General features: G+C 58.4%; 53 protein-coding genes and 1 pseudogene. 27 read left to right on the forward strand and 27 right to left on the reverse strand.

Annotation, left to right across the window (positions count from 1 at the left end; genetic code table 11):
* Nucleotides 1-45 precede the first annotated feature (45 nt).
* From HDC30_RS00005 to HDC30_RS00045, 9 genes are all read right to left on the reverse strand, one after another.
* Entirely contained in the window at nt 46-1,704 is a 1,659-nt protein-coding gene (locus tag HDC30_RS00005) for a hypothetical protein (RefSeq protein ID WP_183779677.1), read from the reverse strand.
* A gap of 382 nt (nt 1,705-2,086) precedes the next feature.
* Nucleotides 2,087-2,764 carry a dTMP kinase gene (locus tag HDC30_RS00010; RefSeq protein ID WP_183779680.1) on the reverse strand — a complete coding sequence of 226 codons (678 nt, stop codon included), beginning with the start codon at nt 2,762-2,764 and terminating at the stop codon, nt 2,087-2,089.
* Nucleotides 2,765-2,895: 131 nt separating this feature from the next.
* Nucleotides 2,896-3,333, reverse strand: a complete 438-nt coding sequence (locus tag HDC30_RS00015; protein WP_183779683.1) for an SRPBCC family protein — start codon at nt 3,331-3,333, stop codon at nt 2,896-2,898.
* Nucleotides 3,334-3,436: 103 nt separating this feature from the next.
* Nucleotides 3,437-3,823 (reverse strand): nuclear transport factor 2 family protein, encoded by a 387-nt coding sequence (locus HDC30_RS00020; protein WP_096796037.1) that lies wholly within the window; start codon nt 3,821-3,823, stop codon nt 3,437-3,439.
* A gap of 59 nt (nt 3,824-3,882) precedes the next feature.
* Nucleotides 3,883-4,263 (reverse strand): nuclear transport factor 2 family protein, encoded by a 381-nt coding sequence (locus HDC30_RS00025; protein ID WP_103367113.1) that lies wholly within the window; start codon nt 4,261-4,263, stop codon nt 3,883-3,885.
* Nucleotides 4,264-4,332: 69 nt separating this feature from the next.
* Nucleotides 4,333-5,076, reverse strand: a complete 744-nt coding sequence (locus tag HDC30_RS00030) for an SDR family oxidoreductase (RefSeq protein WP_150370608.1) — start codon at nt 5,074-5,076, stop codon at nt 4,333-4,335.
* 32 nt (nt 5,077-5,108) lie between these two features.
* On the reverse strand, nt 5,109-6,212 hold the full coding sequence (locus HDC30_RS00035) for an alkene reductase (protein ID WP_183779686.1): 1,104 nt from the start codon (nt 6,210-6,212) through the stop codon (nt 5,109-5,111).
* A gap of 119 nt (nt 6,213-6,331) precedes the next feature.
* Nucleotides 6,332-7,615 carry a cation:dicarboxylate symporter family transporter gene (locus HDC30_RS00040; protein WP_183779689.1) on the reverse strand — a complete coding sequence of 428 codons (1,284 nt, stop codon included), beginning with the start codon at nt 7,613-7,615 and terminating at the stop codon, nt 6,332-6,334.
* 113 nt (nt 7,616-7,728) lie between these two features.
* Nucleotides 7,729-8,154 (reverse strand): VOC family protein, encoded by a 426-nt coding sequence (locus HDC30_RS00045; protein WP_027611806.1) that lies wholly within the window; start codon nt 8,152-8,154, stop codon nt 7,729-7,731.
* Nucleotides 8,155-8,308: 154 nt separating this feature from the next.
* Between HDC30_RS00045 and HDC30_RS00050 the strand changes: the two genes are divergently transcribed.
* Nucleotides 8,309-9,199, forward strand: a complete 891-nt coding sequence (locus HDC30_RS00050; RefSeq protein WP_027611805.1) for a LysR substrate-binding domain-containing protein — start codon at nt 8,309-8,311, stop codon at nt 9,197-9,199.
* A 12-nt stretch (nt 9,200-9,211) separates the two neighbouring features.
* On the opposite strand, the gene HDC30_RS00055 is transcribed toward HDC30_RS00050, so the two are convergent.
* Nucleotides 9,212-10,147, reverse strand: coding sequence for a helix-turn-helix domain-containing protein (locus HDC30_RS00055; RefSeq protein WP_027611804.1), 936 nt, complete (start codon nt 10,145-10,147; stop codon nt 9,212-9,214).
* Between the two features lie 352 nt (nt 10,148-10,499).
* On the opposite strand from HDC30_RS00055, the gene HDC30_RS00060 reads away from it, so the two are divergent.
* From HDC30_RS00060 to HDC30_RS00100, 9 genes are all read left to right on the forward strand, one after another.
* On the forward strand, nt 10,500-10,673 hold the full coding sequence (locus HDC30_RS00060) for a hypothetical protein (protein WP_183779706.1): 174 nt from the start codon (nt 10,500-10,502) through the stop codon (nt 10,671-10,673).
* 42 nt (nt 10,674-10,715) lie between these two features.
* Complete coding sequence (locus tag HDC30_RS00065; RefSeq protein WP_183779709.1) at nt 10,716-11,771, forward strand: phenylacetaldoxime dehydratase family protein; 1,056 nt, start codon at nt 10,716-10,718, stop codon at nt 11,769-11,771.
* 87 nt (nt 11,772-11,858) lie between these two features.
* On the forward strand, nt 11,859-12,725 hold the full coding sequence (locus HDC30_RS00070) for a transporter (protein WP_097089778.1): 867 nt from the start codon (nt 11,859-11,861) through the stop codon (nt 12,723-12,725).
* Between the two features lie 80 nt (nt 12,726-12,805).
* Entirely contained in the window at nt 12,806-13,330 is a 525-nt protein-coding gene (locus HDC30_RS00075; protein WP_027611801.1) for a group 1 truncated hemoglobin, read from the forward strand.
* A 215-nt stretch (nt 13,331-13,545) separates the two neighbouring features.
* On the forward strand, nt 13,546-15,060 hold the full coding sequence (locus tag HDC30_RS00080; protein WP_183779712.1) for an amidase: 1,515 nt from the start codon (nt 13,546-13,548) through the stop codon (nt 15,058-15,060).
* A 49-nt stretch (nt 15,061-15,109) separates the two neighbouring features.
* Nucleotides 15,110-15,742, forward strand: coding sequence for a nitrile hydratase subunit alpha (gene nthA, locus HDC30_RS00085; RefSeq protein WP_027611799.1), 633 nt, complete (start codon nt 15,110-15,112; stop codon nt 15,740-15,742).
* Between the two features lie 19 nt (nt 15,743-15,761).
* Nucleotides 15,762-16,415, forward strand: a complete 654-nt coding sequence (gene nthB, locus HDC30_RS00090; RefSeq protein ID WP_027611798.1) for a nitrile hydratase subunit beta — start codon at nt 15,762-15,764, stop codon at nt 16,413-16,415.
* Nucleotides 16,412-16,852 carry a nitrile hydratase accessory protein gene (locus tag HDC30_RS00095; RefSeq protein ID WP_027611797.1) on the forward strand — a complete coding sequence of 147 codons (441 nt, stop codon included), beginning with the start codon at nt 16,412-16,414 and terminating at the stop codon, nt 16,850-16,852. Before nthB ends, HDC30_RS00095 begins: the two co-directional genes overlap by 4 nt.
* 57 nt (nt 16,853-16,909) lie before the next feature.
* Nucleotides 16,910-17,587, forward strand: a complete 678-nt coding sequence (locus tag HDC30_RS00100) for an energy-coupling factor ABC transporter permease (protein WP_103367102.1) — start codon at nt 16,910-16,912, stop codon at nt 17,585-17,587.
* Between the two features lie 123 nt (nt 17,588-17,710).
* Here the strand turns inward: HDC30_RS00100 and HDC30_RS00105 are convergent, their stop codons facing one another.
* Complete coding sequence (locus HDC30_RS00105; RefSeq protein ID WP_183779714.1) at nt 17,711-20,767, reverse strand: efflux RND transporter permease subunit; 3,057 nt, start codon at nt 20,765-20,767, stop codon at nt 17,711-17,713.
* The gene (locus tag HDC30_RS00110) at nt 20,764-21,873 is read right to left on the reverse strand and encodes an efflux RND transporter periplasmic adaptor subunit (protein ID WP_027611795.1); all 1,110 of its coding nucleotides are present in this window, start codon (nt 21,871-21,873) and stop codon (nt 20,764-20,766) included. Before HDC30_RS00110 ends, HDC30_RS00105 begins: the two co-directional genes overlap by 4 nt.
* Before the next feature lie 170 nt (nt 21,874-22,043).
* Here HDC30_RS00110 and HDC30_RS00115 point away from each other — a divergent pair, with 170 nt between their 5' ends.
* Nucleotides 22,044-23,504: an efflux transporter outer membrane subunit gene (locus HDC30_RS00115; protein ID WP_183779716.1), complete on the forward strand. Its 1,461-nt coding sequence runs from the start codon at nt 22,044-22,046 to the stop codon at nt 23,502-23,504.
* Between the two features lie 240 nt (nt 23,505-23,744).
* Here the strand turns inward: HDC30_RS00115 and HDC30_RS00120 are convergent, their stop codons facing one another.
* The 4 genes from HDC30_RS00120 to HDC30_RS00135 form a co-directional block, all read right to left on the reverse strand.
* Nucleotides 23,745-25,016: an OmpP1/FadL family transporter gene (locus HDC30_RS00120; protein ID WP_183779719.1), complete on the reverse strand. Its 1,272-nt coding sequence runs from the start codon at nt 25,014-25,016 to the stop codon at nt 23,745-23,747.
* A gap of 196 nt (nt 25,017-25,212) precedes the next feature.
* Nucleotides 25,213-25,839, reverse strand: coding sequence for a TetR/AcrR family transcriptional regulator (locus HDC30_RS00125; RefSeq protein ID WP_097089798.1), 627 nt, complete (start codon nt 25,837-25,839; stop codon nt 25,213-25,215).
* Nucleotides 25,840-25,931: 92 nt separating this feature from the next.
* Nucleotides 25,932-26,591, reverse strand: a complete 660-nt coding sequence (locus tag HDC30_RS00130; protein WP_027611791.1) for a carbonic anhydrase — start codon at nt 26,589-26,591, stop codon at nt 25,932-25,934.
* A 66-nt stretch (nt 26,592-26,657) separates the two neighbouring features.
* A complete protein-coding gene (locus HDC30_RS00135; RefSeq protein ID WP_027611790.1) occupies nt 26,658-27,242 on the reverse strand; it encodes a TetR/AcrR family transcriptional regulator in 585 nt (194 codons plus the stop codon).
* A 194-nt stretch (nt 27,243-27,436) separates the two neighbouring features.
* On the opposite strand from HDC30_RS00135, the gene HDC30_RS00140 reads away from it, so the two are divergent.
* The 11 genes and pseudogenes from HDC30_RS00140 (at nt 27,437) to HDC30_RS00190 (ending at nt 40,600) form a co-directional block, all read left to right on the forward strand.
* Nucleotides 27,437-28,114 carry a type 1 glutamine amidotransferase domain-containing protein gene (locus tag HDC30_RS00140; RefSeq protein WP_103367097.1) on the forward strand — a complete coding sequence of 226 codons (678 nt, stop codon included), beginning with the start codon at nt 27,437-27,439 and terminating at the stop codon, nt 28,112-28,114.
* Nucleotides 28,115-28,209: 95 nt separating this feature from the next.
* The gene (locus HDC30_RS00145; protein WP_183779721.1) at nt 28,210-29,334 is read left to right on the forward strand and encodes an alkene reductase; all 1,125 of its coding nucleotides are present in this window, start codon (nt 28,210-28,212) and stop codon (nt 29,332-29,334) included.
* A 241-nt stretch (nt 29,335-29,575) separates the two neighbouring features.
* Nucleotides 29,576-30,136 carry a GTP cyclohydrolase I FolE gene (folE, locus tag HDC30_RS00150; RefSeq protein WP_027611787.1) on the forward strand — a complete coding sequence of 187 codons (561 nt, stop codon included), beginning with the start codon at nt 29,576-29,578 and terminating at the stop codon, nt 30,134-30,136.
* Nucleotides 30,137-30,242: 106 nt separating this feature from the next.
* A complete protein-coding gene (locus tag HDC30_RS00155) occupies nt 30,243-30,785 on the forward strand; it encodes a DUF3833 domain-containing protein (RefSeq protein WP_183779723.1) in 543 nt (180 codons plus the stop codon).
* 32 nt (nt 30,786-30,817) lie between these two features.
* Nucleotides 30,818-31,123, forward strand: coding sequence for a DUF6482 family protein (locus HDC30_RS00160; RefSeq protein WP_183779726.1), 306 nt, complete (start codon nt 30,818-30,820; stop codon nt 31,121-31,123).
* A 14-nt stretch (nt 31,124-31,137) separates the two neighbouring features.
* A pseudogene (locus tag HDC30_RS00165) lies at nt 31,138-32,676 on the forward strand (cryptochrome/photolyase family protein).
* A gap of 160 nt (nt 32,677-32,836) precedes the next feature.
* Complete coding sequence (locus HDC30_RS00170) at nt 32,837-35,026, forward strand: ATP-binding protein (RefSeq protein WP_183779729.1); 2,190 nt, start codon at nt 32,837-32,839, stop codon at nt 35,024-35,026.
* A gap of 59 nt (nt 35,027-35,085) precedes the next feature.
* Nucleotides 35,086-35,529 carry a tryptophan-rich sensory protein TspO gene (gene tspO, locus HDC30_RS00175; RefSeq protein WP_027611782.1) on the forward strand — a complete coding sequence of 148 codons (444 nt, stop codon included), beginning with the start codon at nt 35,086-35,088 and terminating at the stop codon, nt 35,527-35,529.
* A gap of 263 nt (nt 35,530-35,792) precedes the next feature.
* The gene (locus tag HDC30_RS00180; RefSeq protein WP_221303328.1) at nt 35,793-38,141 is read left to right on the forward strand and encodes a glucose/quinate/shikimate family membrane-bound PQQ-dependent dehydrogenase; all 2,349 of its coding nucleotides are present in this window, start codon (nt 35,793-35,795) and stop codon (nt 38,139-38,141) included.
* A 105-nt stretch (nt 38,142-38,246) separates the two neighbouring features.
* The gene (locus tag HDC30_RS00185; protein ID WP_183779735.1) at nt 38,247-39,533 is read left to right on the forward strand and encodes a carbohydrate porin; all 1,287 of its coding nucleotides are present in this window, start codon (nt 38,247-38,249) and stop codon (nt 39,531-39,533) included.
* A 164-nt stretch (nt 39,534-39,697) separates the two neighbouring features.
* On the forward strand, nt 39,698-40,600 hold the full coding sequence (locus HDC30_RS00190; RefSeq protein WP_007967141.1) for a bestrophin family protein: 903 nt from the start codon (nt 39,698-39,700) through the stop codon (nt 40,598-40,600).
* A gap of 50 nt (nt 40,601-40,650) precedes the next feature.
* On the opposite strand, the gene HDC30_RS00195 is transcribed toward HDC30_RS00190, so the two are convergent.
* From HDC30_RS00195 to HDC30_RS00205, 3 genes are all read right to left on the reverse strand, one after another.
* A complete protein-coding gene (locus HDC30_RS00195) occupies nt 40,651-40,893 on the reverse strand; it encodes a hypothetical protein (RefSeq protein WP_103367089.1) in 243 nt (80 codons plus the stop codon).
* 151 nt (nt 40,894-41,044) lie between these two features.
* Nucleotides 41,045-41,983, reverse strand: coding sequence for a LysR family transcriptional regulator (locus HDC30_RS00200; protein WP_027611778.1), 939 nt, complete (start codon nt 41,981-41,983; stop codon nt 41,045-41,047).
* Complete coding sequence (locus HDC30_RS00205; protein WP_183779738.1) at nt 41,980-42,954, reverse strand: quinone oxidoreductase; 975 nt, start codon at nt 42,952-42,954, stop codon at nt 41,980-41,982. The genes HDC30_RS00200 and HDC30_RS00205 overlap by 4 nt, the downstream gene beginning before the upstream one ends.
* 322 nt (nt 42,955-43,276) lie before the next feature.
* On the opposite strand from HDC30_RS00205, the gene HDC30_RS00210 reads away from it, so the two are divergent.
* Nucleotides 43,277-43,546 carry a hypothetical protein gene (locus HDC30_RS00210; protein WP_007967133.1) on the forward strand — a complete coding sequence of 90 codons (270 nt, stop codon included), beginning with the start codon at nt 43,277-43,279 and terminating at the stop codon, nt 43,544-43,546.
* Between the two features lie 156 nt (nt 43,547-43,702).
* Here the strand turns inward: HDC30_RS00210 and HDC30_RS00215 are convergent, their stop codons facing one another.
* The 4 genes from HDC30_RS00215 to HDC30_RS00230 all read right to left on the reverse strand — a co-directional run bounded on the left by HDC30_RS00215 (nt 43,703) and on the right by HDC30_RS00230 (nt 48,615).
* A complete protein-coding gene (locus tag HDC30_RS00215) occupies nt 43,703-44,752 on the reverse strand; it encodes a hypothetical protein (protein WP_183779741.1) in 1,050 nt (349 codons plus the stop codon).
* A 68-nt stretch (nt 44,753-44,820) separates the two neighbouring features.
* Complete coding sequence (locus HDC30_RS00220; protein ID WP_183779744.1) at nt 44,821-46,314, reverse strand: DUF1254 domain-containing protein; 1,494 nt, start codon at nt 46,312-46,314, stop codon at nt 44,821-44,823.
* 33 nt (nt 46,315-46,347) lie between these two features.
* The gene (locus HDC30_RS00225; RefSeq protein ID WP_183779747.1) at nt 46,348-47,802 is read right to left on the reverse strand and encodes a DUF1254 domain-containing protein; all 1,455 of its coding nucleotides are present in this window, start codon (nt 47,800-47,802) and stop codon (nt 46,348-46,350) included.
* A 381-nt stretch (nt 47,803-48,183) separates the two neighbouring features.
* On the reverse strand, nt 48,184-48,615 hold the full coding sequence (locus HDC30_RS00230) for a GFA family protein (RefSeq protein ID WP_183779750.1): 432 nt from the start codon (nt 48,613-48,615) through the stop codon (nt 48,184-48,186).
* A gap of 42 nt (nt 48,616-48,657) precedes the next feature.
* On the opposite strand from HDC30_RS00230, the gene HDC30_RS00235 reads away from it, so the two are divergent.
* Entirely contained in the window at nt 48,658-49,614 is a 957-nt protein-coding gene (locus HDC30_RS00235) for a LysR family transcriptional regulator (RefSeq protein ID WP_183779752.1), read from the forward strand.
* Nucleotides 49,615-49,670: 56 nt separating this feature from the next.
* Here HDC30_RS00235 and HDC30_RS00240 read toward each other — a convergent pair whose 3' ends face one another.
* Nucleotides 49,671-50,084 carry a nuclear transport factor 2 family protein gene (locus HDC30_RS00240; protein ID WP_183779755.1) on the reverse strand — a complete coding sequence of 138 codons (414 nt, stop codon included), beginning with the start codon at nt 50,082-50,084 and terminating at the stop codon, nt 49,671-49,673.
* Nucleotides 50,085-50,214: 130 nt separating this feature from the next.
* Complete coding sequence (locus tag HDC30_RS00245; RefSeq protein WP_183779758.1) at nt 50,215-51,132, reverse strand: LysR family transcriptional regulator; 918 nt, start codon at nt 51,130-51,132, stop codon at nt 50,215-50,217.
* A 109-nt stretch (nt 51,133-51,241) separates the two neighbouring features.
* Here HDC30_RS00245 and HDC30_RS00250 point away from each other — a divergent pair, with 109 nt between their 5' ends.
* Nucleotides 51,242-51,994: an SDR family NAD(P)-dependent oxidoreductase gene (locus tag HDC30_RS00250; RefSeq protein ID WP_027611768.1), complete on the forward strand. Its 753-nt coding sequence runs from the start codon at nt 51,242-51,244 to the stop codon at nt 51,992-51,994.
* Between the two features lie 55 nt (nt 51,995-52,049).
* The gene (locus HDC30_RS00255; RefSeq protein WP_183779761.1) at nt 52,050-52,616 is read left to right on the forward strand and encodes a VOC family protein; all 567 of its coding nucleotides are present in this window, start codon (nt 52,050-52,052) and stop codon (nt 52,614-52,616) included.
* 80 nt (nt 52,617-52,696) lie between these two features.
* Here HDC30_RS00255 and HDC30_RS00260 read toward each other — a convergent pair whose 3' ends face one another.
* The gene (locus tag HDC30_RS00260; protein ID WP_183779764.1) at nt 52,697-53,368 is read right to left on the reverse strand and encodes a lipopolysaccharide kinase InaA family protein; all 672 of its coding nucleotides are present in this window, start codon (nt 53,366-53,368) and stop codon (nt 52,697-52,699) included.
* 455 nt (nt 53,369-53,823) lie between these two features.
* Between HDC30_RS00260 and HDC30_RS00265 the strand changes: the two genes are divergently transcribed.
* Nucleotides 53,824-54,873 (forward strand): 3-oxoacyl-[acyl-carrier-protein] synthase III C-terminal domain-containing protein, encoded by a 1,050-nt coding sequence (locus tag HDC30_RS00265; protein ID WP_103367080.1) that lies wholly within the window; start codon nt 53,824-53,826, stop codon nt 54,871-54,873.
* A 91-nt stretch (nt 54,874-54,964) separates the two neighbouring features.
* Here the strand turns inward: HDC30_RS00265 and HDC30_RS00270 are convergent, their stop codons facing one another.
* Nucleotides 54,965-56,032, reverse strand: coding sequence for an alkene reductase (locus tag HDC30_RS00270; protein WP_183779766.1), 1,068 nt, complete (start codon nt 56,030-56,032; stop codon nt 54,965-54,967).
* Nucleotides 56,033-56,572 lie beyond the last annotated feature (540 nt).

Consider the following 56,572-nt stretch of genomic DNA (forward strand, 5'->3'; position numbering starts at 1 on the left):
GTTGCCGACGCAACGGGCGAGTGAGATCGACCAACTGCTGCCGCATCAGTGGGTATCTGTCTGACTTACGCAACGTGAGTTGGGCAGACGCTTACTCTCGTGCAACCCCGTAAGCGCTCCATCAGGCTTGGCGCGCACCGCATGCTCATCGACCAGACGCTGAAACAGCTTTGCAAAGCGAGGTTCATCCATTCCAGAAAGCATTCGAAGTCGAACTGGATCTATCGCTGCCCCTTGAGCCGCAGCAAAAGAAATGGTCCTTAGAATCATCAGCTCATCGCCGCGGTCTTCAGCAAGACGACGACGCACCTGCTCACGAATCGTCTCCTCAAGGCGCTCCCCTGCAGTTAGCAGATGGGTGTACTCGAGAAGCAGACCATTACTTAGCTCAAAAGGCTCTTGCCAGTGACTGAACGCTACTGGGCTGGAAGCTTGCAGGGCTTTCCAGATTCCGTATGCCAGGCTCTCATCGAGCTTGGGGCGGATCGTTGGCGTGCGAGCTGCAGATGAGAGAAGAAAGATGTCCTCTTCTCTCACCGTCCCAATCGTAAGCAGACCTGCCTGAGCCTCCACTTCCCGAACGAGCGCGTCCCATCCTGCCGTCTCCTGACGGCCCACATCATCAACGACGAAACCGACGGGGCGCTCAGGGCTCGCTTCGAGTAGTTTCGCGAGCTGAACAAGTTTTGCTACATCGGAAACCTGCAGCTCCCGAATGCGGTACCAACGCACGGCATGACGTGTATGGTGAGCCGACAACCAGGCAAGTGCTGATTTTCCCGCACCAGATGGGCCCGCGACCAATGTAAATCGCTTTGCCTCAAGACCGGTCAAAATGTCCGCCATCAACTCCGGCCGAGCAAACACAAGGCCGGCCCCGACGTGCCCTGGTGCCACGTTGACACCTTGGTAGAAGGCTCCAGCCGGCATAGGTTCGCTGAAATTTGCAATCTCTGCGAGGCCATCTGTCAAAGCAACGTAGCCGATAGGATCAATGATCCCTTGAACTCCATCGATACGCGTCTGCACGTCGCTTCGGTCCAACGTCTCTGGTTTTTCGCTCGATGCTGAGTAGTTGGAGTCAGATGCTTTCCCAGCCTGTTCGCGAAGTTGTTGGAGCACCAGCCGCACACCCGCAGGCGATAGTGATGCACTGGTGAGAGCAGCGCAGCCACGATCTAACGGATTGGGTTCGATCACCAGGTGGGTGCGCGCTAGTAAAGCCTCGACCACACCGTTCTCGGGTTGCCCTAAGGCCTCTGCCAAAAACCTTCCGAATTTCGTCAGATCTTGGTCACTTTCGGCAAGCGTGACTATCCAACCCGTAGGTTGAATACCTTCAAGCGGTCGCTCTAGCACCAGCGCTAATCTCACCCGATTGGATTCAAGCCAATCGTGAGGTAGATCCTTAGCACTCTTGGCGAGATGTTTTGCCGTCTCGGCTTGGGAGAAGACACCCTGAGGATCATGCCTAGCCTTGAGCTGGGCTCTAAATTCAAGTTCAGGTCCGTGCAAGGTAAGGTCGTCGACACCTTCCGGAATGAGCCGCGTCCAAGTGGCTTCGCCACTCCACGCCACTGAGGCGAGCCAAGCGGCTACCGCGTCCTGATATCGGAAACCCCGACCGGCCCGTGCACCTGATCGGGTCGCACTCCAAAGCTCTGGATCAATTAACAATTGCCGAGTTAACCCTGGAAATTCCATTTTTTGGCGTCTCTTTCAATCATGTATCAAATTATTTGCAACAGAGCGCGGACTTAGACGTGCAACATAGCTTTTTCATTGTAGGCCACGAACTGGACTCACAAGCCTAGGAAAACCGGGCACTTGAGGCATGAACTGTAAACGCAACACCCAGCGAAACGACCTACTCTGTTAAATAATGTGTCAGGACAGAACTTCTACCAAAGGTACTTTCAAGCTACCAATCCCCCAATCCCATTTTGAGCCAACTCAATCCCCCGGCTCCGGCAATCGACGCTCGAACCGTCTGTATGGCCCATCCGGAAAGCCTCGCGATGAAAGATACCCAAATCAAAGCATCAGCCAACTACCGCTACGGCGACAAATTCCCCCTTCGATCCTGCTAACGATCTATATCTACGGCTATCGCAACCGCATCAAGGCTGGCGCAGCGAACTTCGCCTACGGCGCATCGAAGGACTCTATATATCTCAGAAACCACCTGCACCGTAGCGTCTTCGATTGTTCCCTCATTACGGCACAGAACCCAACCGTGCTCCTTGACCGCTTGCTCGAACATCTCCGTACACGCCGTATGCTCTGCGTACTTCTGGATCACAGTGCCGCCCAATCCTCGCGATCTTGTCGCAGCCCTTGCCCATGAAATGTCCGGATCGGTGACGACGCCAACATGCAGGTCAGGCACGCGCACGTCTCGATCCAGGTTCAACTGGAGAATCTCGGCAAACGGGATGGTTCGGCGAAACGCTGCATCAGACGGATACCAGCGATCAATCAGGATAATGCTGTCCAGCGGCTGCTCCGTCAGCACGTTTCGGGAAATCCAGCGCCGACTATCAGCCAGGCGCTGGCACACAGCCCATTCCAGATCCTGAGAAGGGTTTCTGGCAAGCGTGTTGATCAGGGCCATGGTTTCACCCCGGAAAGGATCGCTTTTTCTCTCGCAAAGCCGGATGACTTTCTTGTTGCAGGCTCTCAGCACTTTCGTAACGGCCTCCAACAGTGTGGTTTTGCCGGTGCCTTTGGGCCCATCCAGAGAAACAAACAGCGGACGATTCATTGTTCACATAACGATGGATTTATGGAGGGTCACTCTAACCGCATTCCTGGCATTTCTGGCATTCCAGTGGCTGAATTGTCATTTCCAATGGCATGGCCCTGCCCTCACCCTACTTCACCGCCCTCCTCAGCTTATTGCTGGAGAAATGACTGGAGACTGTTGTGGCCGTCCACGATCAGTCCTCTAACGAGCGCCTCATAGTGTTCGGCAGTATTGAGATCTTGCAGATCGAAGCCTGCAGACCAACGGATGAACGTCTTTGACTGTCCAGTCAGCGAGGCTAATTGAACAGTAGCTACATAGTTGTCCAACGGTAACGGAGCCTCCTCGAAGCGATAAGACAGCATCGTATTGCGATCATCGACCGACAAAAGACGCTCCCTGACCACGGCACCATCGACCAACATGAGTTTACGAATACAGCCAACCAATCCATCGGGCTGGTTGTCCTCAATGCTGCTTTCCAAAATGGAGGGATGCCATTTACCAATCTCACCAAACCTCTTCAACACGCTCCAGACGTGCGCTATATCGCTGTCCAGGACAGCGGAGAACTCAACCATCGACATCGTGTACACCCTCAAAATCAACTGTTTTCGAACCTGACCTCTGCGCACGTCAGAGGTGGATGAAATCCGGTCCCGGTATGGATCAACCGGGATCGGAAGACGCTCAACCTTCGAACTGGTGATAAACCTTGGCAATGACCTTCCAGGCCCCGTCGATTTTGATCAGGGTCAGGTAATCGTTGTAATCAGCGCCGATTGCATCCTGTTCCATATCGACACGAACCACGGCGGTGGTTGGCGTGATCGCCAGTACGTCGAGTCGGGTGATGATGTTCGGGGCATCGCCGTTCTTCTCTACGAAATCAAACAGATTCCTGATCGGGCCGCCCAGCAGTTCACCATTGGTGAATCCGTACATCACAGCGTCTTTATGGAACGCCTGCGCAACGCTCTGTGCACTGCCCACACGCAGCCCTTCAACATACTGATTGGCAATGGCGATGACAGCGTTGTACTCAGCGGTGGGTACTGCCTTGATGTTCTTCGACATGGGTCTGTCCTTCCAGTAAGGACGAGGCGCGACGCACCTCGCCAATTGCATTCAACGGCTCAGGCGCTTGGGTGGGTGTGGTAGATCTTGCTGACAATCGTCCACTGACCTTCAACCTTCAGCAGGTTGAAGAAGTCGGTGAAACGGAATCCTGAAACATTGTCGGTATCGACCCGGGCGCTGGCTGCCGTGCCTACGATGTCGATGCGAACGATCGCCGCTTGCGCTTCCGGAGACGGGCGGAACGCGTTATCGATGACGTCGTACAGGTTCTGGATTGCACCGCCGACGAGCTTGCCGTCGTCGACCCCGAACATGGTGGCCTGCTGGTTGAATGCGGGCTTCATCAAGGCGCTGTCAGCTTTGGCACCACCTTCGTTGTACTGGCTGAGCACGTCGACGATTGCGTTGTATTCCTGAACATAAGTTGAAGTGGACATGAGGTATTCCTGAGTTAGTAAATGGCTGAAGAAAGCAAGGAAGGTTTACGGACAAGGCTCGGTAAACAGTCACCAATCCTGGCGGGTCGGCGAGATGATCAAGTCGTTGACGGTGACATTTTCCGGTTGGTTGAGCGCGTAAATCACGGCTCCCGCGATGTCGTCGGGGACGATGGCAATTCGGTTGAGCGCTTGGGCAGCCTTGCGCCCTTCAGGATCACTGACCTTGTCGGCCCAGCCGGTATTGATGACACCCGGGCTGACCGTGTTGACACGGATGCCGTGCTGCACACCGAGCTCCTTGCGCATGGACTCGGTCATGGCCTGAACGAAAAATTTTGTTGCGCTGTAAACACCGGCCGCCGGTCCGACCTGATGACCGGCAACAGAGTCCATATTGAGAATCTGCCCGGACTTGCGCTCCAGCATGAAAGGCAGCACCGCCGCCGTAGTGTTGAGGTAGCCTTTGATATTCACGTCGATCATCTTTTCCCAGTCCTGTACCGCCAGGTCGACCCAGTTGGAAAAAAGCATCAGCCCGGCGTTGTTCACCAGAATGTCTACGGCGCCGTAGGTCTCATGCGCAAATTGCGCGAGCGCTTGGGTTTGATGCGCCTGAGTCACGTCGGTGGTAAAAGCGACCACTTCGTTACCGCCCGCCCGCAACTCGGCGACAAAGCTTTCCAGACCCTGTTCATCCAGTGCAGCGGCCACTACGCGCACGCCTTGGGCGACAAGCGCGCGGGTGGTGGCGGCGCCGATGCCGGAAGACGCGCCGGTAACGATCGCTACTTTGTTATGCAGATAATTCATGCTCATTACCTCTTATCGATAAATGCCGTCGTTCAGGCGTTCGCGGTTGGCCAGTCGATGTAACCCTTGGCACCGCCGCCGTAGTAACTCTCGCGTGGCGCGATGGTGAGCTCGATCCCGCGACGCAAGCGCTCCACGAGGTCGGGGTTGGCAATGAACAAACGACCAAACGCCACCGCATCGATCCGCCCCTGCGCACGACGCTCTAGCGCCATCGGCAGGTCGTAGTTGTTATTGCCAATGAATGGCCCTTCGAACTGCGCACTCAGCGCGTCCAGATCCACGCCTTCCGGGACCGTGCGGGAGGTCGCCGTGGCGCCTTCGACAAAATGCAGATACGCCAGATTGAATTGATTGAGCTGCTGAATCAGGTAACCGTAAGTCGCCATGACATTGCTGTCGGGAGGTGTATTTCCGGCATCGGGTGTAACTGGCGAGAGGCGAATACCGACCCGATCGCTACCCCAGATCGAAATCACGGCGGCGGTGACTTCCAGCGTCAGTCGAGCCCGGTTCTCGATGGAGCCGCCATATGGGTCAGTGCGTTGATTGGTGGAATCGCGCAGGAACTGGTCAAGCAGATAGCTGTTGGCGGAATGCACTTCCACACCATCGAAACCAGCTCGCCGGGCATTCTCTGCGGCCAGTTTGTACTGCTCGATGATTCCAGGGATCTCCGAGGTTTCCAGTGCGCGAGGCATCGACACCTCGACAAAGCCTTTCTCGGTGTAGGTGCTGCCTTCGGCCTTGATCGCCGAAGGCGCTACTGGCGCTTCTCCGTTGGGTTGTAGCTCGACACTCGAAAAGCGCCCCACGTGCCACAACTGACTGACGATTTTGCCGCCCGCCGCGTGCACCGCGTCAGTGACTCTTTTCCAGCCAGCTACCTGTGCCTCCGACCAGATACCCGGGGTCATGGCGTAACCCCGCCCCTGGGGAGAAATATTGGTCGCTTCGGCGATGATCAAGCCTGCACTGGCGCGCTGGGCGTAGTAAGTCGCGTGCATTTCATTCGGTACGCCGTCTTCGGCCATTCGGCTGCGTGTCACAGGTGCCATGATAATTCGGTTAGCCAATTGGAGTGCGCCCATTTGCATGGGCGAAAAAAGGTCGGTATCAAACGTGTTAGCCGTCATAAAATCCTCGACTGAATAGACCGGTCGTCTAGTGGAAGGTTAAAAAAATACGCCCCTCTGTCAGCAGGCGTTTGCTGGTGATAGTGCTGTTTCAAAAGCTGCCATCGTGTTCACGACTGTTACCGGCAGCGTTGCACCTGGTCACACAGGTGGTCGTCTGTATGACCCGTTCGTGAGGGCTCTAGCGCGACTTTCTCCCACTTGCTGATAACCAGCGGCGCAATCGCATTGCCCAGTACATTGAGCGTGGTGGTGCCGCTGTCGATAATCCTGAAAATGCCGGCGATCAATGCCACACCTTCCAACGGAAGACCGGCAGAGGCCAAGGTGGCTGACAAGATCACGATTGCAAACCCAGGCACACCTGCGGCGCCCTTCGAGGTCAGTACCATCGTCACGACCAACAGAATCTGCTGTGACAGAGACAGGTCGATCCCATAGAGTTGCGCCACAAAAATGGTCGCCACACCAAGAAAAATCGATGCGCCATCGAGATTGAACGCATACCCCACCGGCACCACAAAACTGACGATCCGACGCGGTACACCGTAGCTTTCCAGTTTGGTCATCAGTTGCGGCATGACGGCGGCTGAGGCGGCACTGGAAAACGCCAGAATCAACTCATTACGGAAGTAGCGGATCAACTTGAAGATGTTTTCGCCAATCAAATAACAAATGCCACCCAGTACCACTAAAGCGAACACCATCAGCGCCAGATACACCACCCCAATCAACTTGAGCAGCGGCAGCAGCGAGGCAAAACCAAACGTCGCGACGGTCGCGCCGATCATGCCAAACACCCCTATCGGCGCGTAGGCCATCACAATGGAAACCACCTTGAACATCGCATCGGAAAGGCTCTGCACGACCGCAATAAATGGCGCGCTTTTGTCTTTGGGCAAAGCATTCAACGCCAGCCCCAACAGCACAGCGAAGAACAGTACCGACAGCAACTTCGCTTCTGACATTGCCACTATCACGTTGTCTGGAACGATGTTCTGCAAAATCACCAGCGCCCCTTTGGACGGCTCAAGCGCGATCGATGCAGCACCATGCGAAAGGCCTGAAATATCGGTTCCTCGTCCTGGTTCGAAGAGGTTGGCAAAACACAGGCCTATGACGATGGCCAGCGCGGTAATCGCAAAGAAGTAGCCGAGCGACTTCACCCCCATACGCCCGAACGATTTGCTGTCACCGCCGCCCGCGATCCCTAAAATCATGCAACAGAACACGATCGGAACAACCACCATCTTCATCATCTTGATAAAGATGTCACCGAGCGGTTTGAGGATCTCCGCACTCACCCACGTCTGATAGTGCGGATGCGTATTGAAGTACCAACCTGCAAGCACGCCAAGCAATAGCCCGGCAACGATTTGCCACACCAAGGGAATACGTTTCATGTCTAGCCTTCTTGTTGGAATGAAAGGTCTGCGTCTATTCGCAGTTGCTAGAGTCATGAGCTTCCAGCTCACTTGAGATCGAATGGCACAAACGGGTTGTGCCATGCGTGTTCCTATTTAGCGAAGAGCTGGCTCATATCCTTGAACGCCTTGAATTCAAGAGCGTTGCCGCACGGGTCAAAGAGAAACATGGTGGCTTGCTCGCCTACCTGGCCTTTAAACCGAATGTACGGTTCGATCACAAACTCGGTACCAAACGACTGCAGACGTTCGGCCAGCGCTTCCCATTGTTCCCAACCCAAAATGATGCCGAAGTGCGGAACCGGGACATCGTGTCCGTCGACCGGGTTGCTGTGAACGCTCTCTTGTGAGGCTGTTTTCGGATGTTCGTGGATCACCAGTTGGTGACCATAAAAATCGAAATCGACCCATTGCGTGCTGGAGCGCCCTTCTTCAAGACCAAAGACCTCACCGTAGAAGGTGCGCGCCGCAGCCAGGTCATAAACAGGGATCGCGAGGTGAAATGGCGAGAGGCTCATCAGAACTCCAAATATTTTTTGTTGGTTGGCGAACATTTCCACCGTCATCAGCTCTCTGGGTTCAGCCGGCGCCGGGGATGGAAAACATCCTAGGACGGAAAACCAAACATAAAAATCAATATATATTTCTCAGAAACACAATTAATATTTGTGAATGATCAAAGAACTGAAAACACTCATCGCGGTGGCGCGGGAAGGCACATTCGCCGCTGCCGGCAACAAGATCGGCCTGACCCAGGCCGCTGTCAGCGCGCAGATTCAGCGCCTGGAAACCGAACTCGGTTTTGAGATTTTCGACAGGAAAGGACGTTCGGCCCATCTCAACAAAATGGGTCACCAGATACTTCTGCAGGCGCAGGAGTTACTCAGGCTATACGACAATCTGGGTTCCACTGCGCTGGGCCAACCTACCAACATACTCATCAACATCGGTGCGATCGCATCCGTGCAACGTTCCTATTTGCCCGATGCGCTGGCGAAGTTTCACCAGCAGTGTCCGCAATGCCGCACACGTGTCATTCCAGGGCTTTCAATGGAGATGGTGAACCTCGTAGACGCCGGCGAAATCGACATGGCCATCATCATTCGTCCGCCCTTCTCTCTTCAAAGTGACCTGCGCTGGACGACGCTGGCACGAGAGCCCTACCGACTGATCGTGCCACGCGAGCTGGAGGGAGAAGACTGGTCGGAACTGCTGTCCAGCCAGCCATTCATTCGCTATGACCGATCATCTTTCGGCGGCCGGCAGGTTGATCGTTTCCTGCGACAGATGCATTTCACCTTGCAGGAAGTTTGCGAACTGGATGAACTGGAGGCCATCATCAAACTGGTGGAAAAAGGTGTAGGCATAGCGCTGGTGCCACAGACAGAGCCCCATCAGGAATGGCCCGCAGGTGTACGAGCGATCGATTTGGGACAGCACACCTTTCACCGGGATATCGGGCTGGTACATCGATCTCGACAGAGTTTCACCGAGCCTGTGCGAATTTTGGCTCAGCTTATAAGTGATCAGGCAGCTGAATGTCTTTCGCTTGAGAAGCGTTAAAGCCCGTCCATTTCACTCTCGTCGCAGAAGAGTATGGGGAGCAATGCCGAAGGTCTTGCGAAAAGCGTGGCTGAAATGAGAGAAGTCCGAGAAGCCGAAATCCAGCGCCGCCTGGGAAATACTACGGACTTGACCACGCTCGATCGCGTCGCGGCTGGCGAACAACCGTGCCTTCCAGATTTCCGCGACCGGCGATTTCTGATGGCGGGCGAAAGCGCGCGTCACTGTGCGCGTGGAGACATGGTGAGCTTGAGCAATGCGCTCGAGTGAAAGATCCGCCTCGGTCAGATACTGGTGGATGTAATTCATGATCCGGCCATACAGGTCCAGCTCGTCATGCGTCTGCTTCAAATCCTGGAGTTCCAGGCTGACCACCAAGAGGTCGAGCAACGTGCTGGAATAACGACTGGACAGGCCTGGTTTTTGGAAGCCTGAAGCCATGCTCGCGGCCTGGCGCAACATTTCGCGTAACGGAATTACCCCTGGGCGACGATCATCCAGAACCATGGCGGTGCACTCCGCTATTCCCGGCAGCCGCTGGCTGAGCAATTGTCGCGGAATGCGCACAAGGTGGTTATCGGTACCACCGAAGCTGAATCTGAAGGGCTGGGATGCGTCATAAAGGAACAGATCGTCCGCCGCCAGCTTCGTCCGCCGGTCAGCCTGCTCCAGTTCGCCATAACCGCTGCGGGTAAAGCCCAACCACAAATCGTCATTCGGGTCGCTGCGCAGGTGCTGGGCGGTCCGCTCCCAATAATGCAAGGGTGCGGACAACGTGCAGATGTCCAATGCCCCCATGCCATGCACCTCCAGCGCCCCGTCGAAATCGCTCTGCGCCAGCAGTTTGCTGTCGGCGTCCAGGCAATGGTGACACACCACCTCCTTCCAGTAATCGAACCGTTGGGGCGCCGTGACGGCAAGCGTTGAATACTGACATGTCTGGCTCATTGCATGGACCTCGCGGCGGCGGTTCAACAAAAAAGCGTGGTAACGTTTTTTGCGAGCTCAGCAATTATCAGGCCATCTGCTCAGTCTCACGCCCAGCGCTTAGCCGCGCCGCGAGATCGCCCTCCGCACACTTGGCAGACAGTGCCTCCCCAGCACTTCCCCTGCAACTTTCCCGAGCATTTCGTCCCTTGTTTCACAAGCCCCGCACCATCACTGCGCATCGATGAGCTGGCCATTTACGGCTGTCCTTTTTAACCAAACGGTTGTCCATTCGAGCCAAGCACATCCCATCTCCCCTCGATAATTTTCACTCCATGCCGTGTCGCTCCCGACACCAATGACGAGGTGCCTCATGCAACGACGAGAACAGCAACAGCAGCGACTGTCCGATTCGTCCTGGTTTTTACAGCGCTGGGACATGGCACCCGAAGAGTTCGCCAGTTACCTGGTGCAACTCGGGACCTTGGCGCTGCAACGCCGATGGCGTGGTCCTGATCGCAAAACAACAACATCCACTGGCCTGTAGAACAGCGAACCGTCCGTTTGAGACGGGAATAAAGGAGCCCCCATGGAATCTGCAATCGATAAACATCTGAAATGTCCGCGGACTTTGTCGCGTCGCGTCCACGACGAATACCAGCCACCCTTCCCCATGTTTGTGGGACGGGCTGACGAAAACGTGAAGCAAGTCGTGATGGCTTACCTCGGGGTGCAATTTCGCGAAGAACAACGCGCCGCCGCCCTGCAAGCCATACGCTACATTGACGCCAGCTTCGCCCTCGCCGATGGCCCCGGGCATTACGACCTGACCTACCACCTCGACAATCAGGGGTATGGAAACTTCATCGCCGTGGGCTACTGGCGTGATCCCGTCGCCTATCACCGTTGGCTGCTTTCACCGCCGGTGGCGAATTGGTGGGGCGACGATGCGCGCCTGAGCGAGGGGCTGGGATATTTCCGCGAGGTCATGGCCCCGCGCGCCGAGCAGTTCGAAACACTGTATGCCTTCAAGGACGATTTGCCAGGTGTCGGTGCGGTCATGGACGGCATCAGCGGCGAGATTGAAGAGCACGGCTACTGGGGCTCGGCGCGCGACCGCTTTGCCATCTCCCAGACCGACTGGATGCAGCCGACCAGCGAACTGCAAGTCATTTCAGGCGATCCGGCCAAGGGCGGCAGGGTCGCCGTACGTGGCCACGACAACCTGACGCTGATTCGCTCCGGACAAGACTGGGTCGAAGCCGGCGAGGAAGAACGCGCGCTCTATTTCAACGAGATGCTGCCGCCCCTGCAAGACGGCATGAACTTCCTGCGTGACGAGGGCCAGGCGCTGGGCTGCTATAGCAACCGTTTCGTACGCAATATCGACCTCGATGGCAATCTCCTCGACATCGCCTATGACATCGGCCACTGGCGATCGCTCGACAAGCTGGAGCGCTGGGCAGAATCCCACCCCACTCACCTGCGCATTTTCACCACGTTCTTCCGCGTGATCGGCGGTCTTTCGAAGCTGCGGCTGTATCACGAGGTCTCGGTGGCGGATGGTAGCCAGCAACTGTTCGAGTACATCAACTGCCACCCGCAGACCGGGATGATGCGGGACGCACACGTGTCGCCCGCCTGACTCCATCGCTGACTCCACTTTTAGCCCTGCGCGTTGCCTGACTGGCGATAGCGGGGCTCTTTTTGCCCGAAAAAAGGATCTTCGATCATGAAACGGTTCCGCTACCTGGCGCTTGCAGCCCTGCTCCCCAGCCTTTCCTCCCACGCGCTTGAGGTCGATCCTGGCGACTACGAGCCGCTCCCCGTGGGCGCGACCATCGGCGTGGTCTACTACCAGCACGCCAGCACCGACAAAGCCTATTCCAACGGGCACAAGACCAGCTCCGATTTCAACCTGACGTCCGACGTCGGCATTTTGCGTCTGCTGCACGTCTACCAGTTGAGCGAGCGGCTGACCATCGAGCCGCAATTCCTGTTGCCCTTCGGCCATGTGTCAGGCGGTGGTGATGCGTCTGCGCTGGGCGACGCCAGCGGCATCGGCGACCTCATTCTTACTGCGCCACTCAAGTACCGTCTCAACGACGCCAACGACACTCTCGGTGCGACCGCTTACCTGTACGTGCCGACTGGCAACTACGACAAGGACGACGCGCTCAACCTTGGCGAGAACCGTTGGAAATTCGATCTGCAGGCCGCTTACGTCAAGCACTTCACAGAAAAGTGGGCCATCGACCTCGTCGGTGACGCCATCTGGTACGGGGACAACAACGACTACGGCGCCAGCTCTGCCCGTCGCGAGCAGGACGTTTCCTATGGCGCCCAGTTGATGGGGCGCTACATGCCCGACGAGACGACGGCGCTGGCGATCGGCTTCGGCCACAGTTGGGGCGGGGAAAACCAGGTCGATGGTGTCAACCAGGACGACAGGATGGAAACCACCAACGTCCGCGTTACGGCCAGAAAGTTTCTGACCGCCAGGGACCAATTCCAGGTGCAACTTGGACGCGACCTTGCGGTGGAGAACGGCCCCAAAGAGGACTTTCGCATGAACCTGCGCTACGTCAGGGTTTTCTAGCCCCCTCCTCTGCGCAGCCCGTATCAAGCGTGCCAACCGGCTCATGAGATGCCCCTGATCTTAAACGGAGTAACCCGACAATGACCGACCAGCAACCCACCGCAGAACAACAACCTTCCCTCTACACCCGTCTTGGCGGCTATGACGCGATTTATCAGTTCGCAGGCGCCGTGTTAAGAAAAACCATGGGCCACCCCGCCATCGGCCACATCTGGGCCCATATGTCGGAATCGACGTTCCAGAAGGAACACATCAATTTTGTCGACTTCCTTTCCGAGCACTGGGGTGGCAGCGCCAAATACAGGGGCAGAGACATGGTCACCGCGCATCGCGGGATGGGGCTGACCGAGGTGCACTGGCAAGCGGTGCTCGATTGTCTGGAGGCCTGCTACGACGACTACGGCCTGGCCCCGGACCTGCGCAAGGAGGTCAATGACTTCCTCATCAAGTTCAAACCGGCGGTGATCGGCAGCCCCTCCTATCGGGATGTGGTACTCGCGCACCCGGAAATGGACCCGGCCAAAGGCATGAAGAGCGTCGGGGTTGTCTGGCCGAAACCCGGGAATTCGTTCCGAAAACCGACCACGGCCGAATCCGAAGACTGACACGCTCGGCAAAAACCGGCGCCACCGCAATACGGCGTCCCGCTCAACCAAGTGAATGTCCTCCTCAACCAAGCGCCGCTCAATATGCGCAGATAGCTTGATACCAGCCCGGTCGCGACATCGCCAATCGTGCGCACCGTAACCGGGCTTCTCCGAGACGACGTTTGAACAGACATTGCCAACCCAGCAGGTTGGCACAGGACACAGGACACCCCATGGCCATCATCCGCCCGACGCTCGAACAAGTGCAGGATCTCGCCAGCCGCCTGCACATACAGTTGACTCCCGAGCAAGCCAGCGAATACCTGGCGCTCATGCAATCCAGTTTTGATGCCTACGATCTCGTCGATGAGTTGCCAGACTTCATCCCCCCGGTGTGCTACGAGCGCAGTGCCGGTTACCGCCCTTCAAGTACGGACAATCCGCTGAACGCCTGGTACTACAGAACCGAGGTGATGGGCGCCAGTTCGGGCAAGCTTGCCGGCAAGACGGTTGCGCTCAAGGACAATATCTCTCTGGCCGGTGTCCCGATGATGAACGGTGCCTCGCCACTGGAAGGATTCGTACCGTCGTTTGATGCCACTGTGGTGACACGTCTGCTCGACGCTGGCGCCACCATCCTCGGCAAAGCCACTTGTGAACATTACTGCCTCTCCGGTGGTAGCCATACCTCAGACCCAGCCCCTGTGCACAATCCTTATCGCCATGGATTCACCACCGGCGGCTCGTCTTCCGGCAGCGCAGCGCTGGTGGCGTCGGGTGAAGTCGACCTGGCTGTCGGTGGCGACCAGGGCGGCTCCATCCGCATTCCGGCAGCCTGGTGCGGCATTTACGGAATGAAGCCCACCTTCGGTCTGGTGCCCTATACCGGCGTCATGGCGATCGAGGCAACTTTCGACCATGTCGGCCCGATGACGAGCAACGTCCGGGATAACGCTCTGATGCTTGAAGTGATGGCCGGCATCGATGGCCTCGACCCGCGCCAGAGCGCGCCCGAGGTCGATGCCTATAGCGATTATCTGGAACGAGGCGTGACCGGGCTGCGGATCGGAATTCTCCAGGAAGGTTTCCAACTCGCTAACCAGGACCCGCGCATCGCAGAAAAGGTGCGCAGCGCTATCGCCCGGCTCGAGGCGTTGGGTGCGCGGGTCGAGGAAGTCTCGGTTCCCGAACACAACCTGGCGGGGGCATTGTGGAGCCCTATCGGCTGTGAAGGCCTGACCATGCAAATGATGCACGGCAACGGCGCGGGTTTTAACTGGAAGGGGCTTTACGACGTGGGCCTGCTGGACAAACAGGCCGGTTGGCGTGACCAGGCCGACGCACTGTCGCCATCACTCAAGCTGTGCATGTTCGTGGGTCAGTTCGGTTTGGAGCGCTACCACGGTCGCTACTACGCCAAGGCCCAGAACATTGCACGCTTTGCCCGGGCCGCCTATGACCGGGCGCTGAATACCTATGACCTGCTCGTCATGCCGACCGTGCCGATCACCGCCCAGCCACTCCCTGAACCGGGCTCTTCCATCACCGAAACCGTCACGCGTGCGTTGGAGATGCTGGGCAATACGGCCGCTCAGGACATTACCGGGCACCCCGCCATGTCGATCCCTTGCGGCCTGGTGGACGGACTGCCTGTGGGGCTGATGCTTGTCGGAAAACATTATGCCGAAGGCACCCTGTATCAAACGGCAGCGGCATTCGAGGCCTCTGTCGATTGGCGGACGTTGTAAACCGGCGCATCGCACTGAACGTGAGTAGCAAATTCAGAGGGGTCAATACATGAGCCATACGCACGAACATCATCACGATCACGATCACACCGAGCCCCCCGAGGCCATCGCCCTGCGTGTCAAGGCGCTCGAATCCCTGCTGATCGAAAAGGGTCTGGTCGACCCGACCGCCATGGATGCACTGGTGGACACTTACCAGCACAAGGTCGGCCCGCGCAACGGCGCTCAGGTGGTCGCCAAGGCCTGGTTCGATCCCGATTACAAAAAACGGCTGCTGGAAGATGCCACCGCGGCGATTGCCGAATTGGGTTTTTCCGGCGTGCAGGGCGAAGACATGGTGGTGGTGGAGAACACCGCGGCCGTGCACAACGTGACGGTCTGCACGCTGTGCTCCTGTTACCCCTGGCCAACCCTGGGTCTGCCCCCCGCCTGGTACAAATCCGCGCCCTATCGCTCACGGATAGTCATCGATCCACGCGGCGTACTGGCCGAATTCGGTTTGCTTGTTCCCGATGACAAGGAAGTGCGGGTCTGGGACAGCAGTGCCGAGTTGCGCTACCTGGTACTGCCGGAACGTCCGGCGGGCACAGACGGCTGGAGCGAGGAACGCCTGGTCGAGCTGGTGACGCGTGATGCCATGATCGGTACCGGCCTGGCCAAGACACCGGGCGACGCAGCCTGACCCCGTGAAGGAGAAAACCATGAACGGTGTACACGACTTAGGCGGTATGCACGGGTTCGGCCCGGTGCTCACCGAAGACAATGAACCGGTGTTCCATCACGACTGGGAACGCAGGATCTTTCCGCTGTTTGCCTCGCTCTTCGTCGGCGGCTACTTCAATGTCGACGAATTCCGCCATTGCATCGAACGCATGCAACCGGCGGAATACTTGCAGTCGAGTTACTACGAACACTGGCTGCACGCCTTCGAGACCTTGCTGCTGGAAAAAGGCGTGATCAGCGCTGGCGAACTGCAGGGCGCGGTCAAACCGACCTCGCCGACGCAGCCGCCAACGGTGCTCACACCAGACATCGTCGAGGCGGTGACTCTTGGCGGCGCTTCATCCAGGGCGAAAGAGCCTGTCGCCGGTCGTTTCCGGGTCGGTGACCGAGTGCGGACGAAAAATTTCAATCCAACCACCCACACCCGACTGCCACGCTACGCGCGCGGCAAGGTCGGGACCATCGAGATTGCGCACGGTGCGTTTGCCACCCCGGACACGATGGCCCACGGTCTGGGCGAACAACCGCAACAGGTCTACGCCGTGCGCTTCAGTGCGACAGAACTGTGGGGCGTGGCGCGACCGGACAGTGTCTGCATTGATCTGTGGGACAACTATCTGGAGGCCGTATGAACGCCAGCAAGCTTCACATCCCGCCCATCACCGGGCTATCTCTCGACAATGAAGGCCCAGTGTTCGACAAACCCTGGCAGGCCCAGGCTTTTTCCCTGCTGCTACACCTGCACCAAACCGGTCTATTTCCCTGGAAGGACTGGGTGCAGACATTCAGCGATGAGATCAAGGCAAGCCCGGCGCAGCCCGGAGAAAGCATCAACGACGCTTACTACCGGCAGTGGATTGCGGCCACGGAAAGGATGGTTACCGCGCTCGGTTTGACCGCTTTCGAAGACATCACCCGGCGCACCGAAGAATGGCAGCAAGCCTACGAGAACACGCCCCACGGACAACCGGTCACGCTGCTCAATGCGAGTTGCCCACCGCCCCATGGACACGAGCACGAACACCTGCCACGGCGCGAGCCGGTAGCGATAAGCCGAGCCGCAAACTGACCGCAGTCATCCGTTTTTTTACTATCGAGGTCGCGAAGCGGCCAAGGAGCATCCGTCATGCATATCGAACCTGATCTGGTGGAAGCCGGAAAACTCTGGCTGAGCTATGTCACTGCCGCAGGTGTCGGCGCCTACACCGTCAAACTCGCTGCGCAAGCCATCGGTGAGCGTGGGGTCTTTTCGCTGCTGGCTCGGACTGTCACTGCCACGGCCCTGGTCTTCAGCTTCTTCGAGCTGCTGCCGCACTATCCGGTCGGTGTTTCCGAGGTGCATCTCATCCTGGGGTCAACGCTATTTCTGCTGCTTGGCGCTGCACCTGCTGCGGCGGGTCTCGCCCTGGGGCTGCTGATTCAGGGCCTGTTCTTCGCGCCATTCGACCTGCCGCAATATGGCATGAACGTCACCACGCTACTGGTACCGCTGTGCGCAGTCGCTGCCCTGGCCAAACGCATCATTGCGCCCGACACGCCGTATGTGGAACTGAGCTACAGACAAGCGCTGGGGCTGTCGACCGCCTTTCAGGCAGGCATTGTCGCCTGGGTGGCGTTCTGGGCTTTCTACGGAAAAGGCTTCACAGCCGAAAACGCCCTGTCGATTCTGACCTTTGGCAGTGCCTACATGACCGTGATCACCCTCGAACCGCTGCTGGACCTGGCCGTACTGGCCGCGGCCAAGGCCAGCCATCGTCTGCGGGGTAGTTCGCTGCTCGAACGCCGTCTGTACCAGGCCGCCTGAGTCGACGCACTCCAGTCCGCATCAGCCTGCCCCCGAGCATTCGAAGAGCGTAATGCTCGGGGTATCAACCGCAGGAGCCGCCCCGCGACTGCCGTAGCAGCCGCGAACGCTGAAGATGGCTTCCTATGGCTTACTGATCTTGAACCAGATGGAGTACATCGCCGGCAGGAACACCAGCGTCACGATGGTTCCGACGAACGTGCCGCCGATCAGTGTGTAAGCCAGCGTGCCCCAGAAGACCGAGTGCGTCAGTGGAATGAACGCGAGGATGGCCGCCAGCGCAGTCAGCAGTACCGGGCGAGCACGCTGTACCGTGGCTTCGATCACGGCGTGAAACGGATCAAGTCCCTCTTGTGCGTTGTGATGGATTTGTCCGATCAGGATCAGTGTATTGCGCATCAGAATCCCCGACAGGGCGATCAACCCGACCAAGGCGTTGATACCGAACGGCTGCTGGAAGAGCAGCAGTGTCGGCACCACACCCATCAGCCCGAGTGGCGAGGTGAGGAACACCATGATCATTGCCGATACCGAACGCACCTGCAGAATGATGATCAGCAGCGTGACGGCGATCATGATCGGCAGCAGTGGCAAGATCGCTTGGCCCGCCTTGCCCGACTCCTCGATCGCCCCCGATTGCTCGATACGATAACCCTCCGGCAGCGTGTCGATGACCGGCTGCAGCGCCTTCGTGATCACGCTTGAAACGTCCGGAGGCTGCAAGCCTTCGGCAATGTCGCCGCGTACAGTAATGGTCGGCGTGCGGTCACGACGCCGCAGGACGGGATCCTCCATGCGCACATCCACTGTCCCCACTTGCGACAGCGGAATCCGCTGGCCCGCCGTGCCCACCAGCGTAAAGCCTTGAATTTTTGCAGGGTCGAGCCGGATGTCCCCCGCCGCTCGCCCGATCACTTGTACCGAACGGATGTCCTCACGAACGGCCGTGATCGGTACCCCGGCAAGCAGAAACTGCAACTGCTGCGCGACCGCACTGGAGGTCAGCCCCACCGCCTGCAAGCGGTCCTGATCCAGGGTGAAATGCAGCGCGGGTGTCAGCGGCCCCCAGTCAGTATTGACGGTTCGCATCAAGGGGCTCGCCTGCATCACGGTCTGTACCTGAGCGGCAATCTCACGCAATGTCGAGGGATCGGGCCCCATCACCCGGTAAGCGACAGGAAACGGTGAATACGGACCAAACACCAACTGCGTCACCCTGACCCGCGCTTCTGGAGCCAGCCCTTCGGCGACGGCCTCGCGCAGACGGAGCTTGAGGACTTCCCGTGCCTCCTGACTCTGCGTCAACACCACAATCTTCGCGAAAGACGGATCAGGCAGTTCCGGCGCCATGGCCAGGTAGAAACGCGGCGCACCCTGTCCGATATAGGCCGTGACGATTTTTGCTTCAGGCTGCTTTTGCAGCCAAGCCTCGACTTTGGCGGTGGTGATACTCGTCTGCTCGATGGAGGTTCCATAGGGCATTTGCACTTCAATCAACACTTCGGGACGGTCCGAGGTGGGGAAGAACTGCTTCTTGACCAGGCTCATGCCGACAACGGCCAGGACAAACGTCGCGATCACAGTACCGGCGACCAGCCATTTGCGGGCAATGACGCGCGTCAAGATCCGGCGGAAGCGGTTGTAATTGGGCGTGTTGTAAATGGCCGCGTGACCACCTTCGACCTGTTTGATGTCCGGCAACAGCTTCACGCCCAGATAGGGGGTAAAGGCCACCGCAACCACCCATGAGGCAATCAGGGCAATGCCTACGATCCAGAACATGTTGCTGGTGTACTCGCCAGCGGTCGATTGCGCGAAGCCGTTAGGCAGAAAGCCGATAGCGGTCACCAGCGTGCCGGAAAGCATCGGTGCGGCAGTGTGACTCCAGGCATACGCGGACGCTTTGATGCGGTCGTAGCCCTCCTCCATTTTCACCACCATCATCTCGATCGCAATGATGGCGTCGTCCACCAGCAGTCCAAGCGCCAGGATCAGCGACCCCAAGGTGATCCGGTCAAAGTTCTTGCCCGTTGCCGCCATCACCACAAACACCACGGCGAGCGTCAGTGGCACCGCTGCGGCCACGACAATACCGACGTGCCAGCCCATGCTGAGAAAGCACACCAGCATCACCACCAGCAAGGCGACGAAGAACTTGATCATGAACTCGTCGACGGCTGAACTGATATTCACCGACTGATCGGTGACCTTGCTGAGTGTCATGCCCAGTGGCATGCCTTCGTTGATCCGGGTGGTCTCCACGTCCAGTGCCTTGCCCAGGTCCAGGCCGTTCCAGCCCTCGCGCATCACCACACCCAATAACAGCGCTTCCTCACCATTGTTACGCACAAGGAAGGTGGCCGGATCTTCGTAACCCCGCTCGACCGTCGCAACGTCCGAGAGCTTCAAGGTACGTCCCTGAATCGCCAGCGGTGTGTCACGAATCTTCTGCAATTTGTCGAAGGCGCCGTCGAGACGCAGGAAGACTTCTGGCCCCTTGGTTTCAATCGAGCCGGCCGGCGTCAGCACGTTCTGATTGTTCAGCGCGGCAAAAATATCCTGCGGGGTCACCCCCAGCGTGGCCAGCCGATCATGGGAGAAAGAGACAAAGATGCGCTCGCTCTGCTCACCTATGATGTTGACCTTTTTCACGCCTGGCACATGCAACAGGCGCTGGCGCAGCGATTCGGCATCACGTACCAGCAGGCGCTGCGGCTCGCCTTTGGCTTTCAAGGCAAACAACGCAAAGGTCACATCTGCAAACTCATCGTTGACCATCGGGCCAATCACGCCGGCCGGTAGCTTGATCGACTCATCGTCGAGTTTTTTGCGCGCCTGGTAGAACTCCTCCTGCACTTGGGAGGGCGGTGTACGATCAAGCAGTGTCACCACGGTGAAGGCCAGACCCGGACGAGTGTAGGTTTCCGTGCGGTCGTACCATTTCAACTCCTGCAGGCGTTTTTCCAGCGGCTCGGCGACCTGGTCCTGCATTTCCTGCGCGGTCGCGCCCGGCCACGCCGTGATGACCGTCAGCTGCTTGACCGTAAACGGCGGGTCCTCCGCGCGCCCGAGCTGGAAAAACGCGAGGATCCCGGCAACACCGATCAGGAAGATCAGGAACACCGTGATCGAACGCTCGCGAACGGCGAGCGCCGAAAGATTGAAACGCCCCTGGCTCATGGACGGCTCCCGGCAACCTGGACGTCAGCCTGTTGAGCCAGTCTCACCTCCTCACCCTCGCGCAGAAGATGTGCGCCTAAAGCGACAACTTGCTCACCGACCTTGAGTTCACCGTCGACACGCGCAATGTCATCGCTCACGCCCAATATCTGCACAGGCCGCCAGTTCACCTTGGTCGGGTTGCCAGCAATCACCCAGAGGCCGGGGCCTTTGCCTGGGTCATAAACCGCCGCCAGCGGCACTTGCAACACCTGTGCATTTGCGCGGCTGCCAGCGATCTGCAGCGTAACGGTCGAACCCAACGGCGCATTGGCCAGCGCGCCCTCCAGCACATACCGCGCCTCAAAGGTGCGCGTCATGCGATCGGCCGAATCAGACAGCAGCCGCAGCCTGGCTGTCACGGCACCCGAGGTGTTGCCATAAAGTGTGGCCTGCGCGGTCGAACCTGCCGCCGGACGTAGCGTCTCGGGCAGGTGCACGATGGCTTCGCGCTGCCCTGCCCGCGCCAGTCGAACCACGGCTTGCCCGGGGCTCACCACTTGTCCTGGCTCGGCGAGCGTCTCCACCACCACGCCATCGGAATCAGCAAGCAACACCGCATAACCGGACGCATTGCGAGCGACATCAGCCTGCGCTTGCGCCGCGCTCAACTGAGCTTTGGCGGTATCTGCGGCGGCTTTGATCTGATCGTAGGCCGAGGCCGAGATGGCGCCGGCGGCGACCAGGTCGTGATACCGGGCCTCGTCATCCGCGGTCTGTATGGCTCGCGCCCGGGCGGCCATGACCGACTCTTGCTGCGCCCGCGCCTGCAGCCCGAGATCAATCGGGTCGAGGCGCATCAGTGGCTGACCTCGTTTGACCGTCTGGCCTGTGTCAACCAGGCGCTCGAGTATTTTGCCCGAGACCCGAAAACCAAGGTCAGCCTCGACGCGGGCGATCACGACCCCCGTGAAAGCACGTGAAGCCTCGGACGCCGCCGAAACCGCAGCGGACCTCACCAACGGGGCATGCGTACGGGGATCGTCAACGACGGATGAGTCGCCACACGCCGTCAGGACGAGCGGCAACAGACAAACGGCAATCGGTACAGCTAGAGGCCGGCGCATAGGTTCCGTTACTCAAGAATAGGACATGCCGGCATTTTCATTAAGGTGACCAATAATGTCAACGGTCACACATTTTCAGTGGATGGCGCATACGGACAAGATATCGTTGACCTTAAAGCCGTGACCGTAATTTAATATGGTCACTTATCATCTTCGTCGCAGGTACCTCAATGCCTCCTGTTCGCCCTATCACGCTTTTGGTGGCCGCCAGTTTGATGGCAGGCTGCGCCGTCGGTCCCGACTATCAACGGCCTGCCCTCGCGCTTCCCCATCGTTACCTGAGTCAGCCAGCAGCCGAACAGACGCCGGCAACGGCGCCGGCCCGGCTGGTCAACTGGTGGGAGAGTTTTAACGATCCCGTGTTGACCGGTTTCGTCACCCAGGCGCTGGAACAGAACCTCGATCTGGCACAAGCAGCGGCGCGGGTCACACAGGCACGGGCAGGACTGGGGGCCGCAAATGCCGCTCTGTTGCCCTCCGGGAGCATTGATGGCCAGGCCGCACGCGCCTATCAATCCGTCGAGACGCCGCTCGGCCAGGTGTTGAACTCAACGCCTGGCTATGATCGCTTCGGAAGTTCCTACGAGCTCAACCTCAATGCTGGCTGGGAGATTGATGTCTTTGGCGGGTTGAGACGCGAGCGCGAAGCCACACTCGCCGAATACCAGGCCTCCGAGGCGGGCGCGACCGCCACACGCCTGGCCATTGCAGCGCAGACGGCCGATATCTACATCACCCTCCGTGGGTTGCAGGCGCGACTGGAGATTGCCAACCGTCAAGTCGAAACCCAGCAGGGACTGCTGGAGAAAGTCCGCCTGCTCTACGGCAAGGGCCTCGCTGCCCGCTATCAGGTTCAACAGACTGAGGGCGCGCTGGCGCAAGTCCAGGCGAGCGTGCCAGTGCTGCAGACCGGCCTGGATGCCGCCATGAATGCGCTCGACGTGATGCTCGGCACCCCGCCGGGTACTCACCGCACGCAACTGGCCGGTACGGCGAGCATTCCTGTTGTGCCGCCGATAAACGCCTCGGGAACGCCGGCCGATCTGCTGCGCCGCCGGCCGGATCTGATCGTCGCCGAGCGCCGCCTGGCAGCCTCCAATGCACGCATCGGCGTGGCGATTGCCGAGTACTACCCGAAACTTTCGCTCAGCGCATTGCTCGGTAGCGCCACGGCTGTTTCCGGCGGCAACCTGTTCACCGGCGGCGCCAGTCAGTCGGCGGCGGTCCTTGGATTGCGCTGGAGACTTTTTGACGTAGGCCGGATAAACGCGCAGATCGATCAGGCCAAAGGACAGGAAGCCGAAGCGCTGGCCGCTTATCGTCAGTCGGTGTTACGCGCCACTGAGGATGTCGAAAATGCCTTCTCCGCCCTGGTGAACCGCAACCTTCAGGCCACCACGCTCGCGGGAGGCGAGGCTTCTCTGACACAGGCTCGCCAAGCGTCTTTTATTGCCTATGGAAAAGGCACCGCGAGCCTGATTGATGTGCTCCACGCCGACGAAACGCTGCTCCAGGCTTCCGATGCCCGTGCGCAAGCGCGGACAGAATCGGCGCGGGCTGCGGTTGCGGCATTCAAAGCGCTCGGCGGCGGCTGGCAAGTTCCTGAAACCCTGCCTGTTGCGTCGCGATGACGCTCGCCAGCTTTGCAAAGAATTTGGCTCGACAGTACGCAGCAAAAGGTCGATCGCGGTTTTGACGTGGGCCACGCCACGGCGTTTTCATCAGAACCTGATGGCCAAAGTCATGGGGGTTTGACCTACAAAAAAGGGCCAACCTCTCTGCGAGAATCGGCCCGATCAACATGCCCTTGCGCGTGTGGGGTCGGGAGGCAGCACGCACTCCCGCCCCCACATTGTGAGTACAGTCCTCAGCTAAAAACGGTAGCTGACAGACGTACCGAGCCCGCTCGCACTGTTCTTGTACCTGGCGCTGTAGGCACCTCTGGATGGCGAGCTGTCGTTGACCTTCACGCTCTCCTCCCAGAGGTAGGAATAAGCGAAGTCGATGGTGACATTTTCCACCGGCGTCCAGCCCGCACCGAAGCTGATAACCTTTCGATCGCCCGTAGGAATACGGGGGCCGCGATTGGTATTGTTGGCGGGTGATTGATCTACCGAAAACCCGCTACGCAACACCCACTGGCCATTCAATTGATAGGCGGCACCGATGGCGTGTGCCCACGTGTCATGCCAGTTCTGCTCTTCGCTGATCGTCCCCAATTGACCGCTCAGCAACGGCGGCAGGCCGCTGTTTTCGATCGTCAGCTCCTTGAAGCGACTCCAGCGCGTCCAGGTGCTACCGACATAGAGCGTCCAGTCGTTATTGAATTGATGCGTGGCCGAAAAATCCACCGACTCCGGCGTATCCACATCCAGCGATGCGTCATAACTGCGGCCGCTGACGCCCAGCACGCTGAAGATGCCATCGGTGACCTTGGTTTTCGCATCCAGGTGGTAACTGACTTTGGAGTGATAAGTCAGCCCCAGGCGGGTCTGATCTGTCGCCTGCACCAGCACACCTGCGTTGAAGCCCAGCGCGGTGTCATCACCCGTGCTTTTGAGCTTGCCGTCATTGCGCCCCGGGGTTAATGGATTGGGCACCATGCCCGATATCTCTCCACCGATACGGTTGATGGTCGGACCGAAACCGATCGAGACTTCTTCGTTAAAAGCGTAACTGATGGTCGGTTGGAAAGTCAGCGTGGTGACTTCGCTCTTGTTGGCGTAATAGCGTCCGGCAAACCCACTGCCGTAGTCGGTGATCAACCCGAAGGGTACATAAAACCCGACGCCGAATGCCCAATGCTCATCGATGGGTTTGACGTAATAGCCCATCGGTACGGTGGTCGTGGGCACCATGTCGCCGTCTTCCTTGCCACCGAACGTACTGCGAGTCCGGCTGATATCGGACTTGGCGAACAATGTCGCTGCCCCCACGCTGACCTGCTCTTGTTTAAGTCGCGCCATGCCCGCCGGGTTGCCGTAGATCGTACTGGCGTCTTCGGCCGATGAAGATCGCCCGGCAAACCCGGACCCCATCCCGCTGATGCTTTGTTCGTTGAGTGCAAAGCCACCGGCCAGCACATTGGAAGACGCAAGCACGACGGCCAGGCCCACGGGGCTCTTGAGCATTGTTTTTTTCATTATCGGACTCTATGGAGATCACTGGAATAGAACATCGAACTACAGCGAAGCCATATTATCCATGTGACCAATTCAGTCAATGGTCACGAAGAGCGAAATGTTGCACCCTCCCGGCACTCATTGGCCGGGAACGGAAAACGTCATGTGGGGGATGTCGTTTTGACTTGAATCGACTGACAGATTTGACCAGCGACAGTCAGGGCATGAGGCTGCGCAGGATGAGGTTGGAGGTCAGCGTGGGCGCTTGCTCGATGAAATCCAGATTGTGCTGCAACAGCAAGGGGTTGACGAAAGGTCGCAGCGCCAGATCGATCGCCTCGACAGTCTCGTCCAGTGGAGTCTTGCGCTCGAACTCCCCCGCTTCTCGCCCTTGCCGCACGATGTCGACAATAAAGTCTTTGATCTGTGCTTCATACACTTGGGCGCTGTGCCAACGCTCAGAGGCGGAAAACGCCGCGATGTCGTAAAGCTTGCGGTCGTTGAAGAACAGGTTCACACCCGTGGCAATGACGGTTTTTACCAATCTGCGCAAACGCTCGGTCGCCGAAAGAGATTCTTCATTAACGGCCTGTTCGACGGCTGCAACGATTTGCCCCAGACAATTGGCGCAAATGGCCTCGCCAATCGCCTGTTTCGAGTCAAAAAATTTATAGATGTACGCCTTGGAAAAACCGATGGCCTTGGCCAGGTCGGAAACCGTGGTTTTCGCATAGCCATACTGGCTGAAGTGTTCATTGGCCGCGGCGACAATCTGGTCACGAATGTCGTGCTCGGCCGGGCCACGAGTGTTCGGCGAGGAGGCAGATATTGATAGCTGATTCATGACAGCAGCTTACTCATCCTATGGCGGGCTGACAACTTGTGACCACACAGGAATAAGGTCACAAGTCTGGCGATTTCAGATGAGGCCAGCCGTTACATCTGCTTGCCGTTACGCGCAGTGATCGCCACGGTAGTCGGCGAATCAGCCAAGGGAACAAAGCGTCGGGTTGAACCATCCAGCGCATCGATGCACCCCGCCTCGATGTCGTAGACCCATCCGTGCAGATTCATGCGCCCTTGCTCGAGCGCGAGGGCCACGGAGGGGTGCGTGCGCAGGTTCGCCAGTTGCGCGATCACATTTTCCCGAACCAGACCATCGAGCTTCGCGCGCGGTGTGTCGAATTCATGCGCCGCGTTGATCGCTTTCGCAGCGTCCGCGTGACGCAGCCAATTGGCGACCGCAGGAAGATGATCCAGACAGGTGCAGCGCGATATCGCGCCCATCGCTCCGCAGTCCGAGTGCCCGCAGATCACGATGTCCTGTACGCCGAGCACGGCGACTGCATATTCGACGGTAGCCGACACGCCACCGGGTTCGGGACCATACGACGGCACAATGTTGCCGGCGTTGCGGATCACGAATAGTTCACCGGGTTCGCGCTGTGTAAGAAGCTCAGGCACTACACGACTGTCCGAGCAAGTAACGAATAACGCCTTCGGATTTTGTGAGGTCGCGAGTTGCTTGAACAGCTCGACACGTTGCGGATATACCTCACGCTGAAAGCGCAGAAAGCCGTCGATAATGTCACGCATGAAGTTCTCCAAATCCTGATGCCGGATGCTTGCAAAAGTACTCGATATGAAAGGTCGTGGGTGTTTTCAGCGCTGCAATAGCCGCTTCGTCATCACCATCGACGTCTGCAGCGACTGCCCCGTGCGCTGCAGTTTGTTCAACAGACTCGCCCCCAACCACAGTTGATAGAGCGTTTCTGCCAGTTGCCGAGCGTCGGTCTCTGGCAAACTTTTATCCAACTGCCCTTCTTCCAGGCACGTCGTGATGCGCGCAACGATGCGCTCGGCGCCGTCGCGCAAGGTGAGGCGCATCGACTCGGACAGGTCGGCGACTTCCGCGCTCAACTTGACCACCAGGCATTCATCGCCATGACCTTCCAGGGTGCAGCGGTTCTGCCAGCCCTGCCAGTAATCCATCAGCCGCTCATAAGCACTGAGCCCAGGCAGAGTCAGGCGTCGCTCCATGTCCGCGAGGTAGCCGACAAAGTAATCCTCCAGCAGCGCCTGGCCGTAGAGTTCCTTGGACTTGAAGTAGTGATAGAACGAGCCCTTGGGCACACCGGCGGTCTGCAGGATCTCGCTCAGGCCAACGCTGGTGAAGCCCTTTTCGGCCATCATGCGGTGGCCGGTGTCGAGCAGGTGTTGGCGGGTATCGTCGTAGGTCGGTTTCATGGGGCGCAAAATACCAAACATTAGACCAGTCGTATATTTCTGATGAGCAGGAGTTTGCCACAGTGATGGCGCGGAAACACGGGTGTAAAAATTTACTAGACGACCGGTCTAATATGAATCTATTCTGTGCCTGTCACTCCTTCCGAGGTGTCGCAGACGAACCCGTCGAGGACCAGACCAATACAGGGCGCTCTATGAAAATCTTGATGGTTCTGACTTCCCACGATCAGCTTGGCAATACCGGCAAGAAAACCGGCTTCTGGCTCGAAGAGTTCGCGGCCCCCTATTACGCCTTCAAGGATGCCGGCGCGCAGATCACTCTAGTATCGCCAGCCGGCGGCCAGCCACCGCTCGATCCGAAAAGCGATGAGCCCGATGCGCAAACCGCTGAAACCGACCGCTTCCGCAAGGACCCTGCTGCTCAGCAGGCGCTGGCCAATACCGGGCGCCTGGCGGACGTCAGCGCCGAGGATTTCGATGCCGTGTTCTACCCGGGTGGCCATGGCCCGCTGTGGGATCTGGCCGAAGACAAACACTCGATCGCGCTGATCGAGGCCTTCGACCGCAGCAACAAACCTCACGGTTTCGTCTGCCATGCGCCGGGCGTTCTGCGTCACGTGGTGGCTGCCGATGGCAAACCGTTGATTCAAGGCCGGGACGTCACCGGTTTCACCAACGCTGAAGAAGCCGCTGTAGGCCTGACCGATGTCGTGCCGTTCCTGATCGAAGACGAATTCCAGCGTCTCGGCGGCCGCTACTCCAAAGTTGCTGACTGGCAGGTTCACGTGGTCACCGATGGCCAACTGGTGACGGGTCAAAACCCTGCCAGCTCGGCAGCCGTCGCCGAAAAACTGCTGAAGCTGTTGGCCTGAGCCCTCCAGCGTCCACACACCGTGCGTATCCCGCACGGTGTTTTTTTTACCGCATCACTAGTCGACTGGTCTAATAAGGCCAAAACAGGAATCACATGAAAAACAGCCCTTACTTCACCCCCGTCAAACTGGGCCTGCGCACCCTGAAGAACCGCATCGTCCTGCCGCCCCTCACCCGCCAGCGCAGCACACAACCGGGCAATGTCGCCAACGCATTGATGGCCGAGTATTACCAGCAACGCGCCGGCGCCGGTCTGCTGGTTACCGAAGGCACGCAGATCGAACCTCGCGGTCAGGGCTACGCCTGGACTCCCGGCATTCACACCCCTGAGCAAATTGCCGGATGGCGCACAGTCACCGAAGCGGTGCATGCACAGGGCGGCGTGATTTTCGCGCAGCTTTGGCACGTCGGCCGTGTGTCCCACACCGCGCTGCAACCCGGTGGCGCGGCCCCGGTTTCAGCGTCTGCCATCGCCACCGAGCGGGTCAGCGTGTTCATCGAAACTGCGCCGGGCGCCGGCGAACTGGTTACACCATCCGCGCCGCGAGCGCTGAGCACCGATGAGGTCCAGGAACTGGTTCAGCTCTATATACAGGCGGCGCGCAATGCGATGGACGCCGGCTTCGACGGAATCGAACTGCACTGCGCCAATGGCTATCTGGTGAACCAGTTCATTTCTGCCCACAGCAATGTGCGCACCGATCAATACGGTGGCTCGCTGCACAATCGCCTGCGCTTTCTGCGCGAAGTGGTGTCGGGTGTCGCCGAGTGCATCGGTAAAGAGAAAGTCGGCGTGCGTTTCGCGCCGCTGTTCACCACCACCGATGAAGCGCGCACCTATCTGGGCATGGTCGAAGAGGACCCGCACACCACTTACATCGAAGCGATCAAAGTGCTTGAGGATGTGGGCATCGCCTACCTGTCCATCGCCGAAGCGGACTGGGACGACGCACCCGCGATGCCGCCAACCTTCCGCCGTGCAGTGCGCGATACCTTTAGTGGCGCGATCATCTACGCCGGGCGTTACAACGCTGAATCCGGTGCGCAATTGCTTGAATCGGGACTGGCTGATCTGGTGGCTTTCGGCCGTCCGTTCATGGCCAACCCGGACCTGCCGGCGCGCATCGCCAATGACTGGCCGCTCAATCCACTGAATCCCGCGACGGTCTACGGCGGCAATGCCGAAGGCTATGTGGATTACCCGACCTACAGCGAATAATTCCGCGAATTCGCCCAGCGCTCCCACTCACCGGGAGCGCTTCCTCTTCTCTCCCGCTACACCCGCAACCTCGCGCGCTGCGCTGCGAGGTTTTCGCATCTGCACAAAAAAGATTGCCGATTGATTGTCAGGTTTATTTTTTCAGCCTATCTTGAATAAAACCTATACAAAGCACTTCTTTACGTACAACTCTTCCGCTACGGATTGGCCCCCACGCACAGCACTGCCGCGAGCACCCTGAATGAACCCACTACTAGCCAGCCATTACCGCGAAATCCTCGTCGGTGTCGGTGAAAATCCCGAACGCGAAGGTCTGCTCGACACACCCAAACGTGCGGCCAAAGCGATGCAGTATCTGTGCAACGGCTACTCGATGAGCCTGGAAGACGTCACCAACGGTGCCCTGTTCGAATCGCAAAGCGATGAGATGGTCATCGTCAGTGACATCGAGCTCTATTCCTTGTGCGAGCACCATATGCTGCCTTTCATCGGCAAGGCACACGTGGCGTACATCCCCACCGGCAGGGTGCTGGGACTGTCGAAAGTAGCGCGCGTGGTGGACATGTTCGCCCGTCGTCTGCAGATCCAGGAAAACCTCACCCGGCAAATCGCCGAGGCGATTCAGCAGATCACCGATGCCGCCGGCGTGGCCGTGGTCATTGAAGCCAGGCACATGTGCATGATGATGCGCGGCGTCGAAAAGCAGAATTCGATCATGACCTCTTCGGTGATGCTCGGTGCCTTTCGCGACAGCTCCACGACGCGTCAGGAGTTCCTGCAATTGATCGGGCGGCGAAGTTGATTTCCGACCTTCAACAGGCGCGACAAACCTGTACACGATAAATCCACTGTACAAGCACGATATTCCCAACTTCACCCCCATACCTGTGCACTCAGGGAGAACGGCAATGGCCCGACTTGTGCTCTTACTGGCTCTGGCACTCGGCGTTGCGAGCTGCGGCAGCGTGGATGTCAGCCACTATGCCGATCAGCAACCGGCGCTGGATCTGCAGCGCTTTTTCAGCAAACCCGTGAAAGCCTGGGGGATGTTTCAGAAGCGCTCCGGGGAAGTGGTCAAGCGCTTTGAGGTCAACATCGTCAGCCATCGTGAAGGCGACAACCTGATTCTCGATGAGCGCTTCCTGTACAGCGACGGCACGCGCCAACGCCGTGTCTGGACCCTGACGCCCGAGGGCCAGGGGCGCTGGAGCGGTCGTGCGGGTGATGTGGTGGGCGTCGCCACAGGTCAGGTCGCCGGTAATGCGCTGCACTGGCGTTATCGCCTGAATCTGCCGGTCGACGGCTCAACCTATGAAATGAGCATGGACGACTGGATGTACCAGATGGACGAGGACACGCTGATCAACCGCACCAGCATGTCCAAACTCGGTGTTGAAGTCGGTCAGTTGACCTTGTTCTTCCGTCGCCAGAGCGCGGGAAAAAATCAATGAACAGTGCTGAATTGATAGGCAAGGAGTGAAGCATGAATCTGCAAACCCTGACCGAACGTGCGGCCAACAGCGAAATACGTGAGCTGGAGCTGCTGTCGCTTGAAGGTGGTTTTTATCTGGCCCGCATCCGTCTGGATCACGGCCAGTTCACCTTGCTCGACGATGCAGCCAAACCGATGCATCTGCGCTCGATCACCCATCTGCGTGACCTGCTGCAGACTGTGCCGGCATTCCCCTGCGTGCTGGTGCAGCAATGCGTGCACGACGAAATGTGCGGGCGTGATAGCGGGCCCGTCGAAGAGCTGCGGATTCCGTTTTCGCTGACCACAGCGTTATGAAACGGATACTGTGAATGAACCAGAACCGTCGGTTGTGCCTGGTGCTGGGCGATCAGTTGTCCTTTGATCTGGCTTCATTGCAGACGCTCGATAGCGAGCGCGACAGCGTGCTGCTGGTCGAGGTCATGGAAGAAGCCAGCCATGTGCCGCACCATCCACAAAAGATTGCCCTGATCTTCAGTGCCATGCGCCATTTCGCCCAGGCCCTGCGAGACCAGGGCGTTCGTGTCGAATACGTGACCCTGGATGATCCGCACAATAGCGGCTCGGTGCCGGGGGAATTACGCCGCTGGCAACAGCGGTTGCAGGCCGAGGAAGTGCACGTCACCGAATGCGGCGACTGGCGCCTGGAGCAATCGATCAGGGACTGTGGCTTGCCCATTCATTGGCACGCCGATACGCGTTTTCTTTGCAGTCGCGATGAGTTCGCCGCTTGGGCCGCCGGCAAAAAGCAGTTGAGAATGGAGTTCTTCTATCGCGAGATGCGCCGCAAGAGTCGCTTGCTGCTCAATGGCGACGGCACGCCGGTGGGTGGTGCGTGGAATTTCGATGCGGAGAATCGCAAGTCCCTGCCCAAAGGCGTGAAAGCCCCCTACCCGATCCGTTTCGGTAATGACGCGGTCACCCGCGATGTGCTCGCCCTGGTGAGGGCACGCTTCAGTCAGCACTATGGCGCACTCGACGACTTCAACTACCCGGTCACCCACGCCGACGCGCAGGCGCTGTGGGAGTATTTTCTGGATTATGGTCTGGCAGGCTTCGGCGATTATCAGGACGCCATGGCCAGTGACGAACCGTTTCTGTTTCACGCGCGCATCAGTGCCGCGCTCAATATTGGCCTGCTGGATTTGCGACAGTTGTGCAGCGACGTCGAGTCGGCCTATTGGGCCGGCAGGATTGCCCTGAATGCCGCCGAAGGCTTCATTCGGCAACTGATCGGCTGGCGGGAATATGTGCGCGGCGTGTACTGGCTGAAAATGCCGGACTACGCACTGGGCAATGTGTTCGGCAACGACCGGCCACTGCCCGAGTTCTACTGAACCGGCGCGACGCAGATGAACTGCATGCGCCAGGCGATTGGCCAGAGTCTGCAGCACGCCTACGCGCATCACATCCAGCGGCTGATGGTCACCGGTAATTTTGCCCTGCTCGCCGGCATCGCGCCGAGCCAGATCTGTGAGTGGTACCTGGCGATCTATATGGACGCTTTCGACTGGGTCGAGCTGCCGAACACGCTGGGCATGGTCATGCATGCCGACGGCGGTTACCTCGGCTCCAAGCCCTATTGCGCCAGTGGCCAATACATCAATCGCATGTCCGATTACTGCCGCGGCTGCGCCTACAAGGTCAGCGAAAGTACCGCGGACAATGCCTGCCCGTTCAATGCGTTGTACTGGCATTTTCTGATGCGCCACGGTGAACAACTGCGCGGCAATCAGCGCATGGCGATGATGTACAAGAACCTCGACCGCATGCCGCCAGCCAAGCAGGAGGCGCTGTGGCAACGCGGGCAGAACCTGTTGGCGCGCCTGGATAACGGCGAGTCGATCTGAAATGAACGCTCGCTTGCGCGGGGGGTGAAACTTAAGCACAGCGCGCCCGGTCAACGGATGATCGGCGCTCGAGTCCCCTGCGAGCGCAACGTTCAACTGCTCGTGTTGTGCCCACGCGCGCTATGAAGCCAGACCCTGAAAATTCAACCAAGCAGGTCACATGGATACCCTTGAACACCTTAGTCGCGAAGCGCTTGAGTCAGAGGTAAGGCGATTGCGCGCGGCGCTTCAGAGCACCCTGGTCGACATGCAGGACGTTGACCTCGATCGCGACATGGCGGCGCAACTGCAAGCCAGTCGGGATGCGCTCGCCCGCAGCGAGGCTCGCTTCATCACCATTCTGGAAACCATCGAATCGGCGTTCGCCATCGTCAAGGTCAAATTCGACGCTGACGATAAACCCGTCGATTACTACTTCGTCGAAGCCAACCCGGCGTTCGAACACCAATGCGGGGTCAACCTGCGCGGCAAATGGGTGACCGAGTTCGCGCCCAATCTGGAAAGCTTCTGGTTCGAAACCTACGGCCACGTGGCCAAGACCGGAGAGCCGGCGAATTTCGAAAATTATGCCAACACCTTCGAACGCTGGTTCGACGTGCGCGCGGTGCGTGTTGGCGATCCTGCCGACCGGCAGATCGCGATCCTGTTCAACGACGTCACCCAGCGGCGCGACGCCGAAGAGCGTTTGCGTGCCAGTGAAGCGCTGGCGCGGGAGAACGTCGAGCGTGTGCAACTGGCGCTCGCCGCCGGTGCGATCATTGGCACCTGGCACTGGGACCTGCTCACCGACCGCTTTGCCGTGGACGAAGCGTTCGCCCGGGTGTTTGATCTCGACCCGGCGCTGGGCCGCGAAGGGCTCAGCCTCGAACAAGTCATGGTGACCGTGCATCCCGAAGACCAGGATGGACTGACCACCGCGATCAACGAAGCCATCGGCCGTGGTGGCGCCTACTCCCACCAGTACCGTGTGCGCCGCACAGACGGCAAATATCAGTGGATCGAGGCCAACGGCCGTGTTGAGTGTGCCGATGATGGAACGCCGCTGCGCTTTCCCGGCGTGCTGATCGATGTCGAGGAACGGCGCAATGTCGAAGCGGAGCGCGACCGCGCCATCGCCGCGTTGCGCGCGCTCAACGATACGCTGGAGCAGCGCGTGTCATCGCGCACCGCAGAGTTGATGCAGGCCGAAGAGAAACTGCGTCAGTCACAGAAAATGGAAGCCGTCGGCCAACTGACCGGGGGCCTGGCGCATGACTTCAACAATTTGCTGGCCGGCATTTCCGGCGCGCTGGAGTTGATGGGCGCGCGCATCAGCCAGGGCCGGCTAAATGAGGTCGACAAGTACATGGTGACCGCCCAGGGCGCGGTCAAGCGAGCCGCCGCCCTGACCCACCGTCTGCTGGCGTTTTCCAGACGCCAGACCCTCGATCCGCGGCCGACCGATGTCAACACGCTGATGACCGGCATGACCGAGTTGATCCAGCGTACGGTCGGCCCCAGTATCGTTCTGGAAACCCGCGCCGCGCCGGGGCTCTGGCCAACGCTGGTGGACGCCAGCCAGTTGGAGAACGCCCTGCTCAACCTGTGCATCAACGCGCGCGATGCGATGCCGGATGGCGGGCGCATCACCATCGAAACAGCCAACCGTGCGCTGGACTGCGAGACGGCGCGCACCCTGGACATGCCCGAGGGCGAATACCTGTGCCTGTGCGTGACCGATACCGGCACCGGTATGACCGCCGATGTGATCGCCAAGGCCTTTGACCCGTTCTTCACCACCAAACCGCTGGGCCAGGGCACCGGGTTGGGGCTGTCGATGATCTACGGTTTCGCCAAGCAGTCCGGTGGCCAGGTGCGCGTGCATTCGCAGGTCGGTCAGGGCACCGAGATGTGCATTTATCTGCCGCGCTACCATGGCGAGCCCTTGCCTAACCAGGATCACAAGGACAACGCGCCGGCAGCCTTGCCCAAGTCTGGCGAGACGATTCTGGTGGTGGACGACGAGCCTACGGTGCGAGCGCTGCTGACTGACGTGCTCGGCGATCTCGGCTACACCTTGATAGAGGCCGCCGACAGTGTGGTCGGGCTGAAGATGTTGCGCTCGGACATACACATCGACTTGTTGATCACCGATGTCGGCTTGCCGGGTGGCATGAACGGTCGGCAACTGGCCGATGCCGGCCGGGAAATCCGCCAGAATCTGAAGACCCTGTTCATTACCGGGTACGCGGAAAACGCGGTGATTGGTGCCGGTCAATTGGGCCCGGACATGCAGGTGCTGACCAAGCCGTTTGCCGTCGACACGCTGGTGGCGCGGGTCAGCGACCTGATGGCGATGAAATCCGAATGAGCGACCGTTGCGGCGCTGAAATCCCAGAGAGAGTGGCTGCGGCCAAGGAGTGATAAATGGTGACGTTTCTGATTTTTCTGATCGCGTGCGGCGCTGCGGCGACTACCGGGGTGATTTTCAAACCCGGGCCATGGTACGAAGGGCTCAATAAACCCGGATTTACTCCACCCAATTGGGCGTTTCCGGTGGCCTGGACAATAATCTATCTATTGCTGGCCTGGGCCGGTTATCGCTTGAGCCTGATTCCTGGCAGTCAGACAGTACTGGCGCTATGGGCCGCGCAGATTGCGCTGAACACGTTGTGGACGCCGGTGTTCTTCGGCGCGCATCAGGTGGCCGCCGCCATGGTGATTCTGCTGCTGTTGTGGCTGGTGGTCGCGGTGATGGTGTTTATGGCGTTGCGCCTGGATTTGATCACCGGGTTGATCCTGTTTCCTTATCTGGCCTGGTTGTGTGTGGCGGCGGCGTTGAATTTCTCGATTCTGCGCAATAACCGTGGTTGAAGACGACAGCTGTCATAACTCCCATTTTTTCTGACAAAAAGGCGGTTTTTCAGGCATTCAAAATATCTTTCCAGGCCCTTGAAAGCGCAGGTCCACGCTCAGGACGGGGATTTCGCAATGAACAACAGTTCATTACTGAATTAGTGATTTAACTAGGTAGTTACCTATCTATATAATGCACGCCTCATTTCAACGGGACATTCAACGTGAAGCAGAGTCAACGCCTCTCGGGCATATCAAAATTCATTCTGGTCGGGCTGGGGATGATCATCGCCCTGCTCGGCCTGGCACTTGCGGCTGGCGGAGTGAAGCTGGTCAGCCTGGGAGGGTCGTGGTACTTCCTCGTGGGCGGTCTGGTGATGGCCGTTTCCGGTCTGCTGATCGCTCGCTACAAGACGGCCGGCGCCTGGCTGTTTGCAGCGTTTCTGCTCGGGACAGCGATCTGGGCAGTAAGCGATGCCGGGCTGGTGTTCTGGCCGGTGTTCTCGCGTCTGTTCATGTTCAGCGCCGTGGGTCTGGCGGTGACGCTGGTCTACCCGCTGCTCAAGCGTGCCAACGGTGATGTTCCGGGTCGTGGCGCTTACGCCGTTGCCGCTGTCTTGGCCGTAGGGCTGGCGGTGGCTGCCGGCAACATGTTCGTTGCGCACCCGACCGTCGCTGCCACCGGCACTGGCCCTGGCCTGACCCCGGTTGAGCCAGACAAGGCGCAAAAAGACTGGGCGCACTACGGCAATACCGAAGGCGGCAGCCGCTTTGCTGCGCTGGACCAGATCAACCGCAACAACGTCGACAAGCTGAAAGTAGCGTGGACCTACCACACCGGTGACGTCGCCGAGAGCGATGGCAACGGTGCCGAAGACCAGCTCACGCCGCTGCAGATCGGTAACAAAGTGTTCATCTGCACCCCGCACAACAACCTGATCGCGCTGGATGCCGACACCGGCAAAGAGCTGTGGAAGAACGCGATCAACGCCCAGTCGAAAGTCTGGCAGCGTTGCCGTGGCATGGCCTATTTCGATGCGACGAAAAGCATCGCTCAACCAAGCAATTCGAGCATCATCGAAGCCAAACCGGCGCCGGCCGCCAATTGCCAGCGCCGTCTGCTGACCAACACCATCGACGCCCGCCTGATCGCGGTCGATGCCGACACCGGCGAGTTCTGCCAGGGTTTCGGCAACAACGGTCAGGTTGATCTGAAGGCCGGTCTCGGTGACGTGCCGGACAGCTACTACCAGCTCTCCTCCGCGCCGTTGATGGCCGGTACCACTGTGGTGGTCGGCGGTCGTGTAGCCGACAACGTACAAACCGACATGCCGGGCGGCGTGATCCGTGGTTTTGACGTAATCACCGGCGCCATGCGCTGGGCCTTCGACCCAGGCAACCCGCAGGACAAACAGGCACCGGCCGACGGCAGCACGTATGTGCGCAGCACGCCCAACAGCTGGGCGCCGATGTCCTACGATCCGGCAACCAACACCGTGTTCCTGCCAATGGGCAGCTCGTCCACCGACATCTATGGTGTCGAGCGCAGCAAACTCGATCACACCTACGGCGCCTCGATCCTCGCGCTGGACGCCACCACCGGTGATGAACGCTGGGTATTCCAGACCGTGCACAACGATCTCTGGGACTTCGACCTGCCGATGCAGCCGAGCCTGATCGACTTCACCAAGGACGGCAAAAGCGTTCCGGCGCTGGTCATCGGCACCAAGGCCGGGCAGATCTACGTGCTCGATCGTGCCACCGGCAAACCGTTGACCGAGGTTAAAGAAGTCCCGGTCAAAGCCGCGAACATCCCGAACGAACCGTACTCGCCAACCCAGCCGAAATCGGTGGGCATGCCACAGATCGGTGCCCAGCATCTGACTGAGTCGGACATGTGGGGCGCCACCCCGTACGACCAGTTGCTGTGCCGGATCGATTTCAAATCGATGCGTTACGACGGCCTGTACACCGCGCCGGGTACCGATAAATCCCTGAGCTTCCCGGGTTCGCTGGGCGGCATGAACTGGGGCAGCATCTCCACTGACCCGGTGCACGGCTTCATCTTCGTCAACGACATGCGCCTGGGTCTGTGGATTCAGATGATCCCGTCGCAGAACAAGGCTCAAGCTTCCTCCGGTGGCGAAGCGTTGAACACCGGCATGGGCGCGGTACCGCTCAAAGGCACGCCGTATGCGGTGAACAAAAACCGCTTCCTGTCGGTGGCCGGCATTCCGTGCCAGGCTCCGCCGTTCGGCACTCTGACCGCGATCGACATGAAGACCCAGAAAGTTGCCTGGCAGGTTCCGGTCGGCACCGTTGAAGACACCGGTCCGCTGGGCATCCGCATGCACCTGCCGATCAAGATCGGTTTGCCAACCCTCGGCGGCACCCTGTCGACCCAAGGTGGCCTGATCTTTATCGCCGGTACTCAAGACTTCTACCTGCGCGCCTTCAACAGCGGCAACGGTGAAGAGGTGTGGAAAGCGCGTCTGCCAGTCGGCAGTCAGGGCGGCCCGATGACCTACGTTTCGCCGAAGACCGGCAAGCAGTACATCGTCGTCACCGCTGGTGGTGCACGTCAGTCGACCGATCGCGGCGACTACGTGATGGCTTACGCCTTGCCGTAAGCCGCAGCGCCCGTGCTGAACACGGGCGCTTTCTTTTTGCGCGCGGCACCTGAGGGTGCCGCGCCGCTTTCCGATATCGCTACAGCTTTGAGCAGGAAGATCTCCATGTTTGGTTTTACTCGTAACGGCTGGGTCAACGGCGTACTGTTGGGCCTGACCTGCACCACCCTGCCCGCCTTCGCCGATACCGATTCGAACCTGTTGACCCGCAACACCCTGACCGGTGACTGGGGTGGCCTGCGCCACCAGATGGACGAAGACGGCATCAAGTTCACCGGCGATTACACCGGCGAAATGGCTTACAACGCCGACGGCGGCCTGCACCGTTCCGGCCGTTACTCGCAGAACATCAAGCTCGGCGCGCAGTTCGACCTGAGCAAGTTGTATGGCGTAGAGAACGCCGGCAAGGTTCAGCTGACCATCAACGACCGCCGCGGCAACAGTGCCTCCGAAGATCTGGTTGGCAACCGTCTGCCGATCCAGGAAAACTACGGCGGCCTCTACACCCGCCTGACCGAACTGAGCTATGAGCGCAGTCTGTTCACCCCGGCGCTCAACGTGAAGCTGGGTTACATGGCCATGGGCAACGACCTCGGCGGCCTCGACAGCGGCATTCTGTGCAACTTCATGAACGCCGGTTTCTGCGGCCATCCGCTGAACATGTCCGGCGGCAGCGGCTGGACCAACTACCCCAACGCACACCTGGGCGTGCGGGTGAAATACGACATGTCGCCGTCCTGGCAACTGCGCGTGGCCGCGTTCAACGTCGATCCGGAAAGCAACGGCAACTCCAGCCGCGCCTGGCATCTGGGCCCGAAACACACCACCGGCACCGTGGTGCCGATCGAGCTGGTGTACAAGCACGCGGGCCAATTGCCCGGCGAATACAAGCTCGGTTACTACTACGACAGCTCCGACGTGAAACGCATCGGCAGCGACAAAGAAGTCTCCGGCCGTGGCGGTCACTACCTGCTGATCGATCAGGCCGTATGGAGTTCGCCAACGTCCGAGGGCCGCAGCCTGCATGCGTTCGGCCAATACTCGGCGGCCAGCGAAGCGGCTTCGCCATTCAGCAAGTGGTACGGCACCGGTCTGGTGCTGTACAAACCGTTCGAAGGTCGCCCGCGTGACACCGTCGCTCTGGGCTATGGCCGCGCCGTGCCTAACCCGCGCAGCCGCGACGTACAGCAGGACGCCGCCATGGCCAATGGCACGCAGTTCCCGAACCTGGACAGTGGCGAGCAGTTGATCGAACTCGGCTACGGCTACCAGGCCACGCCTTGGCTGACGCTGCGCCCGAACATGCAATACATCATTGAACCGGGCGCGTTTTCCGGGCAGGACATCGACAATGCGTTGGTGTTTGGCTTGCAGGTGAAAGCTTCGCTCTGACTTCTGGCAGAACTGCAGGTAATAAAAAACCCGGCGTAATGACCGGGTTTTTTATTGCATGAAAATTGTCGTAACCAAGAAGCTCACTCGACACCGAACCTTTACCCCCGAACCAGCGTCGGAGCTAGGGCGTTAACGCTTACCGCTCGCCACGAGGTTTCCGTTTGAAAGCAGCCATCGTCAAAAAATACCGTTTGATCATCAAGACCATGGGCTACGTGGGCTGGTCGCTGTTCTGGTTGTTGCTCTGGGACATCGCCGTCACCGTCGACTTCATGTTGTTCCTCAACGCCAAGATCAACCTGCCGCTGATGCCTCTGACTTTGCTCGGTTCAGCGCTGGTGGTGCTGATCAGTTTCCGCAACAGCAGCGCCTACAACCGTTGGTGGGAGGCGCGCACGCTGTGGGGCATGATGATCAACAGCTCGCGCAGCTTCGCCCGGCAGGTGCTGACGCTGCTGGATGATCCCGATAACGAAGTGAACCCGGTGAAGGCGACGCTGTTGCGCCGCCATGTGGCCTACGTCAATTGCCTCGCCGCGCATCTGCAAGGTCAGCCTTGCCCGGAGGAAGTCCGCGCGTTCATCCCGGCGGATGAATTCGCCCGCAGCGGTACCACCAACAACTTTGCCAACGACATCCTCACCGGTTCCGCGGCGTTGCTGGCCCGGGAATACAAGGCCGGGCGCCTGGACAGCATTCGGCTGGCAAGGCTGGAATCGACGATGGTCGATCTGTCCAACAGCCAGGGCGGCATGGAACGGATCGCCAATACTCCGCTGCCCTACCCCTACGTGTATTTCCCGCGCCTGTTTATCTCGCTGTTCTGCCTGATTGTGCCGGTGGGGCTGGTGGAATCGCTGGGTTGGTTCACCCCGCTGGCCTCGACGGTGGTGGGCTTCATGCTGCTGGCCATCGAACGCATCGGTACTGACCTGCAAAGCCCGTTTCGCCATAGCGAGCACCAAATCCAGATGGAAGCCCTGTGCGAAACCATCGAGAAAAACCTGCAGTCGATGCAGCGTGATTCGCTGGGGGACGCACGCAGGGTTGAAGAAACGGCTTGAAGATCGATTTGAGGGACGCCAGGGCGTAAAGCCCTGGCGAGTCGCAGGTATTACTTCTTCTTTTTCGCCGGCTTGTCAGCCTTCTTAGCATCCTTGGCCTTTTCCGGCTTGCTATCGGCTTTTTTCGCAGACTTTTTCGGTTCGGCGTCTTTCTTCTTGTCTTTCTTGTCGGAGGACTTGGAAAGCGCCGAAGCTGCCGCTGATTTCTTTTCCGGCGAAGACTTTTTGTCTTTCAAGTCCTTGCTGGCTTTCGAAGCATCGTCTTTTTTGCTCTTCTTCTCGTCTTTAGCCACGTTGACCACCTCTCGGAATGTGCCGGTATTGGCACCGGGCCTGTGCGAATGAACACAAGCTGATCGTTAGGCGTGGGCGTTCGGGCGGGGTTCAGATTATTTAGAGTTGGAGAGCGTTTAACCAAGAGGCCAGCAATTTTTGAAGTGGATTTCAATCAGGCCGGCAAATAGCCCATGGAGGCGCAGGGGTAAACTTTGACTCGATCCACTGTTTGAAAGCTATTACCACGGCGCTGGGAAACTTGGCTGACGGCCTGACCAAGTAAACCCCACCAGCGGTGTCGAGTTGCCAGTCCGGAAGAACGTGAAGCAATTTTCCTGCAGCAATGTCATGGCGCATCAGCCATTCGCCTGCGCCGAGTATCCCTGAATCAGCGCAAGCGGCGGCAAGTAACGATTCGCTGTCGTTGGCCGTGAGGTTTCCTTTTGGCGCGACTGTTTGCAACTCGCTGCCGCGAAAAAGCCTCCATTGCGGAAAAGACGCAAGGCCACTAAAGCGAAGGCAATTGTGCTTGATCAGATCGTGTGGATGGTCGGGCATGCCATGCTTTTCTATGTAAGCGGGCGAAGCGCCGAGGATCCGGCGGTGGTCACTTAACCGTTTGGCGATCAGTCGGTTGTCTTCCAGTTCTCCGATTCGGATCGCAGCGTCGAATCCTTCGTCGATGATGTCCACCAGGCGTTCGCTATAGTCTGCGAGGATCGAAACGTGCGGATGTTCCTTGAGAAACTCCGGCAACATCGGACCAAGCCAGCGCCGTCCCATGGCTGCCGGCAGTGCAAGCCGCAACGTTCCTCGAACTTCGCTGGCACCTTGCGTCGCCTGCTGTTGCGCTTCATTCATCAGGTTGATGGCCGAGCGCAGATGCTGCTCAAGCTTGGCACCTACTGGCGTAATTCGAACCTGACGGGTTGAACGCTCGACGAGACGCACACCGAGGCGCTTTTCCATGGCGGCCAGTCGTTTCGATACGACGGTTGGGTGTCGCTGCAGGAGCCGACCTGCAGCGACAAACGAGCCTTGGGAGGCAACGGCCAGAAACGCAGCGATTTCGTCACTGTGCTGACTATTCAGAACATCAAGATTCATGGTTTTAGAATGATCGCCCCCGATGACTGCCCCGACTCCAATGCCGTATGCGCCTGCGATGCATCTTTCAGAGCGTAGCTGGCCCAAATCCTGGGCTTGATAATACCTGCGCCTATGGCGGCCAGCACATCCTGCGCCCGTTCCTGGTACTCACAGGCACTGGCGGTGTGTGCTGCCAGTGAAGGACGTGTGAGGAACAGCGAGCCTTTAGCATTGAGCGTCGACAGTTCTACAGCCGAGGGCGCACCTGACGAGGCCCCGAACGAAACCATCAGCCCGCGTGGCCGGAGACTATCCAAAGACGCCTGGAAAGACGCACGGCCAATAGGGTCGTAGACCACGTCAACCTTTCTGCCCTGGGTAAGACGGCTTACCTCAGACGCCAGGTTGTCGGCATTGAATACCAACACCTCATCACAACCGGATCTCAGCGCTTTTTCGACGCTGGCCAGTTTTGAAACCACACCAATCACTGTCGCCCCCAAGTGCTTGGCCCATGGCACCATGATTTCCCCCAATCCTCCAGCCACGCCATAGATGAGAACTGTGGTGCCCTGTGCCACTGGATAGGTGGTTTTTAACAGGTACTGCGCAGTGATGCCTTTGAACATGACAGCTGCGGCATCATCGAACGACAAGGCGTCGGGTATCTTCATCAGTCGCTCGGCTGGATAAAGTCGGGCCGAAGCATATGAGCCAATGGGCCCAGTAGCATAAGCGACCCTATCACCAACGTGCACATTGCTGACGCCCTCACCCACGGTGACGACTCGCCCGGCCCCCTCCAATCCGAGTCCGGATGGCAGCGCAACAGGCACCGCACCCTTGCGTTGAGTCACATCGAGGAAGTTGACCCCGATGGCGTCCTGTTCAATCCAGACCTCACCTGGCCCGGGCAATTGTTCGCTCAACGTTTCCAGACTCAACACATCAGGCGCGCCGAACTGATTAAAGCGGATAGCGGATACCATGGTCGTTTCCTCTAAGGTCAGAAGTCTTCCAAACAGATGCCGCTAGTGTGAGAACTGACTTGCCGACGAACAAGACGGGCTGACTGCACGACATTAATGCATGATTTGCAGCAATAACATCATGGAATGGAGCGCTGCATCAGTTGCGGCGCTGTAAATACCAACGGTTCAAAACTGTCAATAGCACAGTTGTGCGACTGTTCCGCAGATAGCGCAGTGATAGGCTTTTCTGGCGTCACATTACGCGAATGCCCGATCTGTTCAGAAGGCAGGTCGGGGCCAATGTTTAAGCCCGCTGTCAGCTAACTGAAAGGATTCGAACATGAAAAAGTCCATGACTACTCTGGCCATCGCCGCGACACTCGCTCTCGCCGCAACGGTCACAAACGCAGCCGTGCATCCAACTATCATCAGTGCTCCACAGACGGTCAAGCAGGCGACCGCCTCGATTGACACGCCTTTCTCAACACAACAGAAAGCTGGAGAAATCCAGACGGCCAGCCTGGCCAGAAGTTGCTCTGATGAGCGCTATTCCTGGTGGGAATTCAGTGGCTGGGAAATAATCGCCTGCCTCGGAAGCGGTCAGTGGTAATTATTCAAACGAGTCTGGTGCGTGACTTATGTGCTGAGCACGCACCAGCGCCTGTTGTAGCCAAGCGACAGTCCTTACTCTCGGCGATTGAGCGCCCTGCCCCACAAACCCTCTGCTCTGATACCCCCGCATGCACGCCCCGGCTTGGGGTAATCCTCAAAACATAAAGGTAGGTATGACCGGAATGAACGACAGCCGGAAATTCCAGCGGCTGCTGATCAGGTCATCCGGATGAATCGCCGAGTACTGAATCTCCCCGGAAACCCTCACCGGCAACTTGCCGAAATTGAAGATTCGCCCAGCGCCGATCCCGATGGGAAATGTGACTTTGTTGCCGCCCTCGGCCTTCCAGTTGACCGTGACGTTGGGGGTCATGCCGATGCGCCACTGTTCCGGCCCTGGAATCGCCCGCTGAATGAAATACTGCACATTGGTCAGGCTGACATCCTTGCGCTTGCTATCACCGCCAACCGACCACCAGTGCTGCGGGAACACGCCAAGGGTCCAGTCCGGGCCGAGGTACGCGGCGACAAACGCCGGGCCCAGCGAATATTTGCCCGTACCGAGCACGTCTTCTTCGGCAGTCGGAAACATCGCGGTCGGGCCGAAGCCCCAGACCATCTTGCCACCCCCGGCAAAGCGGATCGGCTCCTTGGGCGAAAACACGCCGACGTAGGCCAGGTCGCCGAAACCGCTGGTGCGGTCGAACGGGTCCTGCACGACCGAGGTGAAGTCACCGCGATCGTGCAGAATCTCGTTGGGGCCCATGCCTATCAGGTTACCGGCCCTGCGGTTGACCGGAGCGCTGACGTAGCTGATCGGCAGGCGGTTGATCAGGTTCCAGTCTTCGCCAAGAGAGATCGGAAAAGTCGGCATGAAACTGTATTTGCCGAGCATCCGTGTGCCGTTGCTGTGCGGACCTTTGAGCGCGGTGTAATCGTACTGGTTGAACAGCAGAACAAGGTTGCCCACCGGGTTGTCCATCAGTCTGGATATCTGTTCGGTGGACGGTTCGCAGCCGGCCTTGACCACCTCTTTCAGGTCAATGTCGAAGTCCTGTTGAAGCTGGTGGCACTTTTCCGGATCGACCTTGGCCCCTGCAACTGACGGGGAACCCAGTTTCGGCAGAGGGCTGGCGGCACAGGCCAAGCCACTGAGCACCGCCCCGCAGAGTGTCAGACTTGATCGAATCCTTATCGATTGCATCGATTTGCCCTCCATTTCACCAGGCGTACTGAAAGCGCAGGATCCAAGTGTTCACGTCCTGGGCGCTTCTATTGTTTGATCAGATCACTTGGCTTCCAGCTCTGATCAAAGAACGCCTGTTTCGGCCCATACAGTCGCACGATCACCAGAAAGCCCTTTTCCGGCACGGTCTTGATCCAGTTCTTGCCCTCGCCCGGCGATGTCGGCCCGAAGTAGATGTCGGTGGAGCCGTCGCTGTTCTGCGCCGGTTTATCCATTTGATTGAGGGACGGGAACGGCTGGCCGTTGTCCAGGCCCGATGCCGTGAGGTTGTCGTAGGCGGTGACCGACCAGAACAACGCCGCCGGGACATTGGCCGGGAGGTTGAGCTTGTAGGTCTGGGCGCCGTCGAGGAACTTGCCCTCGGCGTCGCGGGTTGTCGCGGGATACTTGGCGCCGGCACCGACCATGTTCATGACCATGCCGGGGCTGTCGGAATAGGCCGAGGTGAAGAACGCCACGCGCTGCTCAAGATTGGTGAAGCTGCCGCTGGACTGAAACTCGGTGTTCTCCCCGGCAAAGGTGTTCACGTATTGGCGATCCTTGTAGTACAGCCCCCCCGGCTCTTTGTACAGCAGGTGACTGGTCACCACCTTGCTCATCTTGAACGCGGTACGCGCGGCGTCATCCAGCAGCTTGCGTCGTTCGGCATCCGGGGCAAAGGGCTTGCCCTTCTCGATGCCTAGGGTGTGCAGGAAGCCGCGCATGTCCATGTCCGCCGGATCGACGGCTTCGGCGTCGATGAAACGCGAGAGCATGTCGAAGTAGCGACCGTCTTCGGGGAACAGCATGTTGATCGGTGCGCCGGTGGCGTCGGGGAATTGCATCGGCAGCGCCGAGTCCTTCTTGCCCAGCGGATAAATCTTCGTACGCTCGACTTCGGCTACCGGCACGCTGAGGTCTTTCGGATCCTTGAAAAAGGTGCGCCAGAACAGGAACACGTTGTTGGTGCGCGAGCGATAGACGAATCCCTCGGTCGGCTCCGGCCCTGTGTAATCAGGCGGGAGCAGCACATAGGTGCCGCCCTTGCCCTTGTCGGGACCCGCCAGGCCAACGTCACCGCGCCAGGTTCTGCCGTCGATGGTCGGCCCGACAATCGGGCGCTGGAAGAAGTCATCGAACATGCCCTGCACACCGGGCGGTGCTTCAACCACCAACGGGCCGTACTTCGCCAGATCCAGATAGCTCATGGCGTAGACCAGGTCGGAATTTGGTGTGGTTACCAGAGTCTTGGCGTTGATGCGTTTTTTCCAGGTCGGCAGGATGTTGTAGCCCGCGCCGAACTGCTTCTCCGACGCTTCCTTCATCGACCAGATATTGATCGCCGGCAGAGCCCACAGATACGACTGCACGGCGCGCTGGAACACCAGTTCGTCAATGAGGCTGCGTGCGGTCGCTTCGGTCGGGAAGCCTTTTTCAAAAGGTTGATTGGCCAGTTCTTCATAGCGCGTCGCGGCATCGGCGAGGCCGCTTAGGGAGAGGCTTACGGCCAGGGCCGTCAGTGAGGTGCGCAAACGGTTCATGGGCTGTCCTTATGAACGCAGTTGGAAATCGGTTCAGTTGACCTTGACCACCGCCGGTGGCGTCCACTGGCCATTCATCGCGGCCGCTTCCGGCCAGTAGGCGCGAACATAGAGCGAGAAGTCCGCGCCCTTCGGCGCCGGGAGCCAGTTACTTTCCTTGTTCGCCCCTGGTGAGTCACTCTGCACGTAGAGCGTCAGCGAGCCATCGGCGTTGGTCTTGAGCGACTTGTTCTTGGTGCCGAGGGAATAACGCCCCAACGAGTTTTCGGCGAAGAAATGCTGCTGGTTGTACAGCGTCAGCGACCAGAAACCCTTGACCGGTGGCAGCGCGCCTTTGGGGAAGGTCACGCTGTAGCGCTGCGCGCCGTTGAGTCGGACGCCGGACTCGTCCAGATCCTGATAGAAGTACTTGGTCTCGATCTGTTTGTTGACGAAGATGTTTGACCGGGCAACCGCCGTGCGCAGGAAGTAGTCGGTGCCAAACGCTGCGCCGTTATCGATGGTGCTCCAGTGATTGGGCAATTGCTTCCCGTAGTTGCGGAACTGCAACAACGGCTTGACCACGTCTGCATCAGACTTTTGCGCCTCGTCGATCATGGCTTTTTTCAGCTCGGGATCGCGCTGGGCGATTTGTGCCAGCACCGCCAATTGCGCATAGCGCGCCTCTTCTCCCGGCAGCGGTTTGGCGTCCTTGAGAATCGCCGGCAACTCATCGAAGAACTTTTCCGGGAGCACCCAACGCGTTTCCTCGTCACCCGAGGCCTCGGCGGGGAATTTCGGCGACTGGCTCCAGTCACGCTGCTTGAGTTTGCCGTCGTATTTGGACAGCGGGTACATGTCGATGCCCGACAGATAGTGCTGAATAGCCTTGCGATCTTCGGCCGTATCGTCCTGGAAGACCCGCGGAATCACGAAACCGGTGTTGGTCTTTGCACGAAAGACCTGGGTGATGCCCTCAGGCACCTTGCCGTTCCAGTCCGGCCCCACCAACAGATAGAAGCCCGGTTTGGTGGCGTACATCTTTCCTAGCTCGGCGAAGCTGTCGGAGCGCAGGTCCACCACCTGATAAACCCAAAACCGGTCGCCAAAGTCCGGGACCTGAATCACCACCGGTTCGATATCCAGCGCAATGCTGCCCGCACCGTAGACCACATCCTGGTTCGGACAAGCCACCAGGCGTTCCCCCGGTGAAATGTAGTCGGTGAGCATCGACAGATGGTTGATCGGCGCCACGGGCACGATGCCCCCCATCAACCCGGCCTGCGGCAGATCCTTGAACTTCAGGCGACGGTTGTAAATATTGGCCATCGGCCAACCCCAGAAATACGCCTCCCGCGCCATCATCCGTACGTAGGTTTCGGTCACCTTCACATCGGCTTCGGGGCCGGATACCTGTACTACTGGCGAGGTCTGTGCCTGCACGGCAACCGCGCCGAGCAATACCGCGGTAGCGAACAGACCGCTGGCGAATAAAGGTATTTTGTTCATACGGAAGGCATCCTTGCTTGGGACGGTTTCTCGGTGAATCAATCTTCCAGCGACAGATCGAACATTAGAAAAACCTAGCAGAGGAAATGAGATCGGCCAGAAAAGGTATGAAAAATTAAGATCCTATTTCCATTTCTGATAACTGCTCCTCAGCTCTTGGCCGACATTCCAGGCTGAGGGCAAGAACTCTGATAAGGATCGCGACGGAAGAAAGGCATCACAGTGCTCGTGCAGCTGTAATGGCCCAGAGCAAGCGTTTTTTGACCAGCGCTGGAGGACGCATGATTTGATTCGATCAATAGAGATGAAGTGTGTTGCCCCCTTATCCAAGGGGCAACGTACAAGCGTTGGTGAGTATTGTTAAGCCACCATCTCGCTTCTTTACCCGAGTGCGCTGGCAAACGCCTGGGGCGTCGGGCTCTCCTCCCATTGTGCAACGCCTTGCGGCAGAACCAGCCAGGGTTGCTTGCGTCGCGTCCAGATATGCGCCACCGGCGTGAAGCGCTCCGTACCCTCCAACACGCCGGCCCGCACCACACGCATGCCGGGCGCGGCGGTTGTCTCGTTGAACAGGCGGGTATGGCACTCGCCGCAGACATGTTGCGTGGAGGTATGCCCTTGGTATTCGCGTACAAAGGTCGCCGCTTCGCCCTTCACCTGCACTGCCGAAACCGGGCATAGCACGTGCAGACCGAACGCGCTGCCGCTCCAACGCTGACAGTTCAGACAATGACAGGCATACAGCGGTGGCAGTTGCTGCGCCTCGATTTCGATGCTGACGCGCCCACACAGACATTGACCGGTGAATCTCATGCGTTGACTCCTTACAATGACGCCCGGATAAGTTCGGCGCGCATGATCCCTTTTCACACGCCCGAGCAGAAGAGCAAAAAAGGAGCAGCTGTTGGTCAAGAATGTATGAGCGGTCTTGAATGGGAGAGCCAGCAGGTGTTCCTTGCGGTGCTGCGTTCCGGCAGCCTGAGCGGTGCTTCGAAGTTGTTGGGGATTGCGCAGGCCACGGCCCGCCGACGTCTCGATCATCTTGAGCAGACACTCGGCTTGAGCCTGTTCACCCGCACGCCCTCAGGCCTGACGCCTACGAGTGGGGCGCAGCGCCTCATCGATCATGTCGAGGCCATGGATCTCGCCGCGCAAGCCTTCAACCGGGCGGCCAGCGCTGAAACGTCGGTGGACCACGGCACGGTGCGGCTGACCTGTGGCGAGTTGCTAGGAGTGGAGGTATTGCCCGCTTTACTGCGGAACTTCCATTACGACCATCCTGGACTGAAGCTCGAACTGAGCATCGGCGACGCACTGGAAGACATCGCCAGGCTGCAATCGGATATAGCCGTACGCCTGATGCGTCCGATGGAGGCCGATATCGTGGTGCGGCGGGTCGGCAGCTTGCGGATCGGCGTCCATGCCAGTGCCGAGTGCCTGGAGCGTTATGGTGAGCCCGTCAGCCTGACGTCGCTGCGCCAGCGGCCGCTGATCGGGCCAGACCGTCGCTCAGCTGACTTGCGTCGCTTGGTCGACGCCGGGCTGTGTGAAGCCGATCAGCATTTCGCGATTGCCACGGATCACCACCTTGCGCAACTGGCTGCATTGAAAGCGGGATTGGGCTTCGGTCTTTGCCCGATACCTATCGCCAGAAGTCATGGGCTGATTCACGTATTGCCAGACAGCTTCGGCTTCGAGGTCGAAGTGTGGATCGCGATGCACAGTGACTTGCGCAAAATCAAACGGATCGCCAAGGCGTTCGAAGTAGTGGGTGAGGAACTGCATCATTATCTGAGCTCGAACGCCCACTAAGGGAAGTGATCCATGCCAGCACCAGTCCCTGCCCGCCATACCGGGATAATCGCGATTTATTGGTCTCGCTCTGAATCAACCGGCGCGAACGCTTTGGCAGCGGCCACGGTATCCAGAGATTCGCGCAGCAGCTGAATCTTGCCGTCTTTGGCCACCAGGCGGCCTGCGTACATTTGCCGGTAGATGCGCCCCGTGGCAGGCACCAAGGCCTCTACACTGTATTCGGCAAACGCCTGGTCGGGTGTTTCGATCAGAAAATGAACGTTGCGAAATTTGAAGTCCGGCACTTTACCGAGCAATGAGCCGATGAAATTCTCAATGGCGGCGGGGCCTTGCACACGGTGGGGTATGCCCAGCGATTCCAGGTAGGGCAACTCCAGCACGCCATCCTCCGAGAAAAGTGCTGCCGCCAGGTGCGGCGTCTGGATGGCATCCAGGTAGTTTTGAAGTAATTCCACGGCATTTTTCATGACGACTTTCTCCGAAACGCATAAGGGATGGGCACGCTGCAGGTGCTGACCTGATCACGTTAGGAGATCCCTTTGATTTCAAAAATAGACGTTAATGAAAATCATCGTTTCATAATTGAAAGCCAACGTCTCATGACGGCCATCGCCATTCAGGCTGGCTTAGATGTTCGGCAAAAAAGTCCGACAGCGCTTTGATTTTCACTGGCCGTGTACGCGCCGAGGGGGTGACGAAATACAAACCGCCACGGGCCATGCTCCATTCCGGTAGCACCACGACCAAGCGTCCGTCTTTCAAGTATTCACTGGCGATAAATTCCGGCAGTTCGGCGATAGCCAAGCCCTCAAGCAACACTGGCAATAACGCATCCGAGTTGGTCACTCTTAATGGACCGCTGGGCACCACGTCTTCTTCGCTGCCGTCTTTATGGGTGAATCGCCACACTTGGCTGCGGGCCCGGTAGGCATAACTCAGGCACGTGCGGAACGCGAGTTCGCGGGGGTGGCCAGGATGGCCATAAGCGTCCAGATAAGCCGGTGAAGCGACCAGGTATTGAGTGACGGCACACAGTCGCCGTGCAACCAGCGAGGAATCCGGCAATACGGCGATGCGTAACGCCGCATCAAAGCCCTCGGCGATCAGGTCTACCGAGGCATCTGAAAGGTGCAGGTCAATCGACAGCTCGGGATACTGGCGCAGCAACTGCGGCATCAGCGGTGCTACCCAACGCAAGCCAAACGACATGGGTATCGCCAAGCGTACTTGGCCGCGGGGCTGGACCGATAAATCCTGAGCCTCGCTTTCCACCTCTTCAGCCTGCCGATAAATCTCACCCGCCTTGGCCGCCATGCTCGCGCCGAACTCGGTGAGCGCCAGTTGCCGCGACGTACGGTTGAACAAGCGCCCGCCCAGACGCTCCTCCAACCGTGCGACAGCTCGCGATACCGTCGGCACCGACACGCTCATGACCCGTGCCGCACCAGCGAACGAGCCCTCTTCGGCTACCTTGGCAAACATCGCCAACCCTTCGAAATCCGGAAGTCTGCTCATTTCATTTCTGCAACGATAGGTTTCAGACAATTCTATTTTGAAAGTTTTTTCCCGTCGATAAGCTTCTCCCACACCGCAACTCACTCATTCGAAATACGGGAGAAACACCATGACTGACAAACTCGAAGGCAAAATTGCATTGGTTACCGGCGGCACCTCAGGCATCGGTCTGTCCACTGCCAAACGCTTCGCTCAGGAAGGCGCTCACGTCTATATCACGGGCCGTCGTCAAGCCGAACTGGACGCCGCTGTCGCCGCGGTTGGCAACGCCACCGGCGTTCAGGTGGATTCCGCCAACCTTGATCAGTTGGACGCGTTGTATCGCCAGATTGGCGCAACCCACGGCCGAATCGATGTGCTGTTCGCCAATGCGGGTGGTGGATCGATGCTGCCACTGGGTGACATCACTGAACAGCAGTACGACGACACCTTCAATCGCAACGTAAAAGGCGTGCTGTTCACTGTGCAAAAGGCACTGCCACTGCTGGCCCAAAAAGCCTCGGTGATTCTCACCGGCTCTACGGCGGGCAGCTCGGGCACCGCCGCCTTCAGTGTTTACGCCGCGTCCAAAGCCGCCGTGCGTTCATTTGCCCGCAACTGGATTCTGGACTTGAAAGACCGCCAGGTGCGCATCAACACCATCAGCCCCGGCGCCACCCGCACGCCTGGCCTGGTTGAATTGGCCGGCCCAGATTCCGCTCAGCAGCAGGGCTTGCTCGACTACATGGCTTCGCTGATCCCCATGGGGCGTGTCGGTGAAGCTGACGAAATTGCCAGCGCCGCGTTGTTCCTGGCCTCCGATGACGCCAGTTTCGTTAACGGTATCGAGCTGTTTGTTGACGGTGGCCAGGCGCAAATCTGAGCAGCCAGCGGGCGACTGTCGCGGTCGCCCGCCACCCATTCATGAGGATCCGTTTATGAACACATTGCACTGGGCATTGCTTGCCGCCACCCTGCCCTTGGCTGCCGGTACTTTGGCAGCGCCCTCGACTCCGCAGAGCCCACCCGCCATGAACTCCGCCGCACCGCTTCAGGCTTCAGCCATCGATCATGTCGGCATCAATGTGCCGGATATCGACGAAGCCACACGCTTTTTCTCCGCGCTGATGGGCGCACGGGTGATCTCGGATATCAGCCCTGGCAAGATCCCGGATCAGTGGAAAGGCCAGTTCCGCTGGCACCGCTCCAGCGAGCTGCAACGCTTTGTGATGCTGCAAATGGACGGCGGCGCGAAGTTGGAGTTGTTTCAGTACCAAGGCTCTGAGATCAATCAGGTTCAACCCCATGGCGACGACGCCGGAGCCAGCCATGTGGCTTTGCGCACCGCCGATATTGACGGCAGCCTGGCTACCCTCAAGCGCCTGAATGTGACCATTCTCAACGAGCCCATTACCAACCCGGACGGCGTTCGCTGGTTCTATTTTCAGGCGCCGTGGGGCACGCAGATTGAGCTGGTGTCGCTGCCGCACAACGTCGGGGGTTGACCCCGCCGTTTACGAAAAGCTTGTGGCTGATTAACAATCCGCCAACAGGACGGTAAGGCCCCGGTGGCAGGCACACCTGTCTACATAGATCTACCGCTGGCTTGCTCATAGCTCGAAAGGAAATGCCGCCACTGCGACTCATCCCAGAAAGAATGCCGTCTGAGTTGAGGAATGTCGTGACGCGCCGCGCCCATTGCCGTAGCACGACCGCGAGATTTCTCCAGGTCAAGCAGCGCCAGTTCGAAATCGAAGTCTGTGTCGGTAATCGACGCCTTGATAAAGATGTGTTTGGAGCGCATGCAACCGTGCTGCCATTTGCCCGAGTGCATCCGCGCCAGCATTTGCGCCAAACGTTCAAGAAGTCGTAGATGTTGCTCTGTGGTCAACAGGCTTGCAGCGCCCTGGCTATACCAGGTATCCAGATCGATGAAGCCGCCCAGGTCTTTGGTAACCAAGACACCCTGCCATACGCCGTCGACTTTTCTCGCGCCATAAAATACCGGTCTTGGCGCATTCACGCCCAGCTCTTCGAGTCTTGAAAGGGCAACGCCTTCACGCAATGCGGTGGGTCGGCCAGTGGGGTAACGGAGACTGCGGAACAAATGGCCGGTCTGACGCTTTACGAAAAACGTCTTGTCACCTTGAACAATCAGCTGGACACCGCTGGTGCCGCTGCGGCGCACATTCGGCGGTTCCACCCACGACCCGGAAGTACCCCACCAGAAATCAAATTCATCGCCTGCCCTGCCCATTGTGCGCTCCATTTATTGTAGAAATCGTTTCGTGCGACGTTTGCATGAGGGTCGCAACAGCAGCTCAGTCTGTTGGTGGACGTTAATAGTTCCCTCGGTTTTCGAGGATTTTAGGGCCAGCTTGGGGCTTTTACGCAACCACGTGACGAAAATTGGCTATTGAGGGGTGTTTATCCCTTCTGGTGTGTCCTTTTCGCCGATAGCTGACGACATCAAACACAGATGCCAACCGCGTCGCGAGGGTCCGCCCGACTGTTTTTTCGATTAACTTGAAAGCCGTTAAATTGACCCAGGTCATGATTCAATTCGATTGAGGCAAATAACGAGCAACGTCCTTGATCCGCATTTTCTTTGTGCTAAAAGTATTGCCGCCAGTGGCTCCTTACAGGGATGAGTAAGGGTTTGCTCATCCGCAGCCATTGCCCACGGATGCATACTTTCAACAAGGAAGTCATATGAAAATAGTTGGGCTGTCCGGGATTCTCCCGTCACGCATCGTCAGCAATCAGGACGTTATAAACCTGGTCGAGGAACACTCTAAAGATACCTTCCAGGAAGACTTGCCTAAAACATTGAAGACCATCAGCAAGTTGCTTGAAAAAAGTGGCAGCGGCACGCGCCACTGGCTGGGCGCCGACGAAACGCCGATGCAACTGATGGAGACTGCATTCAACTCCGCGCTCGCCCAGGCCAATATCGACAAGGCCGACCTGGATCTGTTGATCTATCCGAACGTTACGCGAGGCTTTATCGAGCCGGCCAACAGTACGTTCATCGCCAAGGCGCTGGGCCTGAGCTGCAGAAACTTTGATGTGGTGGACGCCTGCAACGGTTGGGTGACAGCCATGGATGTCATCAACAGCAAAATGCAGGCCGGCGAGATTCGCTACGCGGCGATCGTCAATATGGAATTTGGCATGTCTGCTGGCGGGCCGGTCATGCCCAAGAACTTCTCTTTGCAGTCGTCGGCGGAACTGGCTTACAAGTTTCCGAGTTTTACCATTGGCGAAGCCGTCACGGTTACCATCCTCAGTCATGAAGCCCCCGGCAACTTCAAGTTCTCGTACATCAACCGGCCGGACTTGAGTGACTTGTCGACCATCTCTCTGCCGGATTGGAAACTGTTCTGCAATGAGGAGGATATTCCACGTATTTCACCGACCGGCGGGCAATATCAATTCAACTCCTACGCGGCAGCCTTGCATGAAGATGGCCGCAATGAAGCGATAAAAGTCTTCAATCTGCAAAACATCTCTGCAGCAGATGTTCATAAAGTGTTTATTCATACCGGTTCGCCAAAGATGTGGGAGCACATTGGGCAACTGATCGGTATTGATCACAAGCTGCACCATGTCGGGCATAAAACCGGCAACATCATTACCGCGTCCATCCCCTACGGCATCTTCGATGCGATGAGTCGGGGCGAAGCCGAGAACGGCCAGTTTTGCATGGGCTGGGCAGGCAGCGGCGGGATGGTCTTCTCTGCGTTGTCATTTACTCTGTAAGGCCTGAAGCAACTTGCCGTCGTGAGGCGGCAAGTTGCTCGTCCATGATCAAACTGTTGGTCGGTACCAAACGAAAATCGCGCTTCGATCTCTAGGCCAGCGGCGGGTAGTCGGTATAGCCCTCTTCCGAACCACTGTAAAAAGTGGAGGCATCCGCAGTAGCCAGCGGCGCATCAAGGAAGAAGCGTTCCGGCAGATCAGGGTTGCTGATGAACAGTGTGCCAAATGTGACTGCATCGGCCAGGCCGGTTTGCAGGGCCTGTTCCGCGGACTTCCGATCATAACCAACATTCAACACGAAAATTCCTGAGAACCGCTTGCGAGCCCCGGGCGCCAAGGGTTTCGCGCCTTCCGGCAGAGTCTCCGGTTCCATGAAGTGCAGAATTCCAACATTTCTACTTTCCAGCGCTTCTACCGCGTACATGTAGGTCTGCTCGAGATTGGAGTCGCCCATGTCATTGTACGGAATGCGCGGCGACAGCCTGACCGAGATACGGGCCGGCCCGAAGACTCTGATCGCGGCGTCGGTGGCTTCAAGCAAGAACCTCGCCCGCTTCTCAATGGTACCGCCATATTCGTCGGTGCGTTTGTTTGAGCCGTCTTCCAGAAACTGCGCGGGCAGATAACCATTGGCACCGTGTATCTCCACACCATCAAAGCCCGCATCTTTCGCGGCCTGTGCAGCTTTTTCGTAGTCCGCAATGGTGGACTTGATTTCATCAATGGTCAGTTCGCGTGGGGTCACCGAGGGTTTGATGCCTTCTGGCGTGAACGCCTGGCTATTGAAGGGGACTGACGATGGCGCGACCGGGAGTTCTCCACCATGAAAATCAGGATGAGATGCTCTCCCGGTGTGCCAGAGCTGGGCGAAAATGAGGCCACCGGCTTCATGAACTGCCTGAGTTACCTTCTTCCAGCCCGCAATCTGTTCAGGCGTATAGATCCCCGGGGTATTCGTCCAGCCGACGGCCTGGGCGCTGATCTGGCTGCCTTCGGTAAAAATAAGGCCCGCCGAGGCACGCTGTGCGTAATAGGTCGCAGTCAATTCGTTGGCCACCTGATGCTTGGATCGACCTCTTGTCATCGGCGCCATGAACACCCGATTTCTGAAAGTGAGCTCTTCGTTGTTCAAGGGGGTTAGAAGCTTAAAATTTCCCATACTTTCCTCAGAATAAATTTATTGAATGTCCGCCCGTGCCTAACGATTTCTCAAGTGCGGCTCGACCAAAGAAATGCTTCTGTCGGATGCTCGATTGGCTGGCTGCAAGCCGCCGGCAAGAGTGGCGAACGAAGGGTTTGGTTCGGACCGCTTCCCTCAAGTGAGGACAATCGACAAGGTATCAATAATAAACCTGGCGTCAATTAGGCACCGTTCGTACACCTGGTAGGTCTGAGGATACCTACCGTCAGGAAATGGTCGGCGGCGTATGGGCTGGCGAGCCGTATACAGTGGCCTCGCGCGCAAGAGCAGGACGCTCTGCGTTCATGATCGAACGGCCTGAGCAATCGATGTGAAGGTTCGGTTGAAGCAGGTATCGAGCTTGATTGCCCGCGGTTGAAAGGCAAAAACCAGCGCACTGCCAACAACAAAAAGTGTTGGCAGAGTTTCATGCTTACCAGATCGCGCTGGTTCGATTGAGATCTTCGGTGTTTCTCAAGCCATCGGTTGACAAGTCCCGAAGCGCAGCATGGGCGGCCG

Source organism: Pseudomonas sp. JAI115, assembly GCF_014200835.1.
Lineage (GTDB): Bacteria > Pseudomonadota > Gammaproteobacteria > Pseudomonadales > Pseudomonadaceae > Aquipseudomonas > Aquipseudomonas putida_A.

Bases quoted from the DNA above. Each gene is read 5' to 3' on its own strand.
- nthA (WP_027611799.1), top strand. From the start codon at position 15,110: ATGAGCCATACGCACGAACATCATCACGATCACGATCACACCGAGCCC.
- HDC30_RS00210 (WP_007967133.1), top strand. From the start codon at position 43,277: ATGAAAAAGTCCATGACTACTCTGGCCATCGCCGCGACACTCGCTCTC.
- HDC30_RS00075 (WP_027611801.1), top strand. From the start codon at position 12,806: ATGACCGACCAGCAACCCACCGCAGAACAACAACCTTCCCTCTACACC.
- HDC30_RS00015 (WP_183779683.1), bottom strand. From the start codon at position 3,333: ATGTCGATGGTTGAGTTCTCCGCTGTCCTGGACAGCGATATAGCGCAC.
- HDC30_RS00105 (WP_183779714.1), bottom strand. From the start codon at position 20,767: ATGAGCCAGGGGCGTTTCAATCTTTCGGCGCTCGCCGTTCGCGAGCGT.
- HDC30_RS00130 (WP_027611791.1), bottom strand. From the start codon at position 26,591: ATGCGTGACATTATCGACGGCTTTCTGCGCTTTCAGCGTGAGGTATAT.
- HDC30_RS00060 (WP_183779706.1), top strand. From the start codon at position 10,500: ATGCAACGACGAGAACAGCAACAGCAGCGACTGTCCGATTCGTCCTGG.
- HDC30_RS00125 (WP_097089798.1), bottom strand. From the start codon at position 25,839: ATGAATCAGCTATCAATATCTGCCTCCTCGCCGAACACTCGTGGCCCG.
- HDC30_RS00010 (WP_183779680.1), bottom strand. From the start codon at position 2,764: ATGAATCGTCCGCTGTTTGTTTCTCTGGATGGGCCCAAAGGCACCGGC.
- HDC30_RS00250 (WP_027611768.1), top strand. From the start codon at position 51,242: ATGACTGACAAACTCGAAGGCAAAATTGCATTGGTTACCGGCGGCACC.
- HDC30_RS00095 (WP_027611797.1), top strand. From the start codon at position 16,412: ATGAACGCCAGCAAGCTTCACATCCCGCCCATCACCGGGCTATCTCTC.
- HDC30_RS00245 (WP_183779758.1), bottom strand. From the start codon at position 51,132: ATGAGCAGACTTCCGGATTTCGAAGGGTTGGCGATGTTTGCCAAGGTA.
- HDC30_RS00065 (WP_183779709.1), top strand. From the start codon at position 10,716: ATGGAATCTGCAATCGATAAACATCTGAAATGTCCGCGGACTTTGTCG.
- HDC30_RS00050 (WP_027611805.1), top strand. From the start codon at position 8,309: ATGATCAAAGAACTGAAAACACTCATCGCGGTGGCGCGGGAAGGCACA.
- HDC30_RS00185 (WP_183779735.1), top strand. From the start codon at position 38,247: ATGTTTGGTTTTACTCGTAACGGCTGGGTCAACGGCGTACTGTTGGGC.
- HDC30_RS00220 (WP_183779744.1), bottom strand. From the start codon at position 46,314: ATGAACCGTTTGCGCACCTCACTGACGGCCCTGGCCGTAAGCCTCTCC.
- HDC30_RS00235 (WP_183779752.1), top strand. From the start codon at position 48,658: ATGATCCCTTTTCACACGCCCGAGCAGAAGAGCAAAAAAGGAGCAGCT.
- HDC30_RS00205 (WP_183779738.1), bottom strand. From the start codon at position 42,954: ATGGTATCCGCTATCCGCTTTAATCAGTTCGGCGCGCCTGATGTGTTG.
- HDC30_RS00115 (WP_183779716.1), top strand. From the start codon at position 22,044: ATGCCTCCTGTTCGCCCTATCACGCTTTTGGTGGCCGCCAGTTTGATG.
- HDC30_RS00080 (WP_183779712.1), top strand. From the start codon at position 13,546: ATGGCCATCATCCGCCCGACGCTCGAACAAGTGCAGGATCTCGCCAGC.
- folE (WP_027611787.1), top strand. From the start codon at position 29,576: ATGAACCCACTACTAGCCAGCCATTACCGCGAAATCCTCGTCGGTGTC.
- HDC30_RS00270 (WP_183779766.1), bottom strand. From the start codon at position 56,032: ATGGGAAATTTTAAGCTTCTAACCCCCTTGAACAACGAAGAGCTCACT.
- HDC30_RS00160 (WP_183779726.1), top strand. From the start codon at position 30,818: ATGAATCTGCAAACCCTGACCGAACGTGCGGCCAACAGCGAAATACGT.
- HDC30_RS00230 (WP_183779750.1), bottom strand. From the start codon at position 48,615: ATGAGATTCACCGGTCAATGTCTGTGTGGGCGCGTCAGCATCGAAATC.
- HDC30_RS00265 (WP_103367080.1), top strand. From the start codon at position 53,824: ATGAAAATAGTTGGGCTGTCCGGGATTCTCCCGTCACGCATCGTCAGC.
- HDC30_RS00055 (WP_027611804.1), bottom strand. From the start codon at position 10,147: ATGAGCCAGACATGTCAGTATTCAACGCTTGCCGTCACGGCGCCCCAA.
- HDC30_RS00255 (WP_183779761.1), top strand. From the start codon at position 52,050: ATGAACACATTGCACTGGGCATTGCTTGCCGCCACCCTGCCCTTGGCT.
- HDC30_RS00120 (WP_183779719.1), bottom strand. From the start codon at position 25,016: ATGAAAAAAACAATGCTCAAGAGCCCCGTGGGCCTGGCCGTCGTGCTT.
- HDC30_RS00180 (WP_221303328.1), top strand. From the start codon at position 35,793: ATGATCATCGCCCTGCTCGGCCTGGCACTTGCGGCTGGCGGAGTGAAG.
- HDC30_RS00145 (WP_183779721.1), top strand. From the start codon at position 28,210: ATGAAAAACAGCCCTTACTTCACCCCCGTCAAACTGGGCCTGCGCACC.
- HDC30_RS00030 (WP_150370608.1), bottom strand. From the start codon at position 5,076: ATGAATTATCTGCATAACAAAGTAGCGATCGTTACCGGCGCGTCTTCC.
- HDC30_RS00035 (WP_183779686.1), bottom strand. From the start codon at position 6,212: ATGACGGCTAACACGTTTGATACCGACCTTTTTTCGCCCATGCAAATG.
- HDC30_RS00135 (WP_027611790.1), bottom strand. From the start codon at position 27,242: ATGAAACCGACCTACGACGATACCCGCCAACACCTGCTCGACACCGGC.
- HDC30_RS00005 (WP_183779677.1), bottom strand. From the start codon at position 1,704: ATGGAATTTCCAGGGTTAACTCGGCAATTGTTAATTGATCCAGAGCTT.
- HDC30_RS00260 (WP_183779764.1), bottom strand. From the start codon at position 53,368: ATGGGCAGGGCAGGCGATGAATTTGATTTCTGGTGGGGTACTTCCGGG.
- HDC30_RS00240 (WP_183779755.1), bottom strand. From the start codon at position 50,084: ATGAAAAATGCCGTGGAATTACTTCAAAACTACCTGGATGCCATCCAG.
- nthB (WP_027611798.1), top strand. From the start codon at position 15,762: ATGAACGGTGTACACGACTTAGGCGGTATGCACGGGTTCGGCCCGGTG.
- HDC30_RS00200 (WP_027611778.1), bottom strand. From the start codon at position 41,983: ATGAATCTTGATGTTCTGAATAGTCAGCACAGTGACGAAATCGCTGCG.
- HDC30_RS00020 (WP_096796037.1), bottom strand. From the start codon at position 3,823: ATGTCGAAGAACATCAAGGCAGTACCCACCGCTGAGTACAACGCTGTC.
- HDC30_RS00170 (WP_183779729.1), top strand. From the start codon at position 32,837: ATGGATACCCTTGAACACCTTAGTCGCGAAGCGCTTGAGTCAGAGGTA.
- HDC30_RS00110 (WP_027611795.1), bottom strand. From the start codon at position 21,873: ATGCGCCGGCCTCTAGCTGTACCGATTGCCGTTTGTCTGTTGCCGCTC.
- HDC30_RS00140 (WP_103367097.1), top strand. From the start codon at position 27,437: ATGAAAATCTTGATGGTTCTGACTTCCCACGATCAGCTTGGCAATACC.
- HDC30_RS00155 (WP_183779723.1), top strand. From the start codon at position 30,243: ATGGCCCGACTTGTGCTCTTACTGGCTCTGGCACTCGGCGTTGCGAGC.
- HDC30_RS00025 (WP_103367113.1), bottom strand. From the start codon at position 4,263: ATGTCCACTTCAACTTATGTTCAGGAATACAACGCAATCGTCGACGTG.
- HDC30_RS00100 (WP_103367102.1), top strand. From the start codon at position 16,910: ATGCATATCGAACCTGATCTGGTGGAAGCCGGAAAACTCTGGCTGAGC.
- HDC30_RS00225 (WP_183779747.1), bottom strand. From the start codon at position 47,802: ATGAACAAAATACCTTTATTCGCCAGCGGTCTGTTCGCTACCGCGGTA.
- HDC30_RS00070 (WP_097089778.1), top strand. From the start codon at position 11,859: ATGAAACGGTTCCGCTACCTGGCGCTTGCAGCCCTGCTCCCCAGCCTT.
- HDC30_RS00040 (WP_183779689.1), bottom strand. From the start codon at position 7,615: ATGAAACGTATTCCCTTGGTGTGGCAAATCGTTGCCGGGCTATTGCTT.
- HDC30_RS00215 (WP_183779741.1), bottom strand. From the start codon at position 44,752: ATGCAATCGATAAGGATTCGATCAAGTCTGACACTCTGCGGGGCGGTG.
- HDC30_RS00045 (WP_027611806.1), bottom strand. From the start codon at position 8,154: ATGAGCCTCTCGCCATTTCACCTCGCGATCCCTGTTTATGACCTGGCT.